The following is a 55711-nucleotide window of genomic DNA, read 5'->3' as shown; positions in this document are numbered from 1 at the left end:
GGTCCAGCGCAGCGGGCCCCGGTCGGCGGCGAGGGAGCCGACCAGGAAGACGGTGTCCAGGTAGACGTGCGGGTTGAGCCAGGTCATCGCCAGGCAGGTGAGCACCGCGCGCCGGATCGAGCCGGCCGCCTCGCCGTCCGTGCTCAGTCCACCGGTGCCGGGGCGCAGGACGCGCCGGGCGGCGAGGGCGCCGTAGCAGAGCAGGAAGACGCCGCCGACGATGCCGACCGCCCGTACCGCGTCCGGCCAGGCCACCACGATCGCGCCGACCCCCGCGACGCCGAGGGCGATGAGCACGGCGTCCGAGAGCGCGCAGATGCCCACCACGGCGAGGACGGCGTGCCGGCGGACCCCCTGGCGCAGGACGAAGGCGTTCTGGGCGCCGATGGCGACGATGAGGGAGAGGCCGGTGCCGAAGCCCGCGGCCGCGGCGGTGAGCGCGTTGTTCATGCCCTCGACGTTAAGGACCGGATCACCGCGCGTACAGCTAAAGATTCTTAACTACCCTTAGCTCTCGTGATGAACGAGCTTCCCCTGGAGCAGGTGCGGACGCTGCTGGCCGTGGTGGACGAGGGCACCTTCGACGCGGCCGCCGCCGTGCTGCACGTGACGCCGTCAGCGGTGAGCCAGCGGGTGAAGGCGCTGGAGCAGCGCACCGGCCGGGTGCTGCTCAAGCGCACCAAGCCGGTCCGCCCGACCGACTCCGGCGCGGTCCTGGTGCGGTACGCCCGCCAGCTCGCCCGGCTGGAGCGGGACGCCCGTGACGAGCTGGGGATGAGCGGTGCCGGGGAGCCGACGCGGGTGTCGGTGGCGGTGAACGCGGACTCGCTGGCGACCTGGTTCCTGGACGCGCTCACCGCGGTGCCGGGGATCAGTTTCGAGCTGCGCCGGGAGGACGAGGACCACACGGCGGCGCTGCTGCGCGAGGGCCTGGTGATGGCGGCCGTGACGGGCTCGGCGGAGCCGGTGCCCGGCTGCTCGGTGCGTCCGCTGGGTCGGCTGCGGTATCTGCCGGTGGCGGCGCCGGAGCTGGCCGCGCGGCTGCCGTCGGGGCCGCTCGCCGAGGCGCTGGGCGCGCTGCCGGTGATGGTCTTCGACGACAAGGACGACCTCCAGGACGCCTTCGTCCGCGGGCTCGGCGGGACGGGCGCGGGCCCGGTGCGGCACTACGTGCCGACCTCGGAGGGGTTCGCGCAGTCGGTGGCGCGCGGACTCGGCTGGGGGATGGTCCCGGAGTCCCAGGCGGAGCCGATGTTGGCGGCGGGCCGGGTCGTACCGCTGGCGCCGGGGCGGTGGCTGGACGTGGCGCTGTACTGGCAGCAGTGGCGGCTGGACTCCCCCGCGCTGGCGGCGCTGGCCGAGGCGGTCAGCGCGACGGCGGCGCGGGCGCTGCGCCGCTGAGCCGGGCGGCCGCGCTGTCCAGCAGCATCTCCAGCGCGGTCGGGTAGGCGCTGTGCACCATCTGCCGGGCCAGCAGCGGGGCGGCCTCGGCGATGCGCGGGTGGGTGGATCGGGGCAGCCGGGCGTAGGTGGAGTGCCACTGGTCCTCGTCGGCCCGCTGGGAGGCGCTGGGCAGGGCCAGGGTGGCGGCGTCCAGCGCGGCGAAGGCGAGGGTCTGGTCGATGAAGGCGTGGTAGACCCGCACCGCCCCGGGCAGCGGGAAGCCGGCGCGGGCGAGGACGTCGAGGACCGCCTCGTCGACGGCGAGTTCATGGGCGCGGCCGGTGACCCGGCTGACGGTCAGCAGCGCGGCCTGGGGGTGGGCGACATAGGCGGCGTGGATACGGGTCCCGATGGCGCGTAGGTCGGCGCGCCAGCGGCCGGTGCGCCGCCAGCCGTCGAGGGCCTGGCCGATGAGGGCGTCCCCGATGGCCAGGGTGAGGTCGTCCATGCCCCGGAAGTACCGGTAGAGGGTGCTGGGGTCGCAGTCCAGGGCGAGGCCGAGGCGGCGCGCGGTGAGCCCGGCGCTGCCGTGTTCGCGCAGCAGGCGCAGCGCGGTGGCGACGATCAGTTCCTCGGAGAGCACGGTGCCGCTGCGGGTGGGCCGGCGCCTGCGGCGCTTCTCCTCGGGCACGACGGGTTTGGGCACGGCGGGAGCCCTCTCTGCGGTGCTTATGCCAACGCCATTGACCTTAACGCGGCGCGGGGCGTTGGATGCGGGGCAAGGCGCGCCTGTCCCGTTCTCGTTTCCCGTCCGTGTCAGGCAGGGAGTTTCCGTCATGCGTGTACTGCTCGTGGGCGCCGGTGGTGTGGGCACCGCCGTCACCCGGATCGCGGCCCGCCGTCCGTTCTTCGACCTGATGGTGGTGGCCGACTACGACCCCGCCCGTGCGGAGGCGGCCGTCGCGGCGCTCGGCGCGGACGCGGGCCGGTTCCGGGCCGAGCGGGTCGACGCGGCCGACGAGGCGGCGGTCGCCGGGCTGCTCGCCCGGCACGGCTGCGACGTGCTGCTCAACGCCACCGACCCCAGATTCGTGATGCCGCTGTTCCGCGCGGCCCGCGAGGCGGGGGCCACCTATGTCGACATGGCGATGTCGCTGTCCCGGCCGCACCCGGAGCGCCCGTACGAGGAGTGCGGGGTGAAGCTCGGCGACGAGCAGTTCGCGCTCGCCGCCGACTGGGAGCGCGCGGGCGCCCTGGCGCTGGTGGGCATGGGCGTGGAGCCGGGCCTGTCGGACGTGTTCGCCCGGTACGCGGCGGACGAACTCTTCGACTCCATCGAGGAGATCGGCGTCCGCGACGGCGCCAACCTCACTGTGGAGGGCTACGACTTCGCGCCCTCCTTCAGCATCTGGACCACGATCGAGGAGTGCCTGAACCCGCCGGTGATCTACGAGGAGGGGCGCGGCTGGTTCACCACGGAGCCGTTCAGCGAGCCGGAGGTGTTCGACTTCCCCGAGGGCATCGGCCCGGTGGAGTGCGTGAACGTCGAGCACGAGGAGGTGCTGCTGATGCCGCGCTGGACGGACGCACGGCGGGTCACCTTCAAGTACGGGCTGGGCCGTGAGTTCACCGACACGCTGCGCACGCTGCACCAGTTGGGCCTGGACCGCACCGTTCCGGTGACCGTGCCGGGCCCGGACGGTCCGGTCGCGGTCTCGCCGCGTGACGTGGTGGCCGCCGGGCTGCCCGACCCGGCGACGCTGGGCGACCGGATGCGCGGCAAGACCTGTGCGGGCACCTGGGTCCGGGGCACCAAGGACGGGGCGCCGCGCGAGGTGTACCTCTACCACGTGGTCGACAACGAGTGGTCGATGGCCGAGTACGGCTCCCAGGCCGTGGTCTGGCAGACGGCCGTGAACCCGGTCGTCGCCCTCGAACTCCTCGCCACCGGCGCCTGGTCGGGCGCGGGCGTGCTGGGCCCGGAGGCCTTCCCCGCCCGCCCCTTCCTCGACCTGCTGACCGCGTACGGCTCCCCGTGGGGGCTGCGGGAGCAGTGACCGTCAGGCGGTCTTCGGCTTGCCCTTGGTGTAGAGCCAGGTGTGCAGCACCGGGGCGACCTTCTTGCCGGACTCCTTCTCGGCGAGCCGGGTGAACTGCTCGGTCGTGCCGTGGCCGTCGCGGTGCTGAGCGGCCCAGGCGCGCAGGATGCGCAAGAAGGCGCGGTCGCCGACGGTCTTGCGCACCTGGTGCAGGGCCATCGCGCCCCGGTCGTAGACGGGGTCGCCGAAGATCTTGCCGCCGTCGCCGGGGTTGCCGGGCGGGTAGGCCCACAGCTTGTCCTTGCCGGGGCGGGCGTAGAGGCCGTCGAAGGTCTTCTGGGCGCTGTGGCCGCCGTGCTGCTCCTCGTAGAGCCACTCGGTGTAGCTGGCGAAGCCCTCGTTGAGCCAGATGTCCTGCCACTTCGTCAGCGAGACGGAGTCACCGAACCACTGATGTGCGGTCTCGTGCACGAGGGTGTCCAGGTCGGGCGCCGAGGCGTACACCGGCCGGGTCTGGGTCTCCAGGGCGTAGCCGACGTCCGGGGCGTGGTCGACGATGGAGCCGGCGGCGCGGTAGGGGTACGGGCCGAACAGTCCGGCCTCCCACTTCAGCACCGAGGGCAGCTTCTTCATCACCGGGTCGGCGGCTCGGGCCTCCCGGGGGTCGACGGCGTCGTAGAGCTGGACGCCGCCGGGCAGGGTGCTGCGCCGGACGGTGAAGGTGCCGACGGTGGCGGTGGCGAGGTAGGCGGCCATCGGCTCGGCCTGGTGCCAGCGGAAGGTGGTGCGGCCGTGCTCGGTGCGCTGCCCGCGCAGCACGCCGTTGGCGACGGCGGTCCGGCCCTCGGGGACGGTGATGGTGAAGTCGTACGACGCCTTGTCCAGCGGGTGGTTGTCGGCCGGGAACCAGGTCATCGCGCCCTGCGGCTGGCCCGCGACGAAGGCGCCGTCGTCGGTGGGAATCCAGCCGTCGGTCGAGCCGTCCGGGTCGGTGAGGGGCTTCGGGGTGCCCTTGTAGCGGACGGTGACCTTGAACTCCTGGCCCTCGCGCAGGGCGTTCTTCGGGGTGACGACGAGTTCTTGGCCCTTTCGGGTGAAGCGGGCGTCGTCACGGCCGACGCGTACGGAGGTGACGGTGAGGCCGCTCAGGTCGAGGTCGAAGCGGCTGAGGCGCTGGGTGGCGCGGGCGGTGAGGACGGCGGTGCCGTCGAGGTGCCGGGAGCCGGTGTCGTAGCCGAGCGTGAGGTCGTAGTGGCGTACGTGGTAGCCGCCGTTCCCGCTGAGCGGGAAGTACGGGTCGCCCGCCCCGGCGGCTCCGGTGGTGCCGGAGCCGAGCGGGGCGGCGGCGCCGAGGAGCGCGGCGACCGCGAGCGGGACCGTGGCGAGGACCGTCTCGCGGCGGAGAAGGGCGGTGCGGCGTCGTGCGGCCGGACGGCGGGAGGACGTCACGTGCGCTCCTTCGGGGACGGCGATGATCGCTCCGCACAGATTAGGGCGCCGGGCCCCGGCTTGTCCTGCGCTCCAGGGCACCGCACCGGCAGGGAGCCGGCCGCTCCCGGGGCCGCCGGGGCCCTCGGCGCCCTGCCGGAGCAGGCCGCCGGGGGCCCGGTCGGTCCGCGTCAGCCGGTCTGCCGGGCCGCCGCCCTGCCCGCGGCGCGGCCGGAGAAGAGGCAGCCACCGAGGAAGGTGCCCTCCAGCGCGTTGTAGCCGTGCACCCCTCCCCCGCCGAAGCCGGCCACCTCACCGGCCGCGTAGAGACCGTCGACCGGGCTGCCGTCGAGGCCGAGGGCGCGGGAGTCGAGGTCGGTCTGGATGCCGCCGAGGGTCTTGCGGGTCAGCACGCGCAGCCGGACGCCGATCAGCGGGCCCGCGGCCGGGTCGAGGATGCGGTGCGGGGCGGCGACCCTGCCGAGGCGGTCCCCGATGTAGCGGCGGGCGTTGCGGATGCCCTGGACCTGGGAGTCCTTGCTGTAGGGGTTGGCCAGCTGGAGGTCGCGGGCCTCGATCTGGCGGCGCACCTCGGCCGGGTCGAGCAGGGCCTCGCCGGTGAGACCGTTCATCTTGCCGACCAGTTCCTCCAGCGTGCCGGCGGTGACGAAGTCCTCGCCCTTGTCGAGGAACGCCTGCACCGGTCCCGGGGCGCCCTTGCCCAGGACCCGGTCGCGGAGCACGGCCCCCCGGTCCTTGGCGGTGATGTCGGGGTTCTGCTCGGAGCCGGAGAGCGCGAACTCCTTCTCGATGATCTTCCGGGTCAGGACGAACCAGGAGTGGTCGTGGCCCGCGATGTCCTCGGTGGTGCGCAGATGGCGCAGGGTGCTCAGCGTGTCGTAGCCGGGCAGGCAGGGGTCGGGCAGGCGGCGGCCGCGCGCGTCGAGCCAGATGGAGGACGGGCCGGGCAGGACACGGATGCCGTGGCCGGGCCAGATGGGGTCCCAGTTGGCGAGGCCCTCGGTGTAGTGCCACATGCGGTCCCGGTTGACCAGGCGTACCCCGGCCTCCGCGCTGATGTCGAGCATGCGGCCGTCGACGTAGGCGGGGACGCCGGTGACCATGTCGGCCGGGGGCGTGCCGAGCCGCTCGGGCCAGTAGCGGCGGACGATGTCATGGTCGGCGCCGATGCCGCCGGTGGTGAGGACGACGGCCTGGGCGGTCAGCTCGAACTCCCCCACCGCGTCCCGGCTGGAGGCGACACCGCGCGGCGATTCATCGGGGGCGAGGAGGGTGCCGCGTACTCCGCGCGCGGTGTTGCCGTCGATGAGCAGCTCGTCGACGCGGTGCCGGTGGTGGAAGGTCAGCAGGCCGTCCCGCGCGGCCTGCCGGGCGTACCGCACGAAGGGCTCGACCACGCCGGTGCCGGTGCCCCAGGCGACGTGGAAGCGGGGTACGGAGTTGCCGTGGCCGTCGGCGCGCAGGTCGCCGCGCTCGGCCCAGCCGACGGTGGGCAACAGCTCGATGCCGTGCCCGCGCAGCCAGGACCGCTTCTCCCCGGCCGCGAACTCGACGTAGGCGCGGGCCCAGCGCACCGCCCAGGAGTCCTCGTCCTCGATGCGGTCGAAGCCGGCGCTGCCCCGCCAGTCGTTCCAGGCGAGGTCGAGGGAGTCCTTGACGCCGAGGCGGCGCTGTTCGGGCGAGTCGACCAGGAAGAGGCCGCCGAAGGACCAGAACGCCTGGCCGCCGAGGTTGGCGGCGTTCTCCTGGTCCAGCAGGGCCACCTTCCGGCCCCGGCTGGTGAGTTCGTGCGCCGCGACCAGGCCGGCCAGGCCCGCTCCCACGACTATGACGTCCGCGTCCATGGAGTCCTCGTCCTTCCTTCCAGGGTTCATTCCGGGTCGCCGCTGCCGGCCAGCAGCGGCGTGAGCAGATGTTTCAGCCAGTCGCGGGCGGCGTCCACGTCCTTGTCCAGCAGGAGCTGGACGGTGACGCCGTCGTAGGCGGCGACGACCGCGCGGGCGGCGGCGTCCACCCCGCCGGGCGGGGCTGCGGTGGCCTCGGCCCGGCGCAGCCGGTCGGCGACGGCCTCGCGCAGCCGGGCCCGGTGGCGGAGCAGGGTCTCGGCGACGGCCGGGTCACGGGCGGCGTGCACCAGGAAGTCGGTCTTCACCAGCAGCCAGTCCACGTCGAGGAGGAGCACCTCGGCGACCCGGTCCACGGAGGCGGCCACGTCCAGCGCGGGACCGTCCTGGGCGAGCGCCTCGGCGACCTGGGAGGCGATGAGGTCGGCGCGCTCCTGGTACAGGGCGAAGAACAGCTCGTCGAGCGTGGCGAAGTTGGAGTAGAAGGCCCCCCGGCTGTACCCGGCGGCCTCGCAGACCTCCTCGATGGAGACCCGCCCGAACCCCTTGGCCGCGAACACCGCGAAGGCGGCGGCGAGCAGCTCGGCCCGTGTCCGCGCCCGCCGCTTGGTGACCCGCGGCGCCTTCTCCTCGGCCGTCATCACCCGCACCTCTCTTTTGATACAGGAATGTATCCGATACATCAATGTATCGAAAGAACCCTGCGGCGAGAGCCGTGCCGGCGGGCGGCCCCTTGATCAATAGAACGTATTTTCGATTCAGGAGTACGCTGGCCCCATGTCCACGCACCTCCAGAGTTCGCTGTTCGACCAGGCCGACGAGCTGCGCCTCGGCCCTCTCGACGGACTGGGCCGGACCGTACTGGGCTCCGGAGCCTGGATCGACGTGCTGCCCGGCTGGCTGAGCGGCGCCGACGCCCTGTTCGAACACCTCGCCGCCGAGGTCCCCTGGCGGGCCGAGCAGCGCCGGATGTACGACAACGTGGTGTCCGTACCGCGCCTGCTGTCCTTCTACCGCGACCGGGAACCGCTCCCCCACCCGGTGCTGGACGAGGCCCGCGAGGCACTCTCGGCGCACTACGGACCGGAGCTGGGCGAGCCCTTCGTCACGGCCGGGCTGTGCTACTACCGCGACGGCCGGGACAGCGTGGCGTGGCACGGGGACCGGATCGGGCGGGGCAGCCGCGAGGACACGATGGTCGCCATCCTCTCGGTGGGCGCGCCGCGCGATCTGCTGCTGCGTCCGGCGGGCGGCGGCGCGGTGGCCGTGCGCCGGCCGCTCGGACACGGCGATCTGATCGTGATGGGCGGCTCCTGCCAGCGCACCTGGGAGCACTGCGTCCCCAAGTCGGCGCGGGCCGCCGGGCCCCGGATCAGCATCCAGTTCCGCCCTCGCGGGGTGCGCTGACCCGGCATCTGATTGGCTGACGCCGGTCAAGTCATCGGCCGGAATCCGAGGGAACATGCGGGCACAGGCAGAACAAGTCGCGGACGGCGTCCACCTCGTGCGGGGTCACCACGTCAACTGGGTGATCCTGAAGGACGGTGAGGACGTCGCGCTCATCGACACCGGGTATCCGGGAGACCGGCAGGCACTGCTCGACTCCCTTGCCGCCGTCGGCAGTTCACCCGAGGCGGTGACGGCGGTGCTGATCACCCACGCGCACAACGACCACCTGGGCTCGGCGGAGTACCTGCGCACGGCCCACGGCACGCCGGTCCTGCTGCACCCGGCCGAAGTCCCGCACGCCCGGCGGGACTTCCTCCAGCAAGCCTCCATCGGTGACGTGGCGCGCAACGCCTGGCGGCCCGGTGTGGTGCCCTGGGCGGTGCATGTGATCAAGGCGGGCGGCACCGAGCACCACCCGGTGTTGAAGCCCGAGCCGTTCGAGTCCGGTGGCGCCCTCGATCTGCCGGGGCGCCCGGTGCCCGTGCACACGCCGGGCCACACCGACGGGCACTGCGCCTACCACCTGCCGGACGTGGGCGTCGTGATCTCCGGCGACGCCCTGATCACCGGACACGCGACCTCCCGCGTCCGGGGCCCGCAGATGCTGCACGGCTTCTTCCACCACGAGACGGACCGGGCCGTGACCTCGCTGGCGCTGCTCGCCGAACTGGAGGGCGACGCGCTGCTGCCCGGCCACGGCCCGCTGTACCGGGGCCCGGTGCGGGCCGCCGCCGAGCAGGCCCACGACCGGGCGTCCTGACCGTCAGGCCGGGCCGTCACCGGGCCGGTCCTGGGGGACGACGGCGACCGGGCTGCCCGCGTGGTGCAGCACCCCGTGCGCGACCGAGCCGATCCGGGCGCCGACCGCCGTACGGCGCGCCCGGCGGCCCACCACGAGGAGTTGGGCCCGCGTGGCCTGGGAGACCAGCACCTGCCCGGCGCTGCCCATCTCGACGTGCTCGGCGACGGGCACACCCGGGAACCGCTCCCGCCAGGGCCGCAGCGCGTCGGCCAGCGCCCGCTTCTCGTACGGTTCGAGGCCGCCCGCCTCGTCCAGCAGCTTCAGCGAGCCGGGGCTGTAGGCGAAGACGGGCGGCAGGGTCCAGGCGCGCACCGCGCGGAGGGTGGCGCCGCGGGCGGCCGCCGTCTCGAAGGCGAAGCGCAGCGCGGCGGCGCTGTCCTCCGGGGTGCCGTGCTGGCCGACCACGATCTCCCGCCCGGCGGACTCGGCTTCCGGGCGGTCCCCGGCACGCACCAGGATCACCGGCCGGGTGGTCTCCGCGACGACGCGGAGGCCGACCGAGCCGAGCAGGAAGCCGACCACCGCGCCGTGCCCGCGGGTGCCGAGGACCAGCGCCTCGGCGTCCGCGCCGGCCGCGAGGAGCGCGTCCACCGCGTCGTCCTCGGTCAGCTCGACGGTCGCGTCCAGGCCGGGGTGCCGGTCGGCGAGGGTGCCGACGGCGCGGCCGATGCCCTCCTCGACCCAGCCCCGCTGGGTGTCCCGGTCGGCGGGCAGTTCGCCGATCTCCTCCCAGGCGTGCACCACGCGCAGCGGCAGGCCCCGGCGCACGGCCTCGCGGGCCGCCCAGTCCAGCGCGGCCAGGCTCTCCTCGGTACCGTCCACCCCTGCCGTGATCGGGCGTGTCATGCGTGAGGCCTCCTCGTCGTCCGGCATGTTCCGTCCTCGCCATGACCCTGCCACAGCGGGCGGGGGCGTCCGCCACCCGACGTCCGGAGCACACCGGGGCGAATCGGGAGAAACGCACATACGATGGGCGGGACCGTCCCGTGCACCCGACCGCCCGGGGTGAGAACGCATGCCAGAGCCGACCGACGCCGCCCGGACCGTCCTGCTGACCGTGGACGACGATCCGGGCGTGTCCCGCGCGGTCGCCCGCGATCTGCGGCGCCGCTACGGCGCGTCGTACCGGGTGGTGCGCGCGGAGTCCGGACCGTCGGCCCTGGAGGCGCTGCGCGAGCTGAAGCTGCGCGGCGACTCCGTGGCGGTGCTGCTGGCGGACTACCGGATGCCGGTGATGAACGGCATCGAGTTCCTGGAGCGCGCGATGGACGTCTACCCGGGCGCCCGGCGGGTGTTGCTGACGGCGTACGCGGACACCGGGGCGGCGATCGACGCGATCAACGTGGTGGACCTGGACCACTATCTGCTCAAGCCCTGGGAACCGCCGGAGGAGAAGCTGTACCCGGTGGTCGACGACCTGCTGGCGGCCTGGCGGGCCGGGGACCACCGGCCGGTGCCGTTCATGAAGGTGGTGGGCCACCGCTGGTCGGCGCGTTCCTCGGAGGTACGGGAGTTCCTGGCTCGCAACCAGGTGCCCTACCGCTGGTACTCGGTGGAGGAGCCCGAGGGGCGGCGGCTGCTGGCGGCGGCCGGGCAGGACGGACTGCGGCTGCCGCTGGTGATCACCCCGGACGGCGGGGTGCTGGTCGAGCCCGAGGCCCCGGAGCTGGCCGCGCGGGTCGGCCTGGCGACGACGCCGACGGCCGACTTCTACGACCTGGTGGTGATCGGCGGCGGCCCGGCCGGGCTCGGCTCGGCGGTGTACGGGGCGTCGGAGGGGCTGCGCACGGTGTTGCTGGAGCGCTCGGCGACGGGCGGCCAGGCCGGGCAGAGCTCCCGCATCGAGAACTACCTCGGCTTCCCCGACGGCGTCTCCGGCGCCCAGCTCACCGAACGCGCCCGCCGCCAGGCGACCCGGTTCGGCGCGGAGATCCTCACCGCGCGCGAGGTGACGGGGCTGGAGGTCAACGGCGCGGCGCGGGTCGTGCGGTTCGCGGACGGCTCCGCGATCGGCGCGCACAGCGTGATCCTGGCGACCGGGGTGCAGTACCGGCGGCTGACCGCCGAGGGCTGTGCCGGGCTGACCGGCTGCGGGGTGTTCTACGGCTCGGCGCTGACCGAGGCGCCGTCCTGCCAGGGGCACGACGTGTTCGTCGTGGGCGGCGCCAACTCGGCCGGGCAGGCGGCGATGTACCTGTCCCGGTTCGCCAAGTCGGTGACGCTGCTGGTGCGCGGGCCCGACCTGGCGGCGTCGATGTCGCACTACCTGGTCCAGCAGATCACCGAGGCCCCGAACATCGCGGTGCGCGCCCGCACGGAGGTGGAGGCGGCGCACGGCTCGGACCGGCTGGAGCGGCTGACCCTGCGCCGGGTGGACACCGGTGAGGCCGACCAGGTCGAGGCGCAGTGGATGTTCGTGTTCATCGGCGCGGCCCCGCTGACCGGCTGGCTGGACGGGACCGTACGCCGGGACCGGCGGGGGTTCATCCTGGCCGGTCCGGATCTGACCGTGGACGGGGAGCTGCCGGAGGACTGGGAGCTGGACCGGCCGCCTTACCACCTGGAGACCAGTGTGCCGGGCGTGTTCGTGGCGGGCGACGCGCGTGCCGAGTCGGCCAAGCGGGTCGCGTCCGCTGTAGGAGAGGGAGCCATGGCCGTGATGCTCGTCCACCGGTATCTGGAGCAGTCGTGAGCGGGCGGCCGCTGCCGTGCAGCCCCGGTGAGATCGGCAGTCTGTTCCTGTTCGAGCGGCTGTCGCCCGAACAGTTGGGACGGCTGTGCCGGGAGGGCCGGGTGGAGCTGTTCGAACCGGGCCCGGTGTACACCGAGGGCGACCCGGCGACCTGCTTCTACGTGCTGATCGAGGGCACGGTCGTGCTCTCGCGACGGATCGGAGCCGAGGACGTTGAGGTGTCCCGGACCGCCCAGCGCGGGGTGTACGGCGGTGCGATGCAGGCGTATCTCGGGGACCGGGTACGGCAGTTGTACAACAACTCGATGCGGGTGACGGAGCCGACGCGGTTCTTCGTGCTGCCCGCGCCGGTGTTCGCGGAGGTCATGCGGGCCTGGTTCCCGATGGCGGTGCATCTGCTGGAGGGGCTGTTCTTCGGTTCCAAGAGCACACAGGCGGCCATCGGGCAGCGCGAACGACTGCTGGCGCTGGGCTCGTTGTCGGCCGGGCTCACCCATGAGCTGAACAATCCGGCGGCGGCCGCGGTACGGGCCACCTCCACCCTGCGGGAGCGGGTGGCGCGGATGCGGCACAAGCTGGCGCTGATCGCGGACGGGCCGTTCTCCCGTGACGCGCTGGCGAGCCTGATCGAGATGCAGGAGCGCACCGCCGAGCGGGTCGCCAAGGCTCCGGCGCTCGGCCCGCTGGAGGCGGCCGACCGGGAGGACGCGCTCGCCGACTGGCTGACCGACCACGGCATCGAGGACGGCTGGCGGCTCGCGCCGGTGTTCGTGCAGGCCGGGCTGGACGCCGACTGGCTGGAGCGGGTGGCCTCCGCGGTGGACCAGGAGATCCTGGGCGGCGCGGTGGGCTGGCTCAACTACACCATCGAGACCGAGCTGTTGATGAACGAGATCGAGGACGCCACCACGCGCGTCTCCCAACTGGTCGACGCCGCCAAGCAGTACACCCAGCTCGACCGGGCACCGTTCCGCGTGGTGGACGTGCACGAACTCCTCGACAGCACCCTGCTGATGCTGTCCGGCAAGCTCGGCCCGCACATCGAGGTGGTGCGCAGTTACGACCGTACGCTGCCCTCGCTGCCGGGCTATCCGGCGGAGCTGAACCAGGTGTGGACCAACCTGATCGACAACGCGGTGTCCGCGATGACCCAGGACGGCGGCGGGGGCACGCTGACCGTGCGGACGGCGCGGGACGGGGAGCTGGCGCTGGTGGAGTTCGCGGACACCGGGCCCGGTGTGCCGCCGGAGATCCGGGAGCGGATCTTCGACCCGTTCTTCACCACCAAGCCGGTCGGCGCGGGCACCGGGCTGGGGCTGGACATCTCGCGGCGAATCGTCGTCGACAAGCATCACGGCACGCTGCGGCTGGAGTCGGCCCCCGGCGACACCCGCTTCCAGGTCCGCCTCCCGCTGACCGCGATCACACCGTCCGGCGAAACCGACAGACCCGAGGAGAGCGCATGAGTGAGGACACCGCGATCGACCCGTCCGTGCCACCGAGCGGTACGGGGTGTGTGGAGTGCGAGAAGGCGGGCAGTTGGTGGTTCCATCTGCGCCGCTGCGCGCGGTGCGGGCACATCGGGTGCTGTGACGACTCGCTGGGCAAGCACGCCACCGCGCACTACCGGGCCACCGGCCATCCGGTGCTGCGCAGCTTCGAGCCGGGCGAGGGCTGGTTCTGGAACTACGCCACGGAAGAGCTGTACGAGTCCGGCCCGGCGCTGGCCCCGCCCGAGAGCCACCCCGCCGACCAGCCGGTGCCGGGACCGGCCGGACGGGTCCCGGCCAACTGGGCGCGGTTGCTGAGCTGAACCGGCGTCAGCGCCGGCAGTCCCGGCTCGGGGCGTCGACCGCCCCGGCGATGGCCCGCATGCCGTCGTCGTCGGGGTGGAGGTGGTCGCCGCTGTCGAGGTCGGGGCGCAGCCGCGCGGGGTCGCGGGGGTCGCGCAGGGCGCGGTCGACGTCGGCGACGGCGTCGAAGTCGCCCCCGGAGCGCACCTGGTGGTTGACCTCCCGGCGCACCGACTCGGCGTCCGGGTCCCACTGGAGCCAGCCCTTGAAGGGCGCGACGGTGGCGCCGACCACGCACAGGCCCGCCGCGTGGGCCCGCTTCGTGATCTCACGGTAGCCCGCGACGATGTCGGCCGCGCTCGCCCCTTCGTGCGCCTTGAGGTCGTTGACGCCCTCGTAGAGGATCACCGTGCGCGCGCCGGGCTGGGAGAGGACGTCCCGCTCCAGCCGGCGCCCGGCGCTCGGGCCGCCGTTGTCGCCGGTGAGGACCCGGTTGCCGGAGATTCCCTCGTTGGCGACGCCCGTGCCGTCCTCGCGCAGCCGCCGGGCGAGGTCGTCGGGCCAGCGCCGGTCGAGGCCGGGCGTGGACCCCCATCCGTCGGTGATGGAGTCGCCGAGCGCGACGACCGCGCCGGTACGGGGGTGTGCGGGGCGTACGGAGACGGCGTCGAGGTACCACCAGGAGCCGGTGGTCAGTGTCCAGCCGGTGTCGCCGTCGCCGCCGGGGTCGGCGTCCCGGCCGAGGTAGGACGTGGTCAGGGCCATCTCATGGCCGGTGGCGGGCCCCTGGGCGTCCGGGGTGCGCAGGCTGACGGAGAGGCGGGCCCCGGCGGCGACACGGCCGGGCAGCGGGTCGCTCCAGACGGCGCCGCCCGCCGGGACGGTGACGGCGTGCTCGCCGCCGAAGGTGAGCGCCCGGTTGCTGCCCGCCTCGAGCGCGGCGCCCTGGGCCTGGAGGCCCGCGTGGGCGGCGTCGACGGTGAGCGGGCGGTCCCCGTAGGCGTTGGACAGCCGGACGCGCAGGTCGCTCCCGCCCGCGCTGACCCGCAGGATCAGCCGGTAGGCCCGGTCGGCGCCCTGCCCGACGCGCTGGGCGCTGGCGGCCCAGGTGACCACGCCCGAGCCGCGCACGGTGGCCCCGGCCGGCGGGGCGGCCGCCTGGGCGGGCGTCGCCTGACCGGCGAGGGTGAGCAGCAGGACGGCGGCCGCCCGGCAGGCTCTCCCCCGGCCGCTCACCTGGCCGGTTCCTTCACTTGGCCCATGCCAGTGATGGTCCCGCCGACGCCCGCCCGGCGCACCTCGGTACGTTACGTGTCCGCATGCGTACAAGGGGGTGCCTCGTCTGTCAGGCCGGATCAGGGAGCGGCGTCCGGCGCCGTGCATCGCAAGGCGGAGGAGGGAGTCGATGCGGAGCATCGGGGACCGACGACAACGCGGCGAGGTGCGGTGCCGGACGCCGCGAGCCCGGCCTGATGGACGAGACACCCCCTAGGGGCCCCGCCCCGCGCGGAGGCGGGACGGGGCCTTCTCGGAGCCGGTGTGCGTCAGCGGTTCGCCGGGGTGTTGGCGGCCTTGACGTTGACCGCGGCCCAGGCCCGGTCGACGGTCCGGTACTCGGTGCTCGTCGCGCCGTACAGGTCCCTGGCCGCGTTCAGCGTCGCCACGCGGGCGTCGTGGAAGTCGGTGGTGGAGACCATGTAGCGGGTCAGGGCGCGGTAGAAGACGGCCGTGGCCTTGGCGCGGCCGATGCCCTTGACGGCGCCGCCGTCGTAGGTCGGGGAGTCGTAGGAGACGCCGCCGATCTTCTTCTTGCCGCTGCCCTCGGCGAGGAGGTAGTACGCGTGCGAGGAGACGCCGGAACCGGCGTGCACCTCGGTGTCGTACGTGGCCTTCGACCAGTAGTCGACGGTGCCCTCCAGCTTGTCCAGGGAGGGGTGGTCGAGACGGCGCAGGAACTTCTGCTTCAGGCCCAGCTTCTCGCCCAGCAGGTAGTTCGGCGGGTTCTTCGCGTTGGCGGCGAAGAACTCCACGTTGGAGCCGAAGATGTCGGCGAGGGACTCGTTGAGCGAGCCGGGTTCGCCGTACTGGTTGCCGTCGCGGTCGACGTACGTCGGTTCCAGCTTGGCGGTGGCGTCGACCACGCCGTGGGTCAGCTCGTGACCGGTGACGTCGAGCACCACCAGCGGCTTCTTGATCATGTCGTCGCCGTCGCCATACAGCATGCAGCCGCACGCCGGGTCCCAGAAGGCGTTGCCGACCCCGCGGCCCCAGTGGACCATCGCGCGGGCGGCCTTGCCGTTGTTGGCGATCCCCGACCGGTTGAAGGTCTTCTTGTAGAAGTCCAGGGTCTTGGTGATGCCGTACTGGGCGTCGGCGGCGGCGCTGTTGCGGTTGCTGGTGCTGCCGTTGCCCCAGACGTTGCTGGTGCCGGTGATCGCGGAGCCGCTGCCGAAGGTCTCGGTGTACTTGCCCTTGGCGTCCCGAGTCTCGGTGTTGTACCGGGTGGGGTCCTTGAGCTGGAAGTGGCCGCGCGAGGTCTGCGTGGTGGTCAGCGGGACGCTGCCCACGAACAGGGTCTTGCCGGTGCCGCGCGCGGTCGCCGGGTAGCCCGAGGCGCCCGAGGTGATCCCCGCGAGGAGGCCCGGCGCGGTCTGGGCGGAGGTGGACGGGGTGACCGTCTCGCCGCGCGCCCGCAGCGCCTTGCGGAGTTTGGGCGACAGGAACTCGTCGGCGTCGGGGGTGTTGCTGCGGACCTCGCCGGTGACGGCGTCCACGACGACCGTGCGGGAGCCGCTCGCGCCGTCCAGGGCACTGCCGGTGACGGTGACCCGGTAGGCGAGGGCGGACTCGCCGTCGCGCGCGTCGACGACGAGTTCGGCGGTTTCGGCATCACCCTCGGCGGCGTCGGCCGCCTTGGCGGCTGCCTGCCTGGGGGTGATCCGGGCGTCGGAGGCGGTGGCCTGTACGGACTGGCCGGCCGCGGTGGTCACGCCGGTGTAGGCGAGCTGCCGGTCGAGGTGGACGACGAGGTCGCCGCCGAGCACCGGCATGCCGCTGTGGGCGCGCTGGAAGCGGACGTGACGACCGCCCTCGGGGTCGAACATGACGTCCTGCACGCGGAGTTCGTCACCCGTGCCGACCCCGGAGGCGTCTGCGTGGGCGACGGCGGCCGCGCGAGCGGCGTTCACCACGGGGGCGGTCCGTGCGGCGGTCCGGACGCCTTCGGCGGCCGTGCGGGCCGTCGACGGCGCGGGGCGGGCGAAGGCCGTGCCGGCCAGGCCCGTGGCCGCCGTCGCCACCGCGACGGCGACGGCCACACTGCGTATGTGCGGTCTGCGCACCAGGGGTTGTTCCTTCGTTCGACGGCGGCCGGACGCGCCGGCCGCCGTGACACATGGCGCCGTTGGGCAGCCATCGGGGCAGGCGGGTCGCGCCCCGAAGGTTCACCCTTTCGGATGAGTCATGGCCACGTAAAGAAGGAATGATCCATTTCGCTGTTCTCCGGGACAATCCTTTACCCAAAGGACACCCCGGAGTGATCACCACGTGGCCGACTGTGTGTCGTCCGGGAAGACGGGGTCTCAATCCCCTAGGTTCCAGGCCGGAATGTGACTGATGTCGCATCAACGACGGCGTGGACGGGAGTGGTGACCTGATGGTCTCGGCAACGGTGGGCAGGGGCGCGGTACTCGGGGCGGTGGCGCTGTCGCTCCTCGTCGTCCCGGCGCAGGCGGCGACCGGCGAGAAGAGCGCCGCGGCCGCGCTCCCCGCGCCCGACACGGCGGGCGTGGACGGGGTGCTGCGCACGGTCCGCACCCAGGGCGCCCCGGCCGCGCTGGCCCGGATCGACGATCAGGGCCGCAGCCATCTGATCAGCCGGGGTGTCGCGGACCGGGGCACCGGACGCGCGGCCAGCACCGCCGACCGGTTCCGCATCGGCAGCGTGACCAAGACGTTCTCCTCGGTCGTCCTGCTCCAACTGGCCGACGAGGGCAAGCTGGACCTGGACGCCCCGGTGAACCGGTACCTGCCGAAGCTGCTGCCGAGCGACGCAATCACCGTGCGGCACGTGCTGAGCCACCGCAGCGGGCTTTACGACTACACCAACGACATGTTCGCCCAGAGCGTCTCCGGCTTCGAGGCCGTGCGCAAGAAGGTGTTCACCTACCCCCAGTTGGTCGCGCTCTCCCTGAAGAAGCCGCGCGTCAACGCGCCCGGCGCGGCCTACTCGTACTCCAACACCAACTTCGTGGTCGCGGGCATGCTCATCGAGAAGCTCACCGGACGCCCCGTCAAGGAGGCGTACCAGAACCGGATCACGGGCCCGCTGAAGCTGCGGGACACCTTCTACGTCCACCCGGACACCAAGATCCCCGGCCGGTTCGCGCGCGGCTATCTGACCCCGGACAGCTCCGGCGACCCGCTGGTCGACGCGACCGAGCAGACCGTGTCCTGGGCGCAGAGCGCGGGCGCCGTCATCTCCACCGCCAAGGACCTCAACACCTTCTACGCGGCGCTGCTCGGCGGCAAGCTGCTCTCGTCCGCCCGGCTCGCGCAGATGGAGCGCTTCACCAAGGTCGACGCGACCACCGCGTACGGCCTCGGCCTGCGCCGCCGGGACCTGTCCTGCGGGGTGTCGGTGTACGGGCACACGGGCGCGGTGCAGGGCTACTACACCTACGCGTTCGCCACGAAGGACGGCAAGCGGGCACTGACGGCGGTGGCCACCACCTCCAACAACGGCAAGGTCCTCAACGCGCTGGCGGGCGCCCTGGAGCCGGCCTTCTGCGGGAAGAGCGCCAAGCAGCGGCGCGGCCCGGCGCTGGTGGAGCGCAACGCGGACATCGCCCCTGCGCGCTGAACTCCCTTTCCCGGACGGGCCGTCACTTACGTGATCTTGGCGGAACGAGTCCGTCCGGGACACCATGCGCACATGAAGGGTGACCTCTTTTCCAGTGAGCACATGGTCCGTCCGGCCGTCGAGCCGGGGATGGCGACAGAGAACGGCAAGTGCGTCAGGTACGCGGTGGACGGTGAGATGCTCGCCCGCCAGGGCGCGATGATCGCCCACCGGGGCAGCCTCCAGTTCGAGCGCAAGGGCCAGGGCGTGGGCGGCATGCTCAAGCGCGCGGTGACCGGCGAGGGGCTGCCGCTGATGGTGGTGCGCGGGCGGGGTGAGGCGTGGTTCGCGCACGAGGCCCAGAACTGTTTCATCGTCGAGGTGGAGCCCGGCGACCAGTTCACCGTCAACGGCCGCAACGTGCTGTGTTTCGACGCTTCGCTGTCCTACGAGATCAAGACGGTGAAGGGCTCCGGCATCGCCGGCGGCGGCCTGTTCAACAGCGTGTTCAGCGGGCACGGCAGACTCGGCCTGATCTGCGAGGGCAACCCGCTGGTGATCCCGGTCTCCGAGCAGGCGCCGGTGTACGTCGACACGGACGCGGTGGTCGGCTGGACCGCGAACCTCCGCACCTCGCTGCACCGCTCGCAGTCCATCGGGTCGATGCTGCGCGGCGGTTCGGGCGAGGCCGTACAACTCATGCTGCAGGGCGAGGGCGTCGTGGTGGTGCGGCCCAGCGAGGCAACCCCGCAGAAGCCCCAACAGCACTGATTCCGTACGGGGGTTCCCCGCGCCGCTCGGAGTGATCCGCGTCGCACGGGCAACCCCCCTCGCCGTACCCGCGTCTTGCCCCACGACCGACCACGCCCCGGCCCCCCGGTGGACCGGGGCGATTCGCCCGCTTGCTATACGCGATGCGTATACACGTGGTGTATAGAAGGGTTCACATGTACGGCAAGGCTTTCGCCCCGGAGTACCAGGGCGCCCTGACCACCCTGTCCGTCAATTCCTCACTGACCGATGTGCTCGCCGAGGGGCTCGAGCGGCTGCGCGAGGCCGAACGGGCCGGACACCCCGCCGAGGTGGCCCGCTGCGGTCTCGCGGTCGCCGAGGCGCACCGGCGGCTCGGCAGCACGGCGGAGGCCGACCGCGCGTGGAAGGCGAGTTACCGGGCCGCCCGCACGGCCGGGGACACCGGGGCGATGGCGTGGGCGTTGTGGAGCGGGGGCACGCTGGCCCGGCAACGCGGGGCGTTCCCGCTGGCCTGGCGGCTGCTGGGGCTGGCGGCCGAACTCGGCGACCGCGGCGGCGACATCGTGGTCCGGGGCTACTCGCTGGCCGGGCTCGCGGAGACCGGCCGTATCCAGGGCGACTACGCCGCGGTCGGCCGACTGCACGAACAACTGCTGGCCGAGGCCCGCAGGCGCGGGGAGGCGCGCCACACGGTGTGGGCGCTGGAGGGCATCGCGCAGATGCACCGCAACACCGGCGACTTCGACCGGGCGTACGCACTGTTCGAGGAGGCGGCGGAGATAGCGGAGCGCGCCGACGACCGGCGCGGTCACGCCTGGGCACTGCGCGGGCTCGCGGACATCCTCTCGGCGCGGGACGGGGACACCGGCCGGGCGCTGGAGCTGCTGTCGCGGGCCGAGGAGACGTGCCGGACGATGAACCTGTCCAGCGCGCTCGCCTACAACCACAAGATGCGCGGCAACGTCCTCTACCGCGCCGGGCGTCACGAGGAGGCGCGGGACCTGTACGGCCTGGCGCTGTCCGAGTTCCGCACCATGGACGAACCCCGTGGCGAGGCGCTGTCCCGGCTCGGTCTGGCCAAGTCCCTGGCCCGCCTGGGCCGCGACCCGGAGGAGACGGCGGCCGAACTGGCCGAGCTGGCGGTCGTACTGGAGCGCTCGGGGCTGCGGCACGCGCGGGAGATGGTGGCGCGGGCGCAGGCCGAGTTCGTGCCCGAGACGGAGGGTGCCCGGTGACGGCGGTGTTCCGCGCGGAGCGGATCTCGACGGCCCACGTCCTGTCCGAGACACGTGAGTTGGTGCACCCCGCGCTGCGGGAGGCGGTCGCCGGGCTGCATCCGTGGCTGGCCGAGATGGCCGCGTACTCCTTCGGCTGGTGCGAGGGTGCGGACGCCGGCGGCAAGGGGGTGCGGCCGGCACTGGCGGTGCTCGGGGCGCGGGCGGCCGGCGCGGACGCCGGGGCGGGGGTGCCGGGCGCGGTCGCGGTGGAGCTGGTGCACGCCTTCTCGCTGCTGCACGACGACATCATGGACGGCGATGCCACCCGGCGCGGCCGCCCGGCGCTCTGGAAGGCGTACGGCACGGGCCCTGCCGTCCTCGCCGGGGACGCCCTGTTCGCGCTGGCCGTCGGCATCCTGGCCGACGTGCCCGGCGGGGTCCGGCTGCTCTCGGGCGCGCTGGCCGACGTGATGCGGGGGCAGGCCGACGACCTGCTGTTCGCCTCCCGGCCGTGGACCGGGCCGGAAGCGGTGACGCCCGAGGAGTACCGGGTGATGGCGGAGGGCAAGACGGGGGCGCTGCTGGGCTGTTCGCTCGCGCTCGGCGCGCTGCTGGGCGGGGCCCCGCAGCCGGTCGTCGCCGCGCTGGACCGGGCCGGACGGCACGCCGGGGTCGCCTTCCAGCTCGCGGACGACGTGCTGGGCATCTGGGGCCGCCCCGACACCACCGGCAAGCCGGTGGGCGGCGACCTGCGCGAGGGCAAGAAGACGTACCCGGTACTGACCGCCCTCGCCGCTCCGGAGGGCGCCCGTCTGCGCGACCTGCTCCGCAGGCACCGTACGGCGGAGGCGGCGGCGCTGATCGAGGCGGCGGGCGGCCGGGCCGCGGCCCTGTCGGAGGCTCGCGCGCACATGGCCGCCGCCCGTACGCTGCTCGACGGGCTGCCGTTGGAGCCGGGCGCGGCGGCCGAGCTGGGCACCCTGCTGGACGCGCTCGCGGACCGCGAACGCTGAGGGGGGCCGGTACCGGCTGCGGCGAAACATCACCTATCGGGCCATATAGGCTGCCCCCGGCGCCCGGCCCGCCGGGTGGCCGCACCATCGAACCCCGTACGCAGGAGAGCCATCCGTGACCCTGGCCATCGACCCCTCCGAGACGACCGCCGCCCCGGCGCCCCTGTCCGACCTCGTGGCGCGGGACGCCCGCGAGTTCGGGGTGTACGCGCGCACCGGCGGCTGGGCCTTCGCGCTGATGGTGGCGCGTAGTGTGCGGCCGGGCGGGGAGACGGCCGGGGAGACCCCGAAGGTGTCCGCGAAGGAGTTCGCGGAGCTCGCGGAGTGCTCCCCGGAGCGGGTCATGCGCTACTACCGGGCCTGGGACCGGGCCGCCGACGACGGCCTGGTCCCGCAGTTCGAGACGCTTCAGCCGGGCCAGGAGGTCCAACTCCCTGACTCCGACGTCTGGTTGAGCTACTACTCCTCGCGCAGCAGCGCCGCCTCCGAGCGCGGCACGGCCATCGCGGAGGCCGCCGAGGCCGAGGGCATCCGGCCGACCAAGGCGCTGGAGGTGGCCGAGAACCCGACCGCGCTGCGCGCCGCCATCCTGGCCGACCCCTCCACCGCCCGCGCGGCCCGCTCCGCGCTGCTGGACCGGCTCAAGGAGGACCCGGAGCTCCAGGCCGAGCTGGCGCGGGACGTGGTGCGCACCGACGACCTGAAAAGGGCCGTCGCCACCGAGAGCCGCGCCGCCGACAAGATCGGCTACGTCCGGCAGATCGCGGAGTCCGGGCAGATCAGGACCCCGGCGGGGCAGACCGTCGAGGCCCCCGCCGAACTGCGCGAGGAGGCCGAGCGCCATCTGTCGCTGATCGACGAGCTGGAGGACGACGAGGACACCGGCGAGTGGGCGGTGGAGGCGTACGACACGCTGAAGACGCTGGTCGCCGACACCGTCGAGGCCGACCCCGAACTCCGCGTGCAGGAGCGGCGCACCAAGTTCTACGGCAGCCTCCAGAAGGCGACGCGCGCCTTCGAGGAGCTGACCTTCGACGACGCCCAGGACTTCTACGAGGACGACATGGTCCGGCGCCTGGAGGAGTTGCAGCAGGCGATCGGCTCCTGCCTCACCGCGCTGCGCGGCGCCGTGGGCGACAAGCCCTAGGGAGGCGCGGCGGGGGCATGAGTACCGGTACTCATGCCCCGCGCGCCGGATGGCCGGACGATGGGGCGACCGACACCGCCCAGCCTCTGGAGCCCGCCATGACCGCAGTCCACCCCGACCGGCCGACCGTCCGCCGCACGGTGCCGCCCGTGGTGTTCGCGGGCGTGGCCGCGGCGGGCCTGGCGGTCTCCGCATGGGGCGCGCGGGACCGTACGACGTGGTTCCTGGAGACCTTCTGGGTCCTGATCGGGCTGCCCTTGGTGGTGCTCCTGTGGCGGCGCTTCCCGCTCACCGGGCTGCTGTGCGGTCTGCTCGCCGCGCACGCCCTGGTGCTGTCGGTCGGCGGCCACTACACCTACGCGCAGGTGCCGGCGGGCGACTGGGTGCGGGACACCTTCCATCTGGCCCGCAATCCGTACGACCGGTTCGGGCATCTGATGCAGGGCTTCGTCCCGGCGATCCTGGTACGGGAGCTGCTCACCCGTACCTCACCGTTGCGGGGCAGCCGCTGGCTGGCCCCGCTGACGGTGTGCGCCTGTCTGGCCTTCAGCGCCTGCTTCGAACTGCTGGAGTGGCTGGCCGCCGTGATCGGCGGGCACGGAGCGGACGCCTTCCTGGCGACCCAGGGCGATGTGTGGGACACCCAGTGGGACATGTTCTGCGCCCTGATCGGCTCCGTGCTCTCCCTGCTCCTGCTCAGCCGGGTCCACGACCGCTCGCTGGCGGCCCTTCGGGCCCGTACCGGGCGTTAGCGGTCCTCGGGGTCGGTGTGCCGGCGGCGGGCCCACAGGGGCAGGCCGTACCAGCAGACCAGGTACCAGCAGACCACGGCACCGACCAGCCACGGCACATAGCCGTCGTGAGTGGCCACCCGGAGGATCAGCAGCAACGAGCAGGTCATGGTGGCGAGGAGCAGCACCAGGCCGACGAAGGTCAGACCCCCGGCCAGCCGTACCGCCTGCGGTTTCACCCGGCGTCCGGAGACCAGGCGGTGCAGTGAGACCGGCCCGATGAGGGCGCCGGTCGCACAGGCCCCCAGGACCACGGTGACGATGTAGATGATCTGGTCGGTGCTGGAGAGTTGGGCGTACTTCGCCTGGAAGACCACGGTGAGCAAGAAGCCGAACAGGATCTGTACGCCGGTCTGCGCGACACGTACCTCCTGGATCAGCTCGCCCCACTTGCGGTCGGCCCGCTCTTCCCTGGTCTCGTCCCGCCCCCTGCGCGGTGCCTCCTTGGTCATGCGGTGCAATTAACCGCGCAAACGTTCTTTCAAACCGATCACCTGTCCGGTCTTACTGTGCTGGTTCACTCGAAGTAGTGGCCCTCGTCCAGATCGGCGAGGAGTCCGGGCCCGGTGGGCCGCCAGCCGAGCCGTTCGCGGGTGGCGGCGCTGGAGGTGGGATTGTCCACCCCGGCGAACCGGCCGAGGAACCCGAAGTGCTCCCCCGCCCGCTCCGCCGGCACGCTCACCACGGGCACGTCCAGGTGGCGGCCGATGACCTCCGCGATGTCCCGGAACAGCACGCCCTCGTCGGCGGCCGCGTGCCACCGGGTACCGGCCGGTGCCTGCTCCAGCACCAGCCGGAACAGCGTGGCGGCATCGAACCGGTGGACGCCGGGCCAGCGGTTGGCGCCGTCCCCGACGTAGGCGGCGACGCCCTTCTCGCGGGCGATCCGGATGAGGTGCGGTACGAAGCCGTGGTCGCCGCGTCCGTGCACGGAGGGGGCGAGCCGCACCACGGAACCGCGCACGCCCTGCCCGGCGAGGTGGACGGCGGCCTCCTCGGACGGGGTGCGGTGGGTGCCCGGCGCGGGCGCGTCGGTCTCGGTGACGAGGCGGCCCGGCGGGGCGATCGCGGTGCCGGAGGTGACCACGAGCGGCCGGCCGGAGCCCGCCAGCGCGTCGCCCATCGCCTCGACGGCCCGCAGATCGGTGGCGCCGGCCGCGTCGAAGTCGGCGAAGTCGTGGACGAAGGCCAGGTGGATCACCCCGTCGGCGCCGTCCGCCGCGCGGGCCAGGCCCTCGGGGTCCTCCAGGCTGCCCCGGAACACCTCGGCGCCGGCCTCCTTCAGCGCGGCGGCCCCGTCGTCCGACCGGGCGAGGCCGACGACCTCGTGCCCGGCGCCGATCAGTTCGGGCACCACGGCGGAGCCGACGAACCCGGTGGCCCCGGTGACGAAAACACGCATGGTGAAGCTCTCCTCGGATGGTCGGTGGAAGTGCCTCCATCGTCGGCCGGGCGGAACCCGCCCGTCCAAGGCTTCTTCCGCATGGCGCAATACGTTCCGGGCATCACCGCTGGTGCGAACCGTAGGCTGGAGGGCATGTCCGACTTCGCGGATCTCGATCTCCGGCTGGTCCGGTACTTCACGGTCGTCGCCGAGCACCGGCACTTCGGCCGTGCGGCCACCGCCCTGCACATCACCCAGCCCTCGCTCAGCCGTCAGGTACGGCGGCTGGAGCGGGAGCTGGGCGTCGAGCTGCTGTACCGCACCCCGCAGGGCACCCGGCTCAGCGAGGCGGGCGAGGTCTTCCTGCCCCGCGCCAAGGCGCTGCTGCGGGCCGCGCGGCAGGCGGCGACGGAGGCGCGGGCGGCCGCCGAGCCCAGCCGGATCACCGTCGGCTACACGACGGGCGTGCTGGTCACCCCGGCCGTGCGGGAGCTGCGGCGCCGGTTCCCGGACGCGGACGTGCGGGCCACGCATCTGCGCTGGCACGAGGCGCGGGAGGCGCTGCTCGGCCACCGGGTGGACGCGCTGGTGGCCCGGCTGCCGTTCGCCACCGACGGGCTGCGGGTGACCGTCCTCTACGACGAGCCGCGCGTGGTGGTGGTCCCGCTGGACCATCGGCTGGCGGGCAAGGAGTCGGTCACGCTGGAGGACATCGCCGACGAGCCCCTCCCCCGCGTCCCGGACCCGCTGTGGGACGCGTTCTGGCGGATCGACCCGGGCCCGGACGGACGGCCGGCGCCGGACGGGCCGTTCATCGGGGACATCGAGGACAAGTTCGAACTGGTCGCGTCCGGCCAGGCGTTGGCCATCGCGGCGGCCGCACCGGGGATGCCGGCGCGGCCCGATCTGACCGCGATCCCGCTGCACGGCGTGGAGCCGTGCCATGTCGCGCTGGCCACCCGCGCAGGCGACGGCGGCCGCCTGCTCGCCGCGTTCCGCCGCTGCGCGGAGTCGCTGCTGACCGGCCCCGAGGGGTGAGTCAGGGCGTCAACTGGGCCTGGACGAGCGGTCCGTAGCGGTCGGCCACCTCGTCCGGGCCACTCTCACGCAGGTGCGGGCCGCGGGCGATGCCGTACATGACGCCGACCCCGATGAGCGCGGCGACGGCCAGTTCGGCGCGCAGGCCGGCGTCGGGGCCGGTGAGCCGGGCGGCGAGGCGGTCGGTGACCTGGGCGCGGAAGTTGGCGCGCAGGATGTCGCCGTGGTCGCCGTGCAGCGGGGCGAAGGCGATGCGCAGCAGCGGGTCGGCGCCCCGGTCGCGCTGGCTGGCCAGGACGTGCCGGACCATGTGCCGCCCGAGGCCGGCGAGGGGTGCGTCGAGGAGGTCGTCGGCGTCGGTGTCGAAGGACATGACACGGGCGAACAGGGCGTCCTTGTTGCCGAAGTACTTCAGCACCAGCGGCGGGCTGACACCGGCCCGCTCCGCGACGGCCTTGAGGGTGATGTCGGCGTGCGCGTGCCGGGCCAGGAGGTGGCGGGCGGCCTTGAGGATGGCCGCCTTGGTCGCCTCGGCGTCCCGGCGCGCGGGGGCGGGTGCGGTGGTCACGCCTCCTCCAGGGCGCGGGCCCCCCGGGTGGCGCCCTCGGCGCGCGGGGCGCCGTCGGGGGTGCTGTCGCCGGGGATGGTGAGCGCGGCCGCGCAGGCGGCGAGCGCGACGGCGCCGGCCATGGCGAAGGCCAGCAGATAGCCGTGCAGGGTGGGCACCGGCAGCCCGCCGACGAGGCTGGTGTGGTGGACCAGTACCGCGGCGACGGCGGCGCTGGAGACGGCTTGGCCGATGGTCCGCATCAGGACGTTGACGCCGTTGGCGGACGCGGTCTGGGCGGCCGGTACCGCGCGCAGGATGAGGGTGGGCAGCGCGGAGTAGGCGAGGGTGGTGCCGGTGGCCACCACGGTCGCCCCGAGGATGATCATCCACAGGTCGCGGCTGTCGGCGATGCGCAGCGCGTAGCCGCAGGCGATGACGGCGGCGCCGAGCGCGAGGGTGATCCTTGGCCCGCGCCGGGCGGAGATCCGGGCGGACAGCGGTGAGAAGAGCAGCATGGTGACGCCGCCGGGCAGCAGGCAGAGTCCGGTGGCGACGATGGACAGCCCGAGCCCGTAGCCGCTGGCCTTGGGCGCCTGGACGAGCTGGGCGGTGACGAGCGAGTTGGCGTAGAACGCGAAGCCGGTGAGCAGGGCCGCCACATGGGACAGGCCCACGCGGGGCCGGGTCACCAGCCGCAGGTCGACCAGGGGGCGGGCGGTCCGGAGCTGCTGGCGCCACCACAGGGCGAGCACCACGGTGAAGGCGGCGAACAGCCCGAGGACGGCGGGGCTCGTCCAGCCCCACTGGCCGCCCTGGGAGACGGCGAGCAGCAGGGACACCAGCGCGACGGCCAGGCCCAGCGCGCCGACCACGTCGAACCGGCCGGGCTCACGCACCGGCGATTCCCGGACCGCCCACCAGGTGGCCGCGACCCCGAGCGCGCCGAGGGCGCTGGTCAGCCAGAACATGGTGTGCCAGTCGGCGTACTGCACGACGAGCGCGGCCAGCGGCAGGCCGAGCGCGGCACCGATGCCGACGGTGGAGCTCATCAGCGCGACCGCCGACCCGCGCCGCTGGGGCGGGAGTTCGTCGCGCAGGATGCTGATGGACAGCGGGACGACCGAGGCGGCGGCGCCCTGGAGGGCGCGGGCGGTGATGAGCACGGTGATGTCGGAGGACAGCGCGCACAGCACCGAGCCGATGGTCATCAGGGCGAGCGCGGAGGTCAGCACCCGGCGCTTGCCGTACATGTCACCGGCGCGACCGAGGACCGGGGTGAGCACGGCCCCGGAGAGCAGGGTGGCGGTGACCATCCAGGAGACGGCGGCCGGGGAGGACCCGGTGAGCCGGGGCAGGTCCGGCAGGAGCGGGACGACCACGGTCTGCATGACGGCCATGAGGATGCCGCCCGACGCCAGCACGGGGATGGTGAGGCGCTCCCGCAGCCGGGGCGGCGCCGCGAGGGCGCCGGACGGCTCGGGTATGGGGGCGGAGGGGCCCATCGACACTCCTGTGGGTGAATGTGCGTGACTGGTGAATAGCCATTCACTCTATCCAGTGAATGACCATTCACCAACATTTACCAGGGCCCTGAGCTGGGGCGCAGGGTCAGCGGGGGCGGTCGGGGGTGCGCGCGGCGTGCAGGGCGCGGGCGGCGCGGGGGCCGAGCCAGCGCTTGAGCCGGCGCAGCGGTTCGAGCTGTCCGGCGGCCTTGTCGAGGCCGTAGTAGAGCTGGGGCGGTACGTAGGGCAGCAGCGGGGAGTGGCGCTGGCCGAGCAGGGCGAACATGCGATGCGGGGGCAGATCGATGTAGCGGGGCAGGCTCTCGTACCAGCGGGCGCTGTAGCGGGCGGCGCTCTGCGCGGACAGCAGCTCGAAGCGGCGGCGCTTCTCGTAGGCGGCGAGGGCGTCGGGGAGGGAGGGGTGCTCGCGCAGGGCGGTGGCCAGGCACATGGCGTCCTCCAGGGCGAGGGTGGTGCCGGCGCCGATGGAGTAGTGGGTGGTGTGGGCGGCGTCGCCGAGCAGGACGAGGCCGCCGTGGTGCCAGGTGCGGTTGGTGAGGGTGCGGAAGTTCAGCCAGGGGACGCTCACGCCGTCGCTGGTGCGGCCGATGAGGGGGTGGCCGTCGAGGAGGCCCGCGAAGAGGTGCTCCAGCAGGGCGAGCCCCTCGCCCTCGTCGGCGCTGTGCAGGCCGAGGCCGGTGAGGGTCTCGGGCGAGCACTCGATGACGCAGGTGCTGTGCTCGGCGTCGTAGGGGTAGCCGTAGGCCCAGATCCAGCCGTGCGCGGTCTCGACGAAGGCGAAGGTGAAGGCGTCGAAGACCTTGGTGGTGCCGAGCCAGAGGAAGTGGTTGCGGCCGTGGGTGACATGGGTGCCGAACTCCTCCGCGTACCGGGTGCGCAGGGCGCTGCCGATGCCGTCGGCGGCCACCACCAGGTCGGCCCCGGCGGGGGGTTCGGTGATCTCGCTCGTGAACTCCAGCCGCACGCCGAGGTTTCGGGCGCGCTCGGCGAGCAGTTCGAGGAGGCGGTGCCGGCCGATGCCGGAGCCCTGGTCACCTGGCTGACGGATGCTCAGGTCCCGTACGTGGGCCACGCCTTCGTGCCAGTGGACCGAGTGCCGAGCGATGGCGTCCGCCGACTCGGGGTCGTGGGCGCGGAGCCGGTCCATCAGCCCCTGCCAGTAGGTGACGCCCCAGCCGTACGTGGAGCCCTCGGGGGCGCGTTCATGGACCGTGATGTCGTGGGACGGGTTCTGCCGCTTGAGCAGGATGGCGAGGTACAGGCCGGCTGGCCCGCCCCCGACGCAGACGACCTTCACGCGCACACCCCTGGAAGTCACCGGACGTAGTCGATCGGCCTCGCAGGGTAGCAGCGTGGGCGTACGACCGGACCCGGGAGCATCCGCCGGGGCCGGTCAGCCGGTGGCGGTACGGCACTCCGGGTGGCCCCAGCCCTGCGCGTTCTTGGCGATGGACTCGCCGGCGGCGTAGGAGCGGCCGCAGAGGCAGCGGCCGGCGAACTTGGCCTTGATGGTCCGCGAGGAGGCGGCCCCGGAGGCGCCGGTGGCACGCCGGGGCGTCTTGCGGCGGGCGGACGGAGCCGGGGTGTCGGGCGAGGGCGGCGGCTCGGGCGAGCCATGGGCGCTGCCCGCGGCCTCCTGCACCACGGCGGCCTGGCTGGCGGCGCGGTCGGCGAAGTCGTTCAGCGGGTCACCGTCGACCTGGTGGGCGGGGACGTACCGGAACTCGACCGAGCGGCCGTCGAGCAGCGCGTCGATACGGACCACGAGGTCCTGGTTGGCGACCGGCTTGCCCGCGGCGGTCTTCCAGCCGTTGCGCTTCCAGCCGGGGAGCCAGGTGGTGACGGCCTTCATCGCGTACTGGGAGTCCATCCGGACCTCCAGCGGCACATCCGGCTCGACGGCGGTCAACAGCCGTTCCAGCGCGGTGAGTTCGGCGACGTTGTTGGTGGCCCGGCCGAGCGGGCCCGACTCCCAGCGGGCCGGGGTCCGCTCGTCGTCGTCGGAGACCACCCACGCCCATCCGGCCGGTCCGGGGTTTCCCTTCGAAGCCCCGTCGCACGCGGCCACCACACGTTCACGCATGTGCCCGATCATGCCATGGCCGCGCGCGGGGTCCGACCGGCCGGGTCAGGCGTCCTTGAAGTCGGGCATGCCGCCGTCGGTCGTGGTGACGTCGATCACCGAGAAGCTGGCGCCCTGCGGGTCCGTGAGGGCGGCGAACCGGCCGAAGGGGCTGGTCATCGGGCCGAACCGGAGCACGGCACCGCGCTCGGTGGCGCGGGCCACGGCCGCGTCGCAGTCCTCCACGGTGAAGTAGACGTTGACGTACGAGGGGACCTCCGGCGGGAACTCCTCCCCCATCCGCATCCGGCCGAGCACCGGGTCGGCGCCCAGGTCGAACAGCCGGAAGTCGACGTGCTCGTCCGCCAGCTCCTTCATCCGGTACGGGAAGACGGCCGACAGGAACGCGTCCGCCTTCTCCGGCTCGCGGGTGAACAGCTCCGCCCAGCAGTAGGCGCCGGGCTTCGCCACAGCCTCGAAGCCTTCGTGGGCGTCGCCCTGCCAGACACCGAAGACGGCGCCGCTGGGCTCGCGGACGATCGCCATCGTCCCGAAGTCACCGACCCGCATCGGCTCCATCAGCACCTCGCCGCCGTTCTCCCGGATCTTCGCGGCGGTGGCGGCGGCGTCCGGCGAGGCGAAGTAGAGACACCACTGCGACGTGCTCTCCTGGCCGGGCATGGGCGGGACGATGGCGGCGACGGCCTTGCCGTCGGCGTACGCCTGGGTGTAGTTGCCGTACTCGGACGACGACTCGCCGAAAGTCCAGCCGAGGACGTCGCCGTAGAACCGCTTGGCGCCCTCCAGGTCGGTGAACATCGCGTCGGCCCAGCAGGGCGTTCCTTCGGATTGCACGGCCATGGTCGGCCCTCTCGTGTTGACGGTTCGTCCCGGAAGATCACGCTAGCCACCCGGTGGGCGGCTCGCTCGGGGACGATGTGCCGTTCGGTGGTCTGGTTTTTTCGGTCGACAGCGGGGACACACCGGCTCTTGGACGGGGCCGGTGACGCTGGTGGGCCGCCTGGTGGCGCGGCGGTTCCCGGCGTGGGCGGAGCTGCCGGTGACCCGGCTGGGGTCGTCCGGCACGGAGAACGCGATGTTCCGCCTGGGCCAGGAGCTGGTCGTGACGAGTCGACCCGTGAGGCGCTGGGCCGGATCGACACGGCCGAGGCGGCCGCGCGGTGGGAGCGGGCACTGGCCCGCCGGCCTGGGCGCACGGCGACCTCTCCCCCGGCAACGTGCTGGTCACCGGTGGTGGCCTGAGTGCGGTGATCGACTTCGGCTGCGCGGGGGTGGGCGATCCGGCCGTGGACCCGATCGTGGCCTGGAACCTGCTGCCCGCCTCCGTCCGGGACGTCTTCCGCGACGCGGTGGGCGCGGAAGACGCCCAGTGGGCGCGCGGCCGGGGTTGGGCGCTGTCCATCGCCCTGGTCCAGCTCCCCTACTACTGGCGCACCGACCCGGTACTGGCACAGAACGCCCGGCACACGATCGGCGAGGTGCTCGCCGAGAGCGCGTGACCGGGCGCCGGGCCCGGTCATTCGCCCGCGTACGCCTTCTCCAGGGCGGCGAGGTCGATCTTGCCCATCTTCATCATGGCGCCGAAGGCACGGGCGGCCTTCTGCGAGTCGGGGTCGCTGGTCATCTCGAGCAGCCGCTGGGGGCAGACCTGCCAGGAGACGCCGTACTTGTCCTTGAGCCAGCCGCAGGGGCCGCCCTCGCCGCCGTCCTCGGTCAGCCGGGCCCAGTAGTGGTCGATCTCCCGCTGGTCGGCGCAGAGGATCTGGAACGAGATGGCCTCGCTGAACGTGAACTCGGGGCCGCCGTTCAGGGCGACGAACTTCTGGCCGTTCGCGGTGAACTCGACGGTGAGCACGGTCCCGGCCTCACCGGGGCCGGCCTCGCTCCAGCGGGTGACCCGGCCGATGCCGGAGTCCTTGAAGACGGAGACGTAGTAGTGCGCCGCCTCCTCGGCCTGGCCGTCGAACCAGAGACATGTGGTGAAACCATCGTGGGACATGGGGACCTCCTGGACGGGTCGCGGCGCCGGTCGCGCGCTCACCTGTATCGACCGGCCCCCGCCCCCGGACTCATCGGTCGCGGGTCGATAAGATCGAGCCACTTCGGCTGTTTCGAGCCACCTCGAAATTCGTCTGCATGCGTCGCGTGACCGGGGGTACCCGCCCCGTGAGAGAAGACGTGCATGGGGCGGGGTTTTCCGGGTAGCCGGGGACCACGCGGCAACCGTGGCCTCGGGCAACCAGGGCCCACGGGAGCAGTCGTCGAACCGTGACTTACGTGGGAGAGGTAATGGACACCGCCGTCGGCATCCGGTCGCAAGCAGAGGTCGCGGACAAGGCCGCGCAGGACATGACGGACGAGGAGATCCTTCCTGGTATCGCGGACCCCGCGTCCGTCGCCCCGCGTGACGCGCGGGCGCTGTCCCGCCAGTTCTTCCGCCGGCTGGCGGAGCTGGAAGAGGGCACGCACGAATACCAGTACGCGCGCAACACGCTCATCGAGATGAACATGTCGCTGGTGCGCTTCGCCGCCGGGCGTTTCCGGGGCCGGGGCGACGACATGGAGGACATCGTCCAGACCGGCATGATCGGCCTGATCAAGGCGATCGACCGGTTTGAGATCTCGCGCGAGGTGGAGTTCACGTCCTTCGCGCTCCCCTACATCGTGGGTGAGATCAAGCGCTTCTTCCGTGACACCACCTGGGCGGTGCACGTGCCGCGCCGGCTCCAGGAGCTGCGCGTGGAGCTGGCCAAGGCCCGTGAGGAACTGTCGAGCCGGCTGGACCGCGACCCGACCGTGGCCGAGCTGGCCACGCTGATGAACATCACCGAGGAGCAGGTCGTCGAGGGCCAGCTCGCCTCCAACGGCTACAACTCCAGCTCGCTGGACGCCGCCCTCACCGGCGACGGCCGCGAGGACGGCGAGGCGGTCCTGGCGGACTTCATCGGCGTCGAGGAGGAGGGTCTGCGGCTGGTGGAGGACTTCCACGCCCTCGCCCCGCTGATGGCCGAGCTGAGCGACCGCGACCGGCAGATCATCCACATGCGGTTCGTGGAGGAGGCCACCCAGGCGGAGATCGGCGAGAAGCTGGGCTGCTCGCAGATGCACGTCTCCCGTCTGATCAAGCGCATCATCGCGCGGCTGCGCCAGGGCATGCTCGGCGAGCTGGGCTGCGCCTGAGCCCGCAGTGCTGACGCTCTGACACCTTGAAGTGAGTAGGGCGGTCCGGTTCGGCCGGGCCGCCCTTCGTCATGCCTGCTCGGCCTCATGTCCGCTCAACGGGAGCCGGACGCGCGAAGGCCGGTTCCGGACACACGAAGACGCCGACCGGATCGCGGTCGGCGTTGACTGGCTCAGGAGGGCCGTGAAGCGGTCAGCTCAGCCGTCCAGCCGGATCAGGGCACGCACGCGCTTCCCCACCGGTACGCGGTCCACGGTGATCTCCGAGGCGACCGCTCGCACGATCTCCAGGCCGTGATGGCCGACCCGCTCGGGGTCCTTGGGGAAGAAGCGGGGCAGGGCCACGCTGCTGTCGTACACCGAGACGCTGATCGCACTGTCGGTGCCCTCCAGCTCCAGGATGTACGGACCCCCGCTGTGCCGGTCGGCGTTGGTGACCAGCTCGCTGACGACCAGCAGCAGCTCCCCACCGGTACGGCTGTCCACGGTGGCGCACCACTCCGTGCGCAACTGCTCCAGGAAGCGCCCGGCGAAGGCCCGCGCGTCGGCGATGCATCCTGGTTCCCCGGTGTAGTGCGCCGCACGCCGAAGGGGTTCCACGGGTACGTCGAAACCAGTCGGTATCACTGCCACTGCCACGCCCAGGTGTTCGGTCATGGTGTCTCTCTCGAAATGCCCGGTACGGCCGGTCGCCTGTTGCCTCTGTTGCTCGTACCCCGACTCGGCCCGCGCATTCCACCCAATCCGTTCGCTGTGCGCGCACCTGTTCCTGGCCTGGCGCGAGCGGGCCGGGCCTGCGGTTTCGCGCTCAGGCAACGGGGACGACGAAGGCGGGGACGGTGCGCTGCATGCGGAGGGCGTCGATCGACTCGGCGAGAAGTTCGTACTCGGTGGTGTCGTCGCTCGCGGCGATCCGCACCAGGCGTCCGCCGGCCAGTTCGTCCGCGACCAGTTCCTGCCGGGCGTCGTCGGAACACCAGGCGCGCAGCAGGGTGGGGACGTCGGCCACGGTGTCCGGGACGGGGACGAGGGCGCCCGCCGGGATCTTCTCACCGTCGGGGCTGGGGTCCAGGCGTTCGGCGATCCAGGAGGCGCGGTCCCGCAGCCACCACAGGGCGAGCGCGAGGGTGGGCGCGCGGTAGGTGCCGAGCGGTACGCCTACCCGCTGACCGCCGCAGATCCCGTACGCGGTGACATGGCACAGGAATTCATCGTGCACGATCACTCCCCCGTTGCCTCGCCGGTGTGCCGACCGGTCCCTCTCTTTTCCGTGCGGCTCCTGTGCGGTGAAGTGCCCCTGGCATTTCGAGTATCGCCACAATGGAAACACTGTCACCATGTCTTTCCGGCCACTCTCCTGGCATATGCGATGCCCCGATTCTGGCCGAATCATGTGACGTGCGGGAGCACCCCGCATTAGTTGGCGGATTATCGACCGTGGACGGCGCATCAAGTCCCGGCTCGCCCGCGCCCGCAAGGCAAGAGCCCAGGGGTGAGGCTTCCCTGGGCTCTGCCGCCGCTCCGCTTCCCGGCGTGGCAGGAATTCAGCGCCACCCGTGCCGGAATACGCGAAGAAATTGTGAAGGCGGAAAAAACTTCCGCCTTCCGTCACTACCGTTCCGGCGAGTTCAAGTCTGCACGACGGCGTCGATACGAGCCATGTCGTCCTCGTTGAATTCCAGATTCCGGATGGCGCCGACGCTGTCTTCCAGTTGCTTGGTGCTGCTCGCCCCCACAAGAGCGGAAGTCACCCGTCCGCCCCTCAGCACCCAGGCGAGGGCCATCTGGGCCAGGGTCTGACCGCGCGAGGCGGCGATCTCGTTCAGGGCGCGCAGCCGGCCGACGAGGTCCTCGGTGACGGCGTCGGACTTCAGGAACGGGCTGTCGCTCGCCGCGCGGGAGTCCTCCGGGATGCCGTCGAGGTAACGGCCGGTGAGCAGGCCCTGCTCCAGCGGGGAGTAGACGATCGAGCCGACCTGAAGCTCGTCCAGGGTGTCCAGCAGCCCCTGGTCCTCCGGGCGCCGGTCCAGGATGGAGTAGCGCGGCTGGTGGATGAGGAGGGGGGTGCCCAGCTCGCCCAGGATGCGCGCCGCCTCACGGGTCTGCTCCGCCGAGTAGTTGGAGACGCCGACGTAGAGCGCCTTGCCCTGCTGGACCGCCGAGTGCAGCGCGCCCATGGTCTCCTCGAGCGGGGTCTCGGGGTCGAAGCGGTGCGAGTAGAAGATGTCGACGTGGTCCAGGCCCATCCGCGTCAGGCTCTGGTCGAGCGAGGACAGCACGGACTTGCGCGAGCCCCATTCCCCGTACGGGCCGGGCCACATCAGATAGCCGGCCTTGGTGGAGATGACCAGTTCGTCGCGGTACGGCGTGAAGTCGGCCTTCAGTGCCTCACCGAGCGCGGACTCGGCGGCGCCGGGCGGCGGGCCGTAGTTGTTGGCCAGGTCGAAGTGGGTGATCCCGAGGTCGAAGGCGCGGCGCAGGATCGCGCGCTGGGTCTCCACCGGCCGGTCGGGGCCGAAGTTGTGCCACAGGCCGAGCGACAGCACGGGGAGCTTCAGTCCGCTGCGTCCGGAGCGCCGGTAGGGCAGGTCTGCGTAGCGGTCGGGGTGGGCGGTGTACAACGCGACTCCATAAGGGGTTGGCACACGGTCTTTCCGGCGCCGGACCCGTACGCGTCCGGCAGCCTCCCCCAACTCTTCCCCGGAGCGCGGTCAGCGGTCCAACAGAAGAATCCGATGGATTTCAGCGGCTAGGCTTCTCAATCATGGAACTGCGTCACCTCCAGCACTTCGTCGCGGTCGCCGAGGACCAGCACTTCACCCGTGCCGCCGAGCGTCTGATGGTGTCCCAGTCGGGGCTCTCGGCGTCGATCCGCGCTCTGGAGCGGGAGCTGCGGGCGCCGCTGTTCGTGCGCACCACCCGCCGGGTGACGCTGACGGAGGCCGGGCGGGCGCTGCTGGTGGAGGCCGAGCGCATCCTCGCGCAGGTGCGCTCCGCGCACGAGGCGGTCGCCGCGGTGCAGGGAGTGCTGCGCGGCACACTGGCGCTGGGCACGGAGCAGTGCATCGCCGGGGTGCATGTGGCGGGGCTGTTGGCAGGCTTCCGGCGGGAGCACCCCGACGTGGAGATCCGGCTGCGGCAGAGCGGTTCGGGCGCGCTGGCGGAGGGGGTGTCGGCGGGCCGGCTGGACCTCGCCTTCGCCTACCGCACCCCGGCCGACGGCGACCCGTTGCGCTCGGTGCCGCTGACCAGCGAGGCGATGACCGTGCTGTGCCATCCGGAGCACCGGCTCGCCGAACTCGGCGCGGTGCCCGACCCCGCCGCCCTGGCCGGTGAGGTGTTCGTGGACTTCCATCCGGACTGGGGGCCGCGCCGGGCCACGGACGCCGCGTTCGCCGCGGCCGGGGTGCGCCGTACGGTCGCCCTGGAGGTGAACGACGTGCACAGCCTGCTGGACCTGGTGGACGAGAACCTCGGTATCGCGGTCGTCCCCCGGCACTTCCGGCACAAGCGGACCTCGCTCACCGCGCTCCCCCTCAAGGGCGTCGACGAGGCCGCGTACGAGACGGTGGCCCTGCTGCCGCCGGAGCGGGCCACCAGCCCGGCCGCCCGCGCACTGATCGCCCTGCTGGGCACCCCGGAGGCGGAGCCGGGCCAGGGCAGGCCCTGACCCGGGTGAGGTCACGCTCTCGCGCCGGGGGCGGGGATGCGCGAGGGTGGGAACATGTACGCGAAGGAGATCCTCATCGAGGGCTACGACCGTATCCGGGAAGAAGTCCACACCGTGCTCGACGGACTCGGCGCGGACGACCTGGACCGCTCCCCCGCGCCCGGCGCGAACTCCATCGCCTGGCTGCTGTGGCATCTCAGCCGGGTGCAGGACGACCACATCGCCGACGCCTTCGGGCTGGACCAGGTGTGGCTGGCACGGGACTGGGCCGACCGCTTCGACCTGGAGCTGCCGCACCACGACACCGGCTACGGCCACACCCCCGAGCAGGCCGCGAAGGTACGGGTCCCCTCGACCGTGCTGCTGGCCGGGTACTACGACGCGGTGCACGACCAGACCCTCGGCGTGCTGCGGGCGCTGGCCGCCAAGGATCTGGAGCGGGTCGTGGACGAGCGCTGGGAGCCCCCGGTCACGCTGGGCGTACGCCTGGTGAGCGTCCTGTCCGACGATCTCCAGCACGTCGGACAGGCCGCCTACGTCAAGGGGCTGCTTCAGAGCGCTTCGGCGTAACCCGGCAGGATGACGTCCTCGATGAGCGCCTTGCGCTCGTCGAACGGGATGAAGGCGCTCTTGACCGCGTTCACGGTGACCGTGCGCAGGTCCTCCGCCGTCCAGCCCGCCTCCTCGACCAGCAGCGCCATCTCGCGGGTCATGGTGGTGCCGGAGACCAGGCGGTTGTCGGTGTTGAGGGTGACCCGGAAGCCGAGGTCCTTCAGCGCGGTGATGGGGTGCTCGGCGATGGACGTGGCGCAGCCGGTCTGGAGGTTGGAGGTGGGGCACATCTCCAGCGCGATCCGGCGGTCGCGGACCCAGCCGGCCAGGCGGCCGAGCTTGCCGTCGACGATGTCCTCGGTGATGCGGACGCCGTGCCCGAGGCGCTGGGCGCCGCAGACCTGGACGGCCTGGTGGATGCTGGGCAGCCCGTACGCCTCGCCCGCGTGGATGGTGAAGGGCACGCTCTCGGCGCGCAGGTGCTCGAAGGCGGCCAGGTGGTCGGCGGGTGGGAAGCCGTCCTCGGCACCGGCGATGTCGAAGCCGACGACCCCGGCGTCGCGGTAGGTGACGGCCAGTTCGGCGGCCTCGCCGACCCGGTCGAACATCCGCATGCCGCACAGCAGGGTGCCGACGCGTACCGGCGTCCCGGCGGCGGCCGCCTTGGCCATGCCGGCCGCGAGGCCCTCCTGCACGGTCTCCACGACCTCGGCCAGGGTGAGCCCGGCGCGCGTGTTCAGCTCGGGGGCGTAGCGCACCTCGGCGTAGACGACGCCGTCGGCGGCGAGGTCCAGCACGTACTCCTCGGCGACGCGCAGCAGGCCCTCACGGGTCTGCATCACGGCGAGGGTGTGCTCGAAGGTGCCTATGTAGCGGACCAGGTCGCCGGAGCCCGCAGCCTCGACGTACCAGGCGGCCAGCTCGTCCGGGTCGGTGGTGGGCAGGGTGTGGCCGACCGCGGCCGCGAGTTCGATGACGGTGGCGGGGCGCAGGCCGCCGTCGAGGTGGTCGTGCAGGACGGCCTTGGGGAGCCGGCGGAGGGTCTCGGTGTCGATGCGGGGCGCGGTCATGGCGTGCTTCCTCGGCGGGTCGTGCGGATGGGGGTTCAGGCGGCGTTCAGGCGGCGGGCTGGAGCAGGTCCCAGCGGTTGCCGTAGAGGTCCTGGAAGACGGCGACCGTGCCGTACGGCTCGTGACGGGGTTCCTCCAGGAAGGTCACCCCGTGGGCGGTCATGCGGGCGTGGTCGCGGGCGAAGTCGTCGGTGTGCAGGAAGAAGCCGACGCGGCCACCGGTCTGGTCGCCGAGGCGGGCGCGCTGGCCGTCGTTCTTCGCGCGGGCGAGCAGCAGGCCGGTGCCGGGGCCCGCTTCGGTGCCGGGCTCCACGACGACCCACCGTGAGCCGTCCGGGCGGGGCTCGTCCTCGGCCAGCCGGAAACCGAGTGCCTCGGTGTAGAAGCGGATGGCGTCGTCGTAGTCGTCCACGACGAGGGTGACCAGGGCAACGCGGCGCATCGGAGCCTTCCGGTGGGGGTGGTTAGCGGGAGAGGTTATACGTAAAACTACCGGGGCGCCAGTCTCCCCCTGAGAGGGGACCGGCGGGGTCCTCGGCTAGTGGTGGAAGGCGTTCAGGCGGCCCAGTTCGCCGTCGGTGAGCTTCAGCGCGCCCGCCGCGATGTTCTCCGTCAGATGGGCGGGGTCGCCGGTGCCGGGGATGGCGAGGACGTGCGGTCCCTGCTGCAGGGTCCAGGCGATCCGGACCTGGGTCGGGCTGACGCCGTGCGCGCGGGCGATCTCCGCGACCACGGCGTCCGCGTCGGCCGCGACCCGCTCGTGCGCGCCGCGTTCGCCGGTCTCCCCGGCGACGGCGTAGTACGGGACGAAGGCGATGCCGCGCTCCCCGCACAGCCTGAGCAGCTCGGCCGCCTCGGGGTACGGGGTGTCGAGTCCGTACCGGTTCTGCACGGCGACCACGGGTGCGAGGGCCAGCGCCTCGTCGAGGTGCCGGGGTGCGATCGCGGAGATGCCGAGGTGCCGGATCAGGCCCGCCTGCCGCAGCTCCGCGAGGGCGCCGAAGTGCTCGGCGACGGAGTCCTGGCGCATTCGGCGCAGGTACACGAGGTCGAGGTGGTCGCGGCCGAGCTGGCGGAGGTTCTCCTCGACGTGGCCGCGCAGTTGGTCCGGGCGGGCGGCGGTGCCCCAGGAGCCGTCCTGCTCACGGAAGGGGCCGACCTTGGTGGCGATGACCAGGTCGTCGGCGTAGGGGGCGAGGGCGGTGTTGATCAGTTCGTTGGCGGAGCGGAGGGCGGAGAAGTAGAAGGCGGCGGTGTCGATGTGGTTCACCCCGAGTTCCACGGCCCGGCGCAGGACGGCGAGGGAGCGGGCCCGGTCGCTGGGGGCGCCCAGGTGGAAGGCGGCGTTGCCGGTCAGCCGCATCGCGCCGAGGCCGACGCGGTGGACGGAGAGGTCGCCGAGGGTGAGGGTGCCGGAGTCTGCCGCGGTGATCGTTCGGGTGGTCATCGGCGGAGTGTGCCACAGGTGCCGGGCGGTGCGGCGGGGGTAGGAAGTGACGCATGACGATCACCGAACACCCGCTCGTCGCCCGCGCCCGTCTCCTCTCCGCCGAGCTGCTGGAGCCCGAGGCGGAGCGGGTGGACCAGGAGGGCGTGCCCGCGAGCCACGTCGAGGCCGTGAAGCGGTCCGGGCTGCTGGGCCTGACCGCCCCGGCCGAGTACGGCGGCTCGGCGGCGCCGCCCGGCGTGGTCCGGGAGGTCTCGGAGATCCTGGCGGGCGCGTGCGGTTCGACGTGGTTCGTCCAGTCGCAGCACCACACCCCGGTCCAGGTCCTCACGCGGGGCGAACCGGCTGCCCGTGAGCGCCTGTTGGGCCCATTGGCCCGCGGCGAGCTGCTCTCCGGAGTGGCGTACGCCCACCTGCGCGCCCACCCCGGGGCGCCCGTACGGGCCCGCCGCGACGGCACGGGCTGGCGCTTCGACGGAACGGTCCCCTGGTACACCGGCTGGGGCCTGAACGACGTACTCCTCCTGGCCGGCCTGACCGACGACGGCGAGGCGGTGTTCGCCTTCGTGGAGGCCCGCGACCAGCCGGGCCTGCGCCCCTCCGACCCCCTGCGCCTGGCCGCCCTGACCGCCGCGCACACGGTGTCCCTGGAGCTGGACGGCCTGCGCGTCCCCGATGCCTCGATGGCCCTCCGTGTCCCGTACTCCGACTGGGCCCCCACCGACCGGGCGAAGACCCTGAACACCAACCCGGCGGTCTTCGGCATCGCCTCGGCGGCCCTGTCCCTGCTGGAGGAGCGGACGGCGATCCCGCTACGGGCGCATCTGACGGACATCCGTACCCGCGCCTACGCCCTCGCCGACCACCCCTCCCCGCTGGAGCGGGTGGAGGAACGCCTGGCGGTACGGGCGGAGGCGTACGCGGCGCTGAACACGGCCACCACGGCGGCGGTGGTGGCAGGAGGCGGCCGCTCGATGTCCCTCACGTCCCGGGCCCAACGCCTGGCCCGCGAGGGGATGTTCCTGCTGATCCAGGGTCAGACCGCGGAGACCCGGAAGGCCCATCTGGAGGCACTCACCCGGTGACGCGGTCCGGGGTTCTAGTCGTCCGCGCGACCCTCGACCACGACCAGGAACGCGTCCGACTTGAGGTCCATGACCACCGTCGCGGGTTCGCCCTCGGCCCGGCGGGCGGCGGCGTACTCCTCGGCGGGCCAGGAGCCGCGCGGTGAACCTGCGGGGAAACGCTCCAGCACTGTCGAATTCATGGCGGCGGACACCTCCGGCGGAAGGTTCGGACGGGACACGGAACCTGTACCTCATCGGCTGCCCGGCTATCGCGTGGACATGCCGTTGTACTCCGTCCGGCACAACCGCATCCACTTATGGCGTCGGGCGGGAAGGGATCACCGGGAGGCCGTGGCGGACCACGGGCGAACACCGATGCCGAGGAGCCGAAGACGATGAACGACGACGAGCCCGAGGGCGGACTGCGCTGCCTGGTGACCGGTGCCACCGGCTACATCGGGGGCAGGCTCGTGCCGGAACTGCTCGCCGCCGGACACCAGGTGCGCTGTCTGGCCCGTACCCCGAGCAAGCTGCGCGACCTCCCGTGGGCCGGTGACGTGGAGGTGGTGCGGGGCGATGTGACGAACCCCGACACGCTGGCCGACGCGATGCGGGACGTCGATGTGGCGTACTACCTGGTGCACGCGCTGGCCAGTGGGGGCGGCTTCGAGGAGACCGACCGCCGCGCGGCCCGGTACTTCGGCGAGCAGGCGAAGGCGGCCGGGGTACGCCGGATCGTGTACCTCGGCGGGCTGACCCCGGCCGGGGTGCCGGAGCGGGAGCTGTCCCCGCACCTGCGCTCGCGGGCGGAGGTCGGACACATCCTGCTGGAGTCCGGGGTGCCGACGGCCGTACTGCGCGCGGCGGTGATCATCGGCTCCGGCTCGGCCTCCTTCGAGATGCTGCGCTACCTCACCGAGCGGCTGCCGGTGATGGTGACGCCGAGCTGGGTGCAAACCCGTATCCAGCCGATCGGTGTCGAGGACGTGCTGCGGCTGCTGGTGGGCTCCGCGCGGTTGCCGGAGGACGTGAACCGGACCTTCGACATCGGCGGCCCGGACACACTGACGTACCGGGAGATGATGCTGAGGTACGCCCAACTCGCCCATCTGCCGCACCGGTTCATCCTGTCCGTGCCGATGCTCACGCCGGGTCTGTCCAGCCACTGGGTGGGGCTGGTTACCCCGGTACCCGCGTCCATCGCCCGCCCACTGACCGAGTCGCTGCGGTACGAGGTGGTGTGCCGCGAGCACGACATCCGGCGGTATCTGCCGGAGCCGCCCGGGCATCCGTTCACCTTCGACGAGGCGGTACGGCTGGCGCTGCGCCGGGTGCGTGAGGCGAAGGTGGTCACCCGCTGGTCGTCGGCGTCGGTGCCGGGCGCGCCGAGCGATCCGCTGCCGACCGACCCGGACTGGGCGGGCGGCAGCCTGTACACCGACGAGCGCGAGACGCTGGTGGACGCCCCGCTGGACCGGCTGTGGCGGGTGATCGAGGGCGTCGGCGGCGACAACGGCTGGTACTCCTTCCCGCTCGCCTGGAGCCTGCGCGGCTGGATGGACCGGGCGATGGGCGGGGTGGGGCTGCGCCGGGGCCGCCGGGACGCGGAGCGGCTGCGGGTGGGCGACTCGCTGGACTTCTGGCGGGTGGAGGAGATCGAGCCGGGCCATCTGCTGCGGCTGCGGGCCGAGATGCGGCTGCCGGGCCTGGCCTGGCTGGAGATGTACGCGGAGCCGGCCGGCGAGGGCCGCAGCCGGTACCGCCAGCGCGCCCTGTTCCATCCGCGCGGGCTGCTCGGCCAGGCGTACTGGTGGGCGGTGTCGCCGTTCCACGCGATCGTGTTCGGCGGGATGTCCCGGAACATCGCGCGGGCCGCGGTCTACGGCCCGGTCCCGACGATGAAGAACCGGGGGCTCCGGAAGCGGGGCATCAAGAACCTGGGGCTCCAGCACCGGAGGCTGAAACGGCGGGCACGGCGTTGACGTCCGCGTCCGTCCGGGGCCCTCGCCCGGAAGAGTCCACCGTCCGCATCCCCTGCTCCGGAGCCGTTCGATGAACACCTCGGTCGTCCTCTTCACCGCCGATCTGCGTCTGTACGACCATCCGCCGCTGCGCGCGGCCCTCGACGGAGCCCGGCAGGTGGTGCCGCTGTTCGTGCGCGACGAGGGCATCGACGGCGCGGGGTTCACCGCGCCCAACCGCCTGGCGTTCCTCGCCGACTGCCTGCGGGACCTGGACGCCGGGCTGCGCGAGCGCGGCGGCCGGCTCGTGGTGCGCTCCGGGGACGTGGTGGCCGAGGTGTGCAAGGTGGTCGCGGAGGCGGACGCCGACGAGGTGCACATGGCAGCCGACGCCAGCGGCTACGCGCACCGCCGCGAGCACGCCCTGCGCACCGCGCTGGAGGCGGACGGCCGCAGGCTGCACGTCCACGACACGGTGACGGGTGCCGTCGAGCCCGGCTTGGTGACCCCGACCGGCTCGGACCACTTCGCGGTGTTCACCCCGTACTTCCGCCACTGGTCCGGGCAGTCGCTGCGGGACCCGCTCGGCGCGCCCCGGAGGGTGAGCGTCCCGGACGACATCAAGTCCGAGGAACTTCCGTCCCGCGACGCGGTGCCGGGCACCTCGCCGGGCCTCGCGGAGGGCGGGGAGAAGGAGGGGCGCCGGATGGTGGCGGCCTGGCTGCGGTCGGGGATCGACGCGTACGGGGACCGGCACGACGACCTGGCCGGTGACGGCACCTCCCGGCTCTCCCCGCATCTGCACTTCGGCACGGTCTCGCCGGTGGAACTCGTGCACCGGTCGCGTCGTGAGGGCGGTGCGGGCGCGGAGGCGTTCGTGCGGCAGGTCGCCTGGCGGGACTTCAACCGGCAGGTGCTGGCGGTGCGGCCGAAGGTGTCGCATGCCGACTACCGCACGAGGCACGACCGTTGGCGCACGGGACCGGAGGCCGAGGCGGACATCGAGGCGTGGCGGGAGGGCCGTACCGGCTATCCGATCGTGGACGCCGCGATGCGGCAGTTGCGGCACGAGGGCTGGATGCACAACCGGGGCCGGCTGCTCACCGCGAGCTTCCTGACCAAGACGCTGTACGTGGACTGGCGGGTGGGCGCCCGGCACTTCCTGAACCTGCTGGTCGACGGTGACCTGGCCAACAACCAGCTCAACTGGCAGTGGACGGCCGGCACGGGCACCGACACCCGCCCCAACCGGGTGCTGAACCCGACGACCCAGGCCAAGCGGTACGACCCGGACGGTGCCTATGTCCGGCGATGGATCGAGGAGTTGGCGGACGTGGAGGGCCCGGCGGTGCACGAGCCGTGGAAGCTGAGCGGGTCGGACCGGGCGGCGGCCGGGGACTACCCGGACCCGATCGTCGACCTGAAGGACGGGCTGGACCGGTTCAAGCACGCACGCGGACTGGAGTGAGGTTCCGGCCGACCTCGGTGCCGTAGGCGGCGGTCAGGGTGTCGAGGGCGTCGGCGAGCCCGGTCGGGCGGAGCATGCCCTGGCAGGAACGGCCCGCCCAGCCGGGTCCGCCGAGCATCATCAGGGTCTGCCCGCGGGCACCGCGTACGCCCCACTCGATGCCCGCCACATGCCGGGCCAGCGGCAGGCTCGCGGTGGCGCGGGCCTGGGACCACAGCACGACGGCTGCCGGACCCAGGCGCCGTACGGCGGCGGCGAGCGCGTCGGCGGGGACGGCGCTGCCGAACATCCGGGTGGGGATGCCGTGTTGGGCCAGCGCGGCGTTGAGGGCCTCCAGCGGGAGGGTGTGCTGTTCGTCGGGGGCGCAGGCGAGCAGCACGGGTCCGGTGACGGGGGTGCCGGGCGGACCGAGCCGGGGGGTGTGGCGGCGCAGGGCGGTGGAGACGTGCCAGGACAGCAGGTGCTCCACCTCGATGTAACGGTCCCCGGAGGAGACCCACTTGCGGCCCACGGCGTGCAGGGCGGGCGCCATCACCTCCTGCCAGGCCACGGTGACGCCGTACTCGGCGACGACACCGTCCAGTTGCTCCTCCACGGCCGGGGCGTCCAGGCGGACGGCCGCGCGGGCCAGACCCCGGCACTCCGCGCGCACGTCGCCGAGCGGCAGTGCGCCGGGGGCGCGGGAGCGGGGCGCGGGGGCCGGGGCCCGGCCGGCGGGCGGGTGCGTGGCGTCGCGGGCGGTCCGGGCGGCTTCGGCGGGCGGGACGCCCGAGGAGGTCAGGCGGCACATCGCCTCCAGCACGGCCACGTCGTCCGGCGTCCAGCGGCGGTGTCTGCCGTCGGCGCGGGCGGCGGGGCCGAGGCCGTAGCGGCGGTCCCAGGAGCGCAGGGTCGTGGGCGACACACCGAGCCTGCGGGCCAGGGCGCCGGTGGTCAGTCCGGCGCCGACGGTTTCGTCGTCCATACCTCGACTGTACGCCGGGAACGACGCAGAAACGATGCGAGTTGTCGGCGCCCGGCACCGGCTCCCACGATGACCTGACCGTCCCACCCGAGGAGCCAGGTCATGACCTCGTACCCGTCCCCGTCCGCCACCGCCGCGCCGCCCGTGGCGCGGGCCGGGGACGGGTGCGACGACGAGGAGCTGGCGCGGGGCCTGGTCGCGGGGGACGAGGACTGTCTCGCGGCCGTGTACCGGCGCTGGTCCTCACTGGTGTACGCCCTCGCCCGCCGCGCGCTGGGGAACGCCGCTGAGGCGGAGGACGTGACCCAGCAGGTGTTCCTCGGGGTGTGGCGGGGCCGTGCGGGCTACCGGCCGGACCGGGGGCCGCTGGGCGGCTGGATCGTCGGCATCACCCGGCGCAAGATCTTCGACGCGCTGGCGGCGCGTGCCCGGCGCGGCGAGCTGGTCGCGGCGGCGGCCGCGTCCCTGTCTCGCACCGCGCTCGGCTCCGAGACCGCCGCCGACCCGGAGACGGTGCTGGACCGGGTCCTGGTCCGCCGCGAACTGGGACGGCTGCCCGCCGCCCAGCGCCGGGTGCTGTACCTGGCGTTCTACGAGGACCTCACCCAGCCGCAGATCGCCGCCCGCACGGGCTGGCCGCTCGGCACCGTGAAGAGCCACGCCCGCCGAGGCCTGCACCGGCTGCGCTCCGGCATCGAGCGGCAGGAACCGCTGGAGGCGGCCGTCTGAGCGGGGTCTGTACGGGGGTCTGAACCCGGTCGAAAGTATTGCTCGAACCCCCTACACATACGGGAATAAAAGGCGCAGAATGGACGGATACGCGATACGCGGCACTCCACCGCAGGCCCACCGGACGCGGTCGAGTCCGCTCGGTTCGACGGAAGGAGGACCGTACGCAGACTCCCACCGACAACGAAGGACGCGAGGCCGGTCCGCCGGAGCGGACCGGCCTCCTCGTGCGCGCGGGCGGCGCGTCCCGGCCGGAGGTCTTTGACACGGTTCGCGGCGCTTTCTAGCTTGAGCCGGGCCATAGCGTTCCTTGACCTCACGAGGCTGGAGACCGCCCTGTCCGCTCGCCCCGCCCCCGGCCGCCGCCTCGCCACGGCCGCGGCGCTCCTCGGCCTGATCGGCACCCTCACCACCACCGCCTGGGCGGGCCCGAAGGACCGGGCCCCGGTCCCACGTCCGGCCCCCGGAGCGACCCGCGTCCCGGACACGGCGGGCTCGGCCACCCCGCTCGCCTCCTTCTCGCTCCAGTCCACCGCCAAGGTCGGCGACTCCGCGGCCACCGTCTCCTCCCCCGGCTACCCGGCGCGCGGCTGGCACCACGCCGGCCCCCGCTCCACGGTCCTCGCGGCCCTGCTGGCCGAGGGCCGCTACCCAGACCCCTTCCGCTCGACCAACCTGAGCCGGATTCCGAAGGCCGACTTCAAGGTGCCCTGGTGGTACCGCTCCGACTTCACCGTGGACGACACCTCCCGGCGCACCCGGCTCGACTTCAGCGGGGTCGTCCCGGCCGCCGAGGTGCACGTCAACGGCCACCGGGTGGCGACGGACGCACAGGTGAAGGGCGCGTACACGCGGCACGAGCTGGACATCACCGCCCTGGTGCGGCCCGGCCGGAACACGGTCGCCTTCCGGGTCCGGCCCAACGATCCGAACCGGGACCTCAGCATGGGCTGGCTCGACTGGCTCCAGCCGCCCCCGGACCAGAACATGGGCCTGGTCCGCGACGTCCTGGTCCGGCGCGGCGGGCCGGTCGCGCTGGGCGACGCCCATGTGGTGACCAAGCTGGCCGTGCCGTCGCTGGCCACCGCCGACCTGACCGTGAAGGCACGGGTCCGCAACGACACCGGCCGCGCGGTCACCGCCCTGGTCACCGGCAGCGTCGCCGGAACCACGCTCAGCCGCCGGGTCGCCCTCGCCGCGCACGAGTCGCGCACCGTCGTCTTCTCCCCCGCCGACGTCCCCGGCCTGCGCCTGCGCTCCCCCCGCGTGTGGTGGCCCGCCGGAATGGGCGGCCAGCCGCTGTACGACCTGAGGCTCACCGCCTCCGTCGCCGGTGCCGTCTCCGACACCGCGCACGAGACCTTCGGCATCCGTGACGTCCGGGCGCCCCTGAACAAGGACGGCGCCCGCCAGTACCGGATCAACGGGCGCTCGCTGCTGATCCGGGGCGGCGGCTGGTCGCCCGACCAGTTCCTGCGCTGGGACCGGGGCTATGTGGAGGACCGGCTCCGGTACGTCCTCGACCTCGGGCTGAACACGGTCCGGCTGGAGGGGCACATCGAGCCGGACGAGTTCTTCGACCTGGCCGACCGGCTCGGCGTGCTGACGCTGCCGGGATGGGAGTGCTGCGACAAGTGGGAGGGCCAGGTCAACGAGGACGGCTCCGGGGAGAAGTGGGACGCGGACGACCACACGGTGGCGAAGGCGTCCATGGCTGCCGAGGCGGCCCGGCTGCGCGCCCACCCGAGCGTCATCTCGTTCCTGATCGGCAGCGACGCGGCACCGAACGCCACGATCGAGAAGAACTACCTGGACGCGCTCGCGGCCGCCGACTGGCCCACCCCCGTCGTCCCGGCCGCCTCCGACAACTCCTCGCCCAGGCTGGGCAGTTCGGGCATGAAGATGAGTGGCCCCTACGACTGGGTGCCGCCCGCCTACTGGTACGCCAAGCGCGAGGGCGGCGCCACCGGATTCAACTCCGAGACCAGCGCGGGCCCCAGCATCCCCACCCTGGACACCCTGCGCCGGATGATGACCCCCGCCGAGCTGGACACCCTGTGGAAGACCCCGGGGGCCAAGCAGTACCACCGCTCCCCCTCGGCGGTCTTCTCCACACTCAAGCTCTACAACGCCGCCCTCACCGCCCGCTACGGCGCCCCGGCCGGCCTCACCGACTACGTGCGCAAGGCGCAGCTCGCCCAGTACGAGAACGTCCGCGCCGAGTTCGAGGCGTACCGCCGTAACGCGCACGACGCCCACAAGCCGGCCACCGGGATCGTGCACTGGATGCTCAACAGCGGCTGGACCTCGCTGCACTGGCAGCTCATGGACCGCTATCTCGACCAGAACGGCGCCTACTTCGGCGCCAAGAAGGCGGGCGAGCCCCTGCACGTCCAGTACTCCTACGACGACCGCTCGGTCGTCGTCGTCAACGGCCGCCACTCCCCCGCCACCGGGCTCACCGCGCGGGCCACCCTCTTCGACCCGGACGGCACCCCGCGCTACGAGCACGCCCTGACCGGGTTGCGCGTACCCGGCGACGGCGCGCACGGCACCGCGTTCACGCTGCCGAAGGACATCAGCGGCACCTCCAGGACCCACCTGCTGCGCCTGGTGCTCACCGGCCCGGACGGGAGGGAGGTGAGCCGGAACGTGTACTGGCTCTCCACCCGGCCCGACACCCTCGACTGGGCGCACACCGACTGGTACTACACCCCGACGACCGCCTACGCCGACCTCAAGGGCCTCTCCGCCATGGCACCGGTACCGGTGTCGGCCACCGCGGCCACCCGCTCCTCGGGCACACTGTCCACCACGACGGTGACCCTGCGCCGCACCGGCGGCGGCCGGACGCCCTCCCTGCTGACGGACGTCCACCTGGTCGACGCCAAGGGCCGGCCGGTGCTTCCGGTGCGCTGGTCGGACAACCAGGTCGGGCTCTGGCCGGGCGAGTCGGTGACGCTCACCGCCACCTACCGCACGGCGGACCTGCGCGGCTCGGCGCCCCGGGTGCGGGTCTCCGGCTGGAACACCCCGGAACGGACGGTCCCCGCCTCCTGAAATCCCGCCGCTCCGCCGCGTCGACGGCAGCCGCCACGGGCACTCTCCCGGTGGGAGTTCCCGGGGGCGGCGCCGGAGTGGACTGGCTCCGTCCGCAGCGGGCACATGCCACAGCAGCAGGGGCCGAGAGCACTAGGGGTGGACATGGAGATTTCAGGACTCATCAGCGCCGTCATCATCGGCATCGTGATCGGTGTGCTGGGGCGGCTGGTCGTGCCGGGACGTCAGCACATCGGCGTGATCGTCACCATCCTCGTCGGCATCGTGGCCGCCCTGCTGGGCACGGCCATCGCGGCGGGCCTGGGTGTCGCGGACACCGACGGGCCGGACTGGATCGAGTGGCTGATCCAGATCGCCCTGGCAGCGGTCGGCATCGCCGCGCTGGACCGGACGGTGGGCCGCCGCCGCTGACCCTCGGGTCACCTCTTGTACAGATACGGCGTCGTGGTGGTCAGGGCGTGCAGCCCGAGACGTTCCAGGACGGGGCGGCTCATGACGGAGGCGTCCACCTGGACATGACGGCAGCCGTGGGCGGCGGCGACGCGGGTGCGGTGGGCGACCAGGGCGCGGTACAGGCCCCGGCCCCGCCACTGTGCGACGGTGCCGCCGCCCCAGAGTCCGGCGAAGTCTCCGCCCGGCACCAGCTCCAGCCGGGCGGAGGCCACCGGCTCGCCCCCGGCCAGCGCGACCACGCCGAGGACCGTGCCGGGGTCGGCCGCGAGGCGGGTCAGCAGGTGGTCGCGCAGGGCGGTGCCGTCCGTGCCGAAGACCCTCTCGTGCACCGCCACCACGAGGTCGACGCCCGCCGCGTCGGCGGCCCGGACCAGGCGGACGCCGTCCGGGAGCCGTTCCTCCAGGGTGAGTTCCGCGATCTCTCCCACCATCAGCGTCTCGGGCTCCTCGGCCCGCAGACCTGCGGCGATCAGGCGCTCGCCCAGATCCGCCGGCCCGTCGTGGCCGTAGAGCTTCCACTCGAAGTCGCGGCCCAGGCCCGTGAAGTACGCGATCTGCTCCGCGATCGCCCGATCCGCCCCCGCCGAGTCGAGGCCGGACCAGACGACGCCGTTCCAGCCCCGCTCGCCCGCGACCTGGCGCACCACGGCCCCCGCCCGCTCGATCCGGGCGCCGGGCGCGTCGGGGCGGGCGTTCCGCCGCATCTCGAGGTCGTAGCGGGCGAGTACCGCGGCGTGATCCATGCGGTCACTCCAGCATCCTGGCCGGGGCCGGGCAACGGGATTATCCCGGACGAGCCCTGCGATCAGCCGAGTTCCAGCGTGGCGATACCGAACACGCGCTCGGCGGCGTGCTCGCGGACCGGGCCGGTGTACATGCGGGCGGTCTCGAAGGAGGGGGTGAGCCCGGCCCCGAGGGCCATCTCCACGCCCGCCTTGTTCGGTTCGGGTACGTCGATGGCGATCTGCCTGCCGGTGTGGTCGGCGGTGAGCGCCGCGAACAGGGCGCGCGCGTCCTCGGGGGTGTCGGCGAAGAGGGGGCCGATGCGCAGGCAGTCCGCGCCGGGGCGGATCACGCCGTAGCCGGTGAGGTGCTCGCCCTCGTGGCGTACGTAGGTGTGGTGGCCGGGGGCGGTGAGCCACTCGGCGAGGAAGCGGGGGCGGTCGGCCGGGGTGCACGCGCCGTCGTAGCGGGTGATGGCGTCGAGGTCGCCGGGCTGGGCGTGGCGCACTTTGGTGGGCGGCTCGGCCGCCGGGGCGGGGCCGGTGTAGCGGGCGGTGCGGTGGGCGAGTTCGAAGCCGGAGCGGCGGTAGTTGTCCTGCTGGTCGACGACGCCGTCCAGGCCGACGGTGCGCTCCCCGGCGTGGGCGAGCGCGGTCTTCCAGGTGGTGAGGCCGTAGCCGTGGCCGCGCAGGTCGGGGCGGACGAGGTAGCAGCCGAGGAAGGCGTAGTCCGTGCCGTAGTTGACGACGGAGACCGCGGAGACCGGCTCGCCGTCGATGCGGCCGAGGAAGAAGCCCTCGGGGTCCTGGGCGAAGAACGCGGGGCCGTCGGAGAGTCCCGGATTCCAGCCTTCGGCCGCCGCCCAGCCGCTGATCACCGGCCAGTCGTCCAGGGTGGCCTGGGTGACGGTGAACTCCTGGGGGGCCGGTGACGTCATCGCTGCGCTCCGTTTCCGTGGGGTCGGGGACGCGGCCGGGCCCGCCCGCGAGGGCGTACGGCACGGTCGCTCGCGCCGCATCCTTCCCGATCGGGCGGCCCCGCGTCACGCCGGGACCGGACGGGCCGTGCGCGTACCGGGCGCAGGCACTACAAAGGCCCCACCGAGTGGTGCTGGGTCGGTGGGGCCGTGCGGTGGAGCGGGATCAGCGCAGGCTGTCCGGGCGGAAACGCCGGTACAGGGCCGCGCCCGCCACCAGGAAGGCGGCGCTGCCGGCCAGCGCCGGGGCGGCGAAGTCCGATCCGGTGTGCGCCAGGCTGGGCGGTGCCTGGTGGGTGGGCGGCACCACGGTCTTCGGCGGCGCCGGGGGCTGGTGCTTCGGCGGGGCCGGGGGCTGGTGCCTGGGCGGCGCGGGCGGCGCCACCGGCGGTGGGGTCGGCGCCTCGGAGTGGTTCTCGCAGTGGTTGCCGAAGGCCGGGTTCAGGGCGCCGACGACGTCCACACTGTTGCCGCAGGCGTTCACCGGGATGTCGACCGGCAACTGGATGCCGTTGCCGGAGAGCACGCCGGGCGAGCCCTGGGTGACGCTGTGCGCCGTGGCGCCGCCACCCCCCACATCGCCGGCGTTGCTGCCACCGGTACTGCTGCCGGAGCCGCCGTTGGTCACCGCGCCGCCGTTGTCGGAACCGGTGTTCGCGCAGGAGTTGCCGAAAGCCGGGTTGAGGAGCCCGACCACGTCGACGCTGTTGCCGCACACGTTCAGCGGGATGCTGACCGGGGCCTGGACGGTGTTGCCGGAGAGCACACCGGGCGAGCCGACAGCGGCGCCGTCGGCGGTGGCACCACCAGCCGCGAAAGCGGCGGAGACGGGCATGGCCATGGCCATGGCACCGGAGGCGGCGGCGACGCCGATCACACCGTTTCGGGTAGCCCGTTTCATAGGTTCCCTGCCTTCCAGAAGTCGTAGCGGGCAGTCACCCGCACCACATAGAACGCGTACGGACCGTTCGGGTTATGGCCTGTGCGGCTTTCACCCGTTCGGGGGGCACGATCGTTCGAACCGCACGTCAAGCCGTTGTCGCGTCATCCACGCGGATAGGTGGACCGTTCACCCGGCCGGAGGAGGTGAGCCCGGCGGCACCGGGCCGGAGGTGACGCCCGGACGGCCGGGAGGCGACCGGTGCGGGGGCCGCTTATGGTGAGGACGGCGCCGCCCCTGTTCAGAGCGGTGGCGCTCTGGGAGGCGAGCGATGCCGGCCAAGGTGAAGCAGCAGTCCAGACGGTCCGCCGTACGGCGCGGCGCGGGTGCGGGAGTGCTCGCCCTGGCGCTGGTCGGCGCGAGCCTGCCCGCGGCGGTGGCCGCCGAGTCCCGGTCCGACCGGGCCGGCATGGCCCGCTTCTACGAACAGAAGGTCGCCTGGGGCCGCTGCACGGGCCCGGACATGCCGAAGGATCTCCAGTGCGGCAAGGTGACCGTCCCGCTGGACTACGCGCACCCGGGTGCGGGCACGCTCGATCTGGCGCTGGCCCGCTACCGGGCGACCGGCTCCGGGCACCGCGCGGTACTGCTGAACTTCGGCGGACCCGGCGCCTCGGGGGTGAACCAGCTCGCGGCTGGCGGCAAGGAGTTCATGGACCTCACCAACGGCTCCGACGTGGTCGCCTTCGACCCGCGCGGGGTCGGCCGGTCCTCCCCCGTGAGCTGCGGCGTGGGTGAGGAGCCCCCGTCGGACTCGTCCGACTCGGCCGGCTCGGACGCCAGTGTCGACGTCAACAGCCCGCAGCAGCTCATGACCCTGCTGCGGCAGTCCGCGGAGCTGTGCGCCAAGCACTCCGGGCCGGTGCTGGGGCACATAGGCACCGTGAACGCGGCCCGCGACATGGACGTCATCCGCCAGGCCCTCGGCCAGAAGAAGCTGGACTACCTGGGCTTCTCCTACGGCACCCGGCTCGGCGCCGTGTACGCGGCGCAGTTCCCGCGCAAGGTCGGCAGGATGGCCCTGGACGGGGTGGACACGCTGACCGAACCGCTGTCCGAGCAGGGCGTCGCGGGGGCCCAGGGGCAGCAGACGGCGCTGGAGGGCTTCCTGGACTGGTGCGTGACGGACGTGGGCTGCCCGTTCGGCCAGGACCGGCGGGCGGCGGACGCCCAGGTGCTCCAGCTCGTGCGCTCGCTGGACGAGAACCCCGTACCGACCGACTTCGGCGGCACCTTCTCCGGGCAGGACCTGGTCGGCGCCATCGGGCAGGGCCTGTACAGCAAGGAGCTGTGGCCGTCGCTGGAGCGGGCGCTCGCCACGCTGGTGGAGGACGGGGACGCGCGCCGGGTGCTCAGCTTCGCCTCGAGCGGCTTCGGGCTGCCGATGCGGGCGAGCGGGTCCGGCAGGAGCGACGGCGGCCTGACCGATCCGGGGCAGGTGCCGATCGACAACCTCACGGCCGCGCTGATGGCGATCAACTGCGCGGACGACCCGGACCGGCCCACCGCCGCCCGGCTCACCAAGGACCTCACCGACCTGCGGGCCTCCTACGACGCCGCGTCCCCGGTCTTCGGCCGCTACCGGCTCACCCAGTTGCTGATGTGCTACGGCCGCCCGAAGGGCACCGACTACATCAGGGACGCGGTGAAGGACGTGCCGTCCTCGCGGATGCTGCTGGTCGGCACGCGCGGCGACCCGGCGACGCCGTACCGCTGGGCCGAGGAGACGGCACGGCGGCTGGGGTCCTCGGCCGTGGTGCTCGACAACAAGGGCGACGGGCACACCGGATACACCTCGTCCAAGTGTGTGCACCGCAAGGTCGACGACTTCCTGATGTACGGCACGCTGCCGCCCAACGGCAGCTCGTGCCCGGCGGACGGGAAGGCGTGGAGCTCCACCGTGTCGACGGACCCGTGAGCGAAGGGTGAGGCTGCAACTCCGACGTCATGTCCAGCGTCACACCGGGTAGGCGCGGCCTCAGCCCGCCGACCGGACCCGATCGTGACAGGGGGACCCCTTCATGCGTATCCGTACCGTCCACACCGTGCCCGTCCTCGCCGCCTCCGCCGCCCTGCTGCTGGCCGCCGCGCCCGGCCAGGCGGCCCCGCAGCACCAGGCCGCGCCCGCCCGGTGTGCCGCGAAGGCGCTCGCCATCCACGCCAAGGCGGTGGAGGGGAGGACGAGCGTCGTCCGCTTCTCGGTGACCAACTCCACCTCCCGCGCCTGTCTCGTGGACCGGGTCCCGACGATCACCTTCGGTGATCTGGACGGGGCGGCGCTGCCGACGCCGGAGGGCGGCCGGGGCACCTACCGGCTGGACGCCGGCAAGACCGCCTACGGGGCGGTGCGCACCATCGGCGATCCGTCCGACCCGGAGGCGCGGCGCTCCCCCTCGCTCGGGGTGTCGGCCTCGGCGTCCCAGTGGGGCCGTGACTTCCCGGCCGCGCGGCTCGGCACCGGGCGGGAGATCCGGGTCTGGGAGCCGGTGACGACGTGGTGGCAGCCGACGCGCGCGAAGGCCGACAAGGCGATCGGCCTCGGCTGACGAGTAGGAACAGGTGAGCGGCGAACGCATGCCCGAGTGCCACGTCGGGGTCTACGCGCTTGGGTCAAATCCCGTACCCAGGCTACGACTTGACCGGCGCGACGCTTAGCCTCCGGGACCGCACGGACCACTCCGGAAAGACTCTGGCATATGCCCGAAGCACCCTCGTATCGTGTGTTGCCAAATCCCTTACGAGGCATCGCGGGCTGTGCCACAGTCGTAGCGGTCCCCCCGTTCCCCCTGGCCCTACCGTCCCCTCGGAGTGCGTCATGCCACCCCCAGTCTCCGCGGACCGCCCACCCGCCGGGCATGCCGAGGGCACGCCGTTCGGCCAGGTGGGCCGGGCGGAGTGGGGGCTCCTCACGGACGAGGCCGACTGGTCGGTGGAGCTGTACCGCATTCTCGGCCTGGACCCCTCCGTGCCCGCGCTCACCCTGGACGAACTCCCGGCGCTGGTCCACGAGGAGGACCGGCCCCGCCTCACCGCCATGGTGACGGGCTGCCTGGTGGACGCCCGGCCGATCGACGGCGAGTTCCGCGTGCGGCGGCCCGACGACTCCGTACGGACCGTGCACATGAGGGGCGCGCCCGTACTGGGCACGGACGGCGGCGCCGTCTCCATGTGGGCCGTGATCCGGGACATGAGCGAACTCCGCCCGCAGGGGCGGTCGGTGGGCGCGGCCTCGGGCCCGCCTCCTGCCCGCCGGCCTCCTCTTCAGGGGCCGCCGACTCTCGATCTCGCGGCACACCACCTGCCCGGCGCACCGCCCGTCACGGCGGCGGCCGACTGGTGCGACGTGCTGGAACTACCCGGCGGAGCCGCCCTGTTGAGTGTCGGCTCCCTCACCGGCCCGGACGCCGCCACACTGCTCGGCGCCGTGCACGGCCTGGCTTTGGCGAACACCCCTCCCAGTCGACTGCTGGCCATACTGGACCAGTTGGGCACCACCACCTCGTTACGCGGTGCGGTCTGCTGCCATTACGAGCCGCAGAACCGTACCTTCACCTGGGCGCGGTCCGGGCGGCCCGTCCCGTTGCTGTTCCGCGACGGGACGGGCCGTCGGCCGGCCGCTCCGGACGACCCGCCACCGGGCGCAGACGCCCCTTACGGACAG

54 protein-coding genes (2 of these 54 only partly in view) are annotated in these 55711 nt (G+C 73.0%); 27 read left to right on the top strand and 27 right to left on the bottom strand.

Translation table 11 applies throughout. The annotated features are described in order from the left end of the window. Positions 1–450, bottom strand: the 5' portion of a protein-coding gene (locus tag OG448_RS29265) for a LysE/ArgO family amino acid transporter (RefSeq protein ID WP_405558276.1). Its footprint begins 168 nt before the window's first position; 450 of the gene's 618 nt are visible here — the first part of the coding sequence; it begins with the start codon at positions 448–450; the stop codon falls past the left edge of the window. A 66-nt stretch (positions 451–516) separates the two neighbouring features. Here OG448_RS29265 and OG448_RS29260 point away from each other — a divergent pair, with 66 nt between their 5' ends. Further along, positions 517–1401: a LysR family transcriptional regulator ArgP gene (locus OG448_RS29260; protein ID WP_405558274.1), complete on the top strand. Its 885-nt coding sequence runs from the start codon at positions 517–519 to the stop codon at positions 1399–1401. Here OG448_RS29260 and OG448_RS29255 read toward each other — a convergent pair. Continuing rightward, positions 1367–2089: a TetR/AcrR family transcriptional regulator gene (locus tag OG448_RS29255; protein ID WP_405558273.1), complete on the bottom strand. Its 723-nt coding sequence runs from the start codon at positions 2087–2089 to the stop codon at positions 1367–1369. The genes OG448_RS29260 and OG448_RS29255 overlap by 35 nt on opposite strands. Positions 2090–2219: 130 nt before the next feature. Between OG448_RS29255 and OG448_RS29250 the strand changes: the two genes are divergently transcribed. Continuing rightward, the gene (locus OG448_RS29250; protein ID WP_405558271.1) at positions 2220–3440 is read left to right on the top strand and encodes a saccharopine dehydrogenase family protein; all 1221 of its coding nucleotides are present in this window, start codon (positions 2220–2222) and stop codon (positions 3438–3440) included. Positions 3441–3443: 3 nt separating this feature from the next. Here OG448_RS29250 and OG448_RS29245 read toward each other — a convergent pair whose 3' ends face one another. The 3 genes from OG448_RS29245 to OG448_RS29235 all read right to left on the bottom strand — a co-directional run bounded on the left by OG448_RS29245 (position 3444) and on the right by OG448_RS29235 (position 7356). Beyond that, a complete protein-coding gene (locus tag OG448_RS29245; RefSeq protein WP_405558270.1) occupies positions 3444–4871 on the bottom strand; it encodes a M1 family metallopeptidase in 1428 nt (475 codons plus the stop codon). A 170-nt stretch (positions 4872–5041) separates the two neighbouring features. Next, a complete protein-coding gene (locus OG448_RS29240; RefSeq protein ID WP_405558268.1) occupies positions 5042–6715 on the bottom strand; it encodes an FAD-binding dehydrogenase in 1674 nt (557 codons plus the stop codon). Between the two features lie 26 nt (positions 6716–6741). Next, on the bottom strand, positions 6742–7356 hold the full coding sequence (locus OG448_RS29235) for a TetR/AcrR family transcriptional regulator (RefSeq protein ID WP_405558266.1): 615 nt from the start codon (positions 7354–7356) through the stop codon (positions 6742–6744). A 136-nt stretch (positions 7357–7492) separates the two neighbouring features. Between OG448_RS29235 and OG448_RS29230 the strand changes: the two genes are divergently transcribed. Together OG448_RS29230 and OG448_RS29225 are read left to right on the top strand one after the other, a co-directional pair. After that, complete coding sequence (locus OG448_RS29230; RefSeq protein ID WP_391301407.1) at positions 7493–8122, top strand: alpha-ketoglutarate-dependent dioxygenase AlkB; 630 nt, start codon at positions 7493–7495, stop codon at positions 8120–8122. A 55-nt stretch (positions 8123–8177) separates the two neighbouring features. Continuing rightward, entirely contained in the window at positions 8178–8924 is a 747-nt protein-coding gene (locus tag OG448_RS29225; RefSeq protein ID WP_405558264.1) for an MBL fold metallo-hydrolase, read from the top strand. A gap of 3 nt (positions 8925–8927) precedes the next feature. Here OG448_RS29225 and OG448_RS29220 read toward each other — a convergent pair whose 3' ends face one another. Continuing rightward, on the bottom strand, positions 8928–9812 hold the full coding sequence (locus OG448_RS29220) for a universal stress protein (RefSeq protein ID WP_405558262.1): 885 nt from the start codon (positions 9810–9812) through the stop codon (positions 8928–8930). A gap of 169 nt (positions 9813–9981) precedes the next feature. On the opposite strand from OG448_RS29220, the gene OG448_RS29215 reads away from it, so the two are divergent. From OG448_RS29215 to OG448_RS29205, 3 genes are read left to right on the top strand one after another with little or no spacing between them, the layout of a single operon-like run. Further along, positions 9982–11658, top strand: a complete 1677-nt coding sequence (locus OG448_RS29215) for an FAD-dependent oxidoreductase (RefSeq protein ID WP_405558261.1) — start codon at positions 9982–9984, stop codon at positions 11656–11658. Further along, positions 11655–13124, top strand: coding sequence for an ATP-binding protein (locus OG448_RS29210; protein WP_405558259.1), 1470 nt, complete (start codon positions 11655–11657; stop codon positions 13122–13124). The genes OG448_RS29215 and OG448_RS29210 overlap by 4 nt, the downstream gene beginning before the upstream one ends. Continuing rightward, positions 13121–13471, top strand: a complete 351-nt coding sequence (locus OG448_RS29205; RefSeq protein ID WP_405558257.1) for a UBP-type zinc finger domain-containing protein — start codon at positions 13121–13123, stop codon at positions 13469–13471. The genes OG448_RS29210 and OG448_RS29205 overlap by 4 nt, the downstream gene beginning before the upstream one ends. Before the next feature lie 7 nt (positions 13472–13478). Here the strand turns inward: OG448_RS29205 and OG448_RS29200 are convergent, their stop codons facing one another. Both OG448_RS29200 and OG448_RS29195 read right to left on the bottom strand, forming a co-directional pair. Next, entirely contained in the window at positions 13479–14687 is a 1209-nt protein-coding gene (locus tag OG448_RS29200; protein ID WP_405558255.1) for an SGNH/GDSL hydrolase family protein, read from the bottom strand. Positions 14688–14995: 308 nt separating this feature from the next. Continuing rightward, on the bottom strand, positions 14996–16792 hold the full coding sequence (locus OG448_RS29195) for a M4 family metallopeptidase (RefSeq protein ID WP_405558254.1): 1797 nt from the start codon (positions 16790–16792) through the stop codon (positions 14996–14998). 314 nt (positions 16793–17106) lie between these two features. Between OG448_RS29195 and OG448_RS29190 the strand changes: the two genes are divergently transcribed. The 6 genes from OG448_RS29190 to OG448_RS29165 all read left to right on the top strand — a co-directional run bounded on the left by OG448_RS29190 (position 17107) and on the right by OG448_RS29165 (position 23173). Further along, complete coding sequence (locus OG448_RS29190) at positions 17107–18312, top strand: serine hydrolase domain-containing protein (protein ID WP_405558252.1); 1206 nt, start codon at positions 17107–17109, stop codon at positions 18310–18312. 72 nt (positions 18313–18384) lie between these two features. Next, complete coding sequence (locus tag OG448_RS29185) at positions 18385–19062, top strand: AIM24 family protein (protein ID WP_405558250.1); 678 nt, start codon at positions 18385–18387, stop codon at positions 19060–19062. 176 nt (positions 19063–19238) lie between these two features. Beyond that, positions 19239–20279, top strand: a complete 1041-nt coding sequence (locus tag OG448_RS29180) for a tetratricopeptide repeat protein (protein ID WP_405558249.1) — start codon at positions 19239–19241, stop codon at positions 20277–20279. After that, complete coding sequence (locus tag OG448_RS29175) at positions 20276–21274, top strand: polyprenyl synthetase family protein (protein ID WP_405558247.1); 999 nt, start codon at positions 20276–20278, stop codon at positions 21272–21274. Before OG448_RS29180 ends, OG448_RS29175 begins: the two co-directional genes overlap by 4 nt. Before the next feature lie 115 nt (positions 21275–21389). Then, entirely contained in the window at positions 21390–22421 is a 1032-nt protein-coding gene (locus OG448_RS29170; protein ID WP_405558246.1) for a hypothetical protein, read from the top strand. Positions 22422–22519: 98 nt separating this feature from the next. Next, positions 22520–23173 (top strand): DUF2238 domain-containing protein, encoded by a 654-nt coding sequence (locus OG448_RS29165; RefSeq protein ID WP_405558244.1) that lies wholly within the window; start codon positions 22520–22522, stop codon positions 23171–23173. Here the strand turns inward: OG448_RS29165 and OG448_RS29160 are convergent. Beyond that, the gene (locus OG448_RS29160) at positions 23170–23664 is read right to left on the bottom strand and encodes a DUF6328 family protein (RefSeq protein ID WP_405558242.1); all 495 of its coding nucleotides are present in this window, start codon (positions 23662–23664) and stop codon (positions 23170–23172) included. The two genes, OG448_RS29165 and OG448_RS29160, sit on opposite strands and share 4 nt — an antisense overlap. 65 nt (positions 23665–23729) lie before the next feature. After that, the gene (locus tag OG448_RS29155; RefSeq protein WP_405558240.1) at positions 23730–24614 is read right to left on the bottom strand and encodes an SDR family oxidoreductase; all 885 of its coding nucleotides are present in this window, start codon (positions 24612–24614) and stop codon (positions 23730–23732) included. A 135-nt stretch (positions 24615–24749) separates the two neighbouring features. On the opposite strand from OG448_RS29155, the gene OG448_RS29150 reads away from it, so the two are divergent. Further along, positions 24750–25634: a LysR family transcriptional regulator gene (locus tag OG448_RS29150; RefSeq protein WP_405558239.1), complete on the top strand. Its 885-nt coding sequence runs from the start codon at positions 24750–24752 to the stop codon at positions 25632–25634. Position 25635: 1 nt separating this feature from the next. Here OG448_RS29150 and OG448_RS29145 read toward each other — a convergent pair whose 3' ends face one another. The 5 genes from OG448_RS29145 to OG448_RS29125 form a co-directional block, all read right to left on the bottom strand. Continuing rightward, positions 25636–26202 carry a TetR family transcriptional regulator gene (locus tag OG448_RS29145; protein ID WP_405558237.1) on the bottom strand — a complete coding sequence of 189 codons (567 nt, stop codon included), beginning with the start codon at positions 26200–26202 and terminating at the stop codon, positions 25636–25638. After that, a complete protein-coding gene (locus tag OG448_RS29140) occupies positions 26199–27686 on the bottom strand; it encodes an MFS transporter (RefSeq protein WP_405558235.1) in 1488 nt (495 codons plus the stop codon). The genes OG448_RS29145 and OG448_RS29140 overlap by 4 nt, the downstream gene beginning before the upstream one ends. 106 nt (positions 27687–27792) lie before the next feature. Continuing rightward, positions 27793–29010: an FAD-dependent monooxygenase gene (locus OG448_RS29135; protein ID WP_405559021.1), complete on the bottom strand. Its 1218-nt coding sequence runs from the start codon at positions 29008–29010 to the stop codon at positions 27793–27795. A gap of 90 nt (positions 29011–29100) precedes the next feature. Next, a complete protein-coding gene (locus tag OG448_RS29130) occupies positions 29101–29802 on the bottom strand; it encodes a ribonuclease H (RefSeq protein WP_405558233.1) in 702 nt (233 codons plus the stop codon). Positions 29803–29835: 33 nt separating this feature from the next. Further along, complete coding sequence (locus tag OG448_RS29125) at positions 29836–30630, bottom strand: VOC family protein (RefSeq protein ID WP_405558231.1); 795 nt, start codon at positions 30628–30630, stop codon at positions 29836–29838. Positions 30631–30950: 320 nt separating this feature from the next. Between OG448_RS29125 and OG448_RS29120 the strand changes: the two genes are divergently transcribed. Beyond that, entirely contained in the window at positions 30951–31289 is a 339-nt protein-coding gene (locus OG448_RS29120; RefSeq protein WP_405558229.1) for a phosphotransferase, read from the top strand. 17 nt (positions 31290–31306) lie between these two features. Here OG448_RS29120 and OG448_RS29115 read toward each other — a convergent pair whose 3' ends face one another. Further along, positions 31307–31789, bottom strand: a complete 483-nt coding sequence (locus tag OG448_RS29115; RefSeq protein ID WP_405558227.1) for a VOC family protein — start codon at positions 31787–31789, stop codon at positions 31307–31309. A 290-nt stretch (positions 31790–32079) separates the two neighbouring features. Between OG448_RS29115 and OG448_RS29110 the strand changes: the two genes are divergently transcribed. Further along, positions 32080–32970 (top strand): RNA polymerase sigma factor SigF, encoded by an 891-nt coding sequence (locus OG448_RS29110; protein WP_405558225.1) that lies wholly within the window; start codon positions 32080–32082, stop codon positions 32968–32970. Between the two features lie 198 nt (positions 32971–33168). Here the strand turns inward: OG448_RS29110 and OG448_RS29105 are convergent, their stop codons facing one another. From OG448_RS29105 to mgrA, 3 genes are all read right to left on the bottom strand, one after another. Beyond that, positions 33169–33627, bottom strand: a complete 459-nt coding sequence (locus OG448_RS29105) for an ATP-binding protein (RefSeq protein ID WP_405558224.1) — start codon at positions 33625–33627, stop codon at positions 33169–33171. 151 nt (positions 33628–33778) lie between these two features. After that, positions 33779–34189 (bottom strand): hypothetical protein, encoded by a 411-nt coding sequence (locus tag OG448_RS29100; RefSeq protein ID WP_405558222.1) that lies wholly within the window; start codon positions 34187–34189, stop codon positions 33779–33781. A 409-nt stretch (positions 34190–34598) separates the two neighbouring features. Next, positions 34599–35591: an L-glyceraldehyde 3-phosphate reductase gene (mgrA, locus tag OG448_RS29095; protein WP_405558220.1), complete on the bottom strand. Its 993-nt coding sequence runs from the start codon at positions 35589–35591 to the stop codon at positions 34599–34601. A 143-nt stretch (positions 35592–35734) separates the two neighbouring features. On the opposite strand from mgrA, the gene OG448_RS29090 reads away from it, so the two are divergent. Together OG448_RS29090 and OG448_RS29085 are read left to right on the top strand one after the other, a co-directional pair. After that, positions 35735–36640 (top strand): LysR family transcriptional regulator, encoded by a 906-nt coding sequence (locus OG448_RS29090; protein WP_405558219.1) that lies wholly within the window; start codon positions 35735–35737, stop codon positions 36638–36640. Positions 36641–36694: 54 nt separating this feature from the next. Next, the gene (locus tag OG448_RS29085; RefSeq protein ID WP_405558217.1) at positions 36695–37210 is read left to right on the top strand and encodes a DinB family protein; all 516 of its coding nucleotides are present in this window, start codon (positions 36695–36697) and stop codon (positions 37208–37210) included. Here OG448_RS29085 and OG448_RS29080 read toward each other — a convergent pair. The 3 genes from OG448_RS29080 to OG448_RS29070 all read right to left on the bottom strand — a co-directional run bounded on the left by OG448_RS29080 (position 37192) and on the right by OG448_RS29070 (position 39709). Then, entirely contained in the window at positions 37192–38262 is a 1071-nt protein-coding gene (locus OG448_RS29080) for an adenosine deaminase (protein ID WP_405558215.1), read from the bottom strand. The genes OG448_RS29085 and OG448_RS29080 overlap by 19 nt on opposite strands. A gap of 46 nt (positions 38263–38308) precedes the next feature. After that, on the bottom strand, positions 38309–38704 hold the full coding sequence (locus OG448_RS29075) for a VOC family protein (protein ID WP_405558213.1): 396 nt from the start codon (positions 38702–38704) through the stop codon (positions 38309–38311). A gap of 96 nt (positions 38705–38800) precedes the next feature. Further along, positions 38801–39709 carry an aldo/keto reductase gene (locus tag OG448_RS29070; protein ID WP_405558211.1) on the bottom strand — a complete coding sequence of 303 codons (909 nt, stop codon included), beginning with the start codon at positions 39707–39709 and terminating at the stop codon, positions 38801–38803. A gap of 53 nt (positions 39710–39762) precedes the next feature. Between OG448_RS29070 and OG448_RS29065 the strand changes: the two genes are divergently transcribed. Then, positions 39763–40794, top strand: a complete 1032-nt coding sequence (locus OG448_RS29065; RefSeq protein WP_405558209.1) for an acyl-CoA dehydrogenase family protein — start codon at positions 39763–39765, stop codon at positions 40792–40794. Between the two features lie 14 nt (positions 40795–40808). Here the strand turns inward: OG448_RS29065 and OG448_RS29060 are convergent, their stop codons facing one another. Further along, positions 40809–40976, bottom strand: coding sequence for a hypothetical protein (locus OG448_RS29060; protein WP_167513568.1), 168 nt, complete (start codon positions 40974–40976; stop codon positions 40809–40811). A 195-nt stretch (positions 40977–41171) separates the two neighbouring features. Between OG448_RS29060 and OG448_RS29055 the strand changes: the two genes are divergently transcribed. Continuing rightward, positions 41172–42758 (top strand): SDR family oxidoreductase, encoded by a 1587-nt coding sequence (locus OG448_RS29055; RefSeq protein WP_405558207.1) that lies wholly within the window; start codon positions 41172–41174, stop codon positions 42756–42758. Positions 42759–42828: 70 nt separating this feature from the next. Continuing rightward, positions 42829–44205 (top strand): cryptochrome/photolyase family protein, encoded by a 1377-nt coding sequence (locus OG448_RS29050; RefSeq protein ID WP_405558205.1) that lies wholly within the window; start codon positions 42829–42831, stop codon positions 44203–44205. On the opposite strand, the gene OG448_RS29045 is transcribed toward OG448_RS29050, so the two are convergent. Beyond that, on the bottom strand, positions 44180–45169 hold the full coding sequence (locus OG448_RS29045; RefSeq protein ID WP_405558203.1) for a MerR family transcriptional regulator: 990 nt from the start codon (positions 45167–45169) through the stop codon (positions 44180–44182). The genes OG448_RS29050 and OG448_RS29045 overlap by 26 nt on opposite strands. 102 nt (positions 45170–45271) lie before the next feature. On the opposite strand from OG448_RS29045, the gene OG448_RS29040 reads away from it, so the two are divergent. From OG448_RS29040 to OG448_RS29030, 3 genes are all read left to right on the top strand, one after another. After that, positions 45272–45898 (top strand): sigma-70 family RNA polymerase sigma factor, encoded by a 627-nt coding sequence (locus OG448_RS29040; RefSeq protein ID WP_405558201.1) that lies wholly within the window; start codon positions 45272–45274, stop codon positions 45896–45898. A gap of 336 nt (positions 45899–46234) precedes the next feature. Next, on the top strand, positions 46235–48958 hold the full coding sequence (locus OG448_RS29035) for a glycosyl hydrolase 2 galactose-binding domain-containing protein (protein WP_405559019.1): 2724 nt from the start codon (positions 46235–46237) through the stop codon (positions 48956–48958). A gap of 144 nt (positions 48959–49102) precedes the next feature. Next, the gene (locus OG448_RS29030; RefSeq protein ID WP_161191547.1) at positions 49103–49369 is read left to right on the top strand and encodes a GlsB/YeaQ/YmgE family stress response membrane protein; all 267 of its coding nucleotides are present in this window, start codon (positions 49103–49105) and stop codon (positions 49367–49369) included. 8 nt (positions 49370–49377) lie between these two features. Here OG448_RS29030 and OG448_RS29025 read toward each other — a convergent pair whose 3' ends face one another. The 3 genes from OG448_RS29025 to OG448_RS29015 all read right to left on the bottom strand — a co-directional run bounded on the left by OG448_RS29025 (position 49378) and on the right by OG448_RS29015 (position 52011). Further along, a complete protein-coding gene (locus OG448_RS29025; RefSeq protein WP_405558198.1) occupies positions 49378–50154 on the bottom strand; it encodes a GNAT family N-acetyltransferase in 777 nt (258 codons plus the stop codon). Between the two features lie 62 nt (positions 50155–50216). Next, positions 50217–51071 (bottom strand): GNAT family N-acetyltransferase, encoded by an 855-nt coding sequence (locus OG448_RS29020; RefSeq protein ID WP_405558196.1) that lies wholly within the window; start codon positions 51069–51071, stop codon positions 50217–50219. 205 nt (positions 51072–51276) lie between these two features. Continuing rightward, a complete protein-coding gene (locus tag OG448_RS29015; RefSeq protein WP_405558194.1) occupies positions 51277–52011 on the bottom strand; it encodes a chaplin in 735 nt (244 codons plus the stop codon). 310 nt (positions 52012–52321) lie between these two features. Here OG448_RS29015 and OG448_RS29010 point away from each other — a divergent pair, with 310 nt between their 5' ends. The 3 genes from OG448_RS29010 to OG448_RS29000 all read left to right on the top strand — a co-directional run. Then, complete coding sequence (locus tag OG448_RS29010) at positions 52322–53968, top strand: alpha/beta hydrolase (RefSeq protein ID WP_405558192.1); 1647 nt, start codon at positions 52322–52324, stop codon at positions 53966–53968. A 103-nt stretch (positions 53969–54071) separates the two neighbouring features. Next, the gene (locus OG448_RS29005) at positions 54072–54596 is read left to right on the top strand and encodes a DUF4232 domain-containing protein (RefSeq protein WP_405558190.1); all 525 of its coding nucleotides are present in this window, start codon (positions 54072–54074) and stop codon (positions 54594–54596) included. A 269-nt stretch (positions 54597–54865) separates the two neighbouring features. Next, positions 54866–55711 carry the 5' portion of a SpoIIE family protein phosphatase gene (locus OG448_RS29000; RefSeq protein WP_405558189.1) on the top strand. The gene runs 204 nt beyond the window's last position, so the window shows 846 of its 1050 coding nt (coding positions 1–846); its start codon is at positions 54866–54868; the stop codon falls past the right edge of the window.

This window comes from Streptomyces sp. NBC_01171 (assembly GCF_045039805.1).
In the GTDB taxonomy this organism is placed as follows: domain Bacteria; phylum Actinomycetota; class Actinomycetes; order Streptomycetales; family Streptomycetaceae; genus Streptomyces.
This window is presented reverse-complemented; position numbering and strand designations above follow the sequence as displayed.

Bases quoted from the DNA above. Each gene is read 5' to 3' on its own strand.
- OG448_RS29005 (WP_405558190.1), top strand. From the start codon at position 54,072: ATGCGTATCCGTACCGTCCACACCGTGCCCGTCCTCGCCGCCTCCGCC.
- OG448_RS29065 (WP_405558209.1), top strand. From the start codon at position 39,763: ATGACGATCACCGAACACCCGCTCGTCGCCCGCGCCCGTCTCCTCTCC.
- OG448_RS29045 (WP_405558203.1), bottom strand. From the start codon at position 45,169: ATGGACGACGAAACCGTCGGCGCCGGACTGACCACCGGCGCCCTGGCC.
- OG448_RS29205 (WP_405558257.1), top strand. From the start codon at position 13,121: ATGAGTGAGGACACCGCGATCGACCCGTCCGTGCCACCGAGCGGTACG.
- OG448_RS29020 (WP_405558196.1), bottom strand. From the start codon at position 51,071: ATGACGTCACCGGCCCCCCAGGAGTTCACCGTCACCCAGGCCACCCTG.
- OG448_RS29115 (WP_405558227.1), bottom strand. From the start codon at position 31,789: ATGTCCCACGATGGTTTCACCACATGTCTCTGGTTCGACGGCCAGGCC.
- OG448_RS29140 (WP_405558235.1), bottom strand. From the start codon at position 27,686: ATGGGCCCCTCCGCCCCCATACCCGAGCCGTCCGGCGCCCTCGCGGCG.
- OG448_RS29130 (WP_405558233.1), bottom strand. From the start codon at position 29,802: ATGATCGGGCACATGCGTGAACGTGTGGTGGCCGCGTGCGACGGGGCT.
- OG448_RS29165 (WP_405558244.1), top strand. From the start codon at position 22,520: ATGACCGCAGTCCACCCCGACCGGCCGACCGTCCGCCGCACGGTGCCG.
- OG448_RS29015 (WP_405558194.1), bottom strand. From the start codon at position 52,011: ATGAAACGGGCTACCCGAAACGGTGTGATCGGCGTCGCCGCCGCCTCC.
- OG448_RS29190 (WP_405558252.1), top strand. From the start codon at position 17,107: ATGGTCTCGGCAACGGTGGGCAGGGGCGCGGTACTCGGGGCGGTGGCG.
- OG448_RS29160 (WP_405558242.1), bottom strand. From the start codon at position 23,664: ATGACCAAGGAGGCACCGCGCAGGGGGCGGGACGAGACCAGGGAAGAG.
- OG448_RS29220 (WP_405558262.1), bottom strand. From the start codon at position 9,812: ATGACACGCCCGATCACGGCAGGGGTGGACGGTACCGAGGAGAGCCTG.
- OG448_RS29030 (WP_161191547.1), top strand. From the start codon at position 49,103: ATGGAGATTTCAGGACTCATCAGCGCCGTCATCATCGGCATCGTGATC.
- OG448_RS29105 (WP_405558224.1), bottom strand. From the start codon at position 33,627: ATGACCGAACACCTGGGCGTGGCAGTGGCAGTGATACCGACTGGTTTC.
- OG448_RS29060 (WP_167513568.1), bottom strand. From the start codon at position 40,976: ATGAATTCGACAGTGCTGGAGCGTTTCCCCGCAGGTTCACCGCGCGGC.
- OG448_RS29125 (WP_405558231.1), bottom strand. From the start codon at position 30,630: ATGGCCGTGCAATCCGAAGGAACGCCCTGCTGGGCCGACGCGATGTTC.
- OG448_RS29070 (WP_405558211.1), bottom strand. From the start codon at position 39,709: ATGACCACCCGAACGATCACCGCGGCAGACTCCGGCACCCTCACCCTC.
- OG448_RS29150 (WP_405558239.1), top strand. From the start codon at position 24,750: ATGTCCGACTTCGCGGATCTCGATCTCCGGCTGGTCCGGTACTTCACG.
- OG448_RS29085 (WP_405558217.1), top strand. From the start codon at position 36,695: ATGTACGCGAAGGAGATCCTCATCGAGGGCTACGACCGTATCCGGGAA.
- OG448_RS29240 (WP_405558268.1), bottom strand. From the start codon at position 6,715: ATGGACGCGGACGTCATAGTCGTGGGAGCGGGCCTGGCCGGCCTGGTC.
- OG448_RS29215 (WP_405558261.1), top strand. From the start codon at position 9,982: ATGCCAGAGCCGACCGACGCCGCCCGGACCGTCCTGCTGACCGTGGAC.
- OG448_RS29040 (WP_405558201.1), top strand. From the start codon at position 45,272: ATGACCTCGTACCCGTCCCCGTCCGCCACCGCCGCGCCGCCCGTGGCG.
- OG448_RS29155 (WP_405558240.1), bottom strand. From the start codon at position 24,614: ATGCGTGTTTTCGTCACCGGGGCCACCGGGTTCGTCGGCTCCGCCGTG.
- OG448_RS29110 (WP_405558225.1), top strand. From the start codon at position 32,080: ATGGACACCGCCGTCGGCATCCGGTCGCAAGCAGAGGTCGCGGACAAG.
- OG448_RS29025 (WP_405558198.1), bottom strand. From the start codon at position 50,154: ATGGATCACGCCGCGGTACTCGCCCGCTACGACCTCGAGATGCGGCGG.
- OG448_RS29230 (WP_391301407.1), top strand. From the start codon at position 7,493: ATGTCCACGCACCTCCAGAGTTCGCTGTTCGACCAGGCCGACGAGCTG.
- OG448_RS29055 (WP_405558207.1), top strand. From the start codon at position 41,172: ATGAACGACGACGAGCCCGAGGGCGGACTGCGCTGCCTGGTGACCGGT.
- OG448_RS29080 (WP_405558215.1), bottom strand. From the start codon at position 38,262: ATGACCGCGCCCCGCATCGACACCGAGACCCTCCGCCGGCTCCCCAAG.
- OG448_RS29250 (WP_405558271.1), top strand. From the start codon at position 2,220: ATGCGTGTACTGCTCGTGGGCGCCGGTGGTGTGGGCACCGCCGTCACC.
- OG448_RS29050 (WP_405558205.1), top strand. From the start codon at position 42,829: ATGAACACCTCGGTCGTCCTCTTCACCGCCGATCTGCGTCTGTACGAC.
- OG448_RS29010 (WP_405558192.1), top strand. From the start codon at position 52,322: ATGCCGGCCAAGGTGAAGCAGCAGTCCAGACGGTCCGCCGTACGGCGC.
- OG448_RS29075 (WP_405558213.1), bottom strand. From the start codon at position 38,704: ATGCGCCGCGTTGCCCTGGTCACCCTCGTCGTGGACGACTACGACGAC.
- OG448_RS29090 (WP_405558219.1), top strand. From the start codon at position 35,735: ATGGAACTGCGTCACCTCCAGCACTTCGTCGCGGTCGCCGAGGACCAG.
- OG448_RS29180 (WP_405558249.1), top strand. From the start codon at position 19,239: ATGTACGGCAAGGCTTTCGCCCCGGAGTACCAGGGCGCCCTGACCACC.
- OG448_RS29235 (WP_405558266.1), bottom strand. From the start codon at position 7,356: ATGACGGCCGAGGAGAAGGCGCCGCGGGTCACCAAGCGGCGGGCGCGG.
- OG448_RS29185 (WP_405558250.1), top strand. From the start codon at position 18,385: ATGAAGGGTGACCTCTTTTCCAGTGAGCACATGGTCCGTCCGGCCGTC.
- OG448_RS29225 (WP_405558264.1), top strand. From the start codon at position 8,178: ATGCGGGCACAGGCAGAACAAGTCGCGGACGGCGTCCACCTCGTGCGG.